The sequence below is a fragment of the Streptomyces sp. CNH189 genome, from assembly GCF_000527195.1.
In genome coordinates this window covers 1-56,043 of the sequence record NZ_AZUS01000032.1, presented here as the reverse complement: position 1 = coordinate 56,043, position 56,043 = coordinate 1, and the positions used below count along the sequence as shown (strand labels likewise).

General features: G+C 70.6%; 40 protein-coding genes and 5 pseudogenes. 26 read left to right on the top strand and 19 right to left on the bottom strand.

Features of this window, described 5'->3' with window-relative positions; all coding sequences use genetic code 11:
* Positions 1–322 (bottom strand): annotated as a pseudogene (locus B100_RS37875) (DUF6009 family protein); the annotation flags it as partial.
* A 446-nt stretch (positions 323–768) separates the two neighbouring features.
* Between B100_RS37875 and B100_RS36110 the strand changes: the two are divergent.
* Positions 769–1,047 carry a hypothetical protein gene (locus B100_RS36110; RefSeq protein WP_024887815.1) on the top strand — a complete coding sequence of 93 codons (279 nt, stop codon included), beginning with the start codon at positions 769–771 and terminating at the stop codon, positions 1,045–1,047.
* Between the two features lie 1,110 nt (positions 1,048–2,157).
* Positions 2,158–3,753 (top strand): MFS transporter, encoded by a 1,596-nt coding sequence (locus B100_RS0131835; protein WP_024887816.1) that lies wholly within the window; start codon positions 2,158–2,160, stop codon positions 3,751–3,753.
* A 209-nt stretch (positions 3,754–3,962) separates the two neighbouring features.
* On the opposite strand, the pseudogene B100_RS37390 reads toward B100_RS0131835, so the two are convergent.
* Positions 3,963–4,487, bottom strand: a pseudogene (locus B100_RS37390) (winged helix-turn-helix domain-containing protein).
* Between the two features lie 64 nt (positions 4,488–4,551).
* Here B100_RS37390 and B100_RS37870 point away from each other — a divergent pair.
* Together B100_RS37870 and B100_RS0131820 are read left to right on the top strand one after the other, a co-directional pair.
* Positions 4,552–4,668: pseudogene (locus tag B100_RS37870) on the top strand (IS630 family transposase); the annotation flags it as partial.
* Between the two features lie 609 nt (positions 4,669–5,277).
* Complete coding sequence (locus B100_RS0131820) at positions 5,278–6,873, top strand: DUF6851 domain-containing protein (RefSeq protein ID WP_024887817.1); 1,596 nt, start codon at positions 5,278–5,280, stop codon at positions 6,871–6,873.
* 836 nt (positions 6,874–7,709) lie between these two features.
* On the opposite strand, the gene B100_RS0131805 is transcribed toward B100_RS0131820, so the two are convergent.
* The 3 genes from B100_RS0131805 to B100_RS0131800 all read right to left on the bottom strand — a co-directional run bounded on the left by B100_RS0131805 (position 7,710) and on the right by B100_RS0131800 (position 12,454).
* Positions 7,710–10,820, bottom strand: a complete 3,111-nt coding sequence (locus tag B100_RS0131805; protein ID WP_199785311.1) for a discoidin domain-containing protein — start codon at positions 10,818–10,820, stop codon at positions 7,710–7,712.
* Between the two features lie 246 nt (positions 10,821–11,066).
* Entirely contained in the window at positions 11,067–11,273 is a 207-nt protein-coding gene (locus B100_RS37865; protein ID WP_106967139.1) for a Mu transposase domain-containing protein, read from the bottom strand.
* Between the two features lie 647 nt (positions 11,274–11,920).
* Positions 11,921–12,454 carry a GNAT family N-acetyltransferase gene (locus tag B100_RS0131800; protein WP_024888407.1) on the bottom strand — a complete coding sequence of 178 codons (534 nt, stop codon included), beginning with the start codon at positions 12,452–12,454 and terminating at the stop codon, positions 11,921–11,923.
* A gap of 587 nt (positions 12,455–13,041) precedes the next feature.
* Here B100_RS0131800 and B100_RS0131795 point away from each other — a divergent pair.
* Positions 13,042–13,803 (top strand): isocitrate lyase/PEP mutase family protein, encoded by a 762-nt coding sequence (locus B100_RS0131795; protein WP_024888406.1) that lies wholly within the window; start codon positions 13,042–13,044, stop codon positions 13,801–13,803.
* A gap of 761 nt (positions 13,804–14,564) precedes the next feature.
* The gene (locus B100_RS37385) at positions 14,565–14,831 is read left to right on the top strand and encodes a hypothetical protein (protein ID WP_199785310.1); all 267 of its coding nucleotides are present in this window, start codon (positions 14,565–14,567) and stop codon (positions 14,829–14,831) included.
* 406 nt (positions 14,832–15,237) lie between these two features.
* Here B100_RS37385 and B100_RS0131780 read toward each other — a convergent pair whose 3' ends face one another.
* On the bottom strand, positions 15,238–16,089 hold the full coding sequence (locus tag B100_RS0131780; RefSeq protein WP_024888404.1) for a hypothetical protein: 852 nt from the start codon (positions 16,087–16,089) through the stop codon (positions 15,238–15,240).
* A 246-nt stretch (positions 16,090–16,335) separates the two neighbouring features.
* On the opposite strand from B100_RS0131780, the gene B100_RS37860 reads away from it, so the two are divergent.
* Positions 16,336–16,602: a transposase gene (locus B100_RS37860; RefSeq protein WP_078541296.1), complete on the top strand. Its 267-nt coding sequence runs from the start codon at positions 16,336–16,338 to the stop codon at positions 16,600–16,602.
* Positions 16,566–16,887, top strand: a pseudogene (locus B100_RS37855) (transposase); the annotation flags it as partial. The gene B100_RS37860 and the pseudogene B100_RS37855, both read left to right, overlap by 37 nt.
* Positions 16,888–18,909: 2,022 nt before the next feature.
* Here B100_RS37855 and B100_RS0131765 read toward each other — a convergent pair.
* Positions 18,910–19,953 carry an NAD(P)-dependent alcohol dehydrogenase gene (locus B100_RS0131765; RefSeq protein ID WP_024888401.1) on the bottom strand — a complete coding sequence of 348 codons (1,044 nt, stop codon included), beginning with the start codon at positions 19,951–19,953 and terminating at the stop codon, positions 18,910–18,912.
* A gap of 94 nt (positions 19,954–20,047) precedes the next feature.
* On the opposite strand from B100_RS0131765, the gene B100_RS0131760 reads away from it, so the two are divergent.
* Together B100_RS0131760 and qcrB are read left to right on the top strand one after the other, a co-directional pair.
* Positions 20,048–20,644 carry a TetR/AcrR family transcriptional regulator gene (locus tag B100_RS0131760; protein WP_024888400.1) on the top strand — a complete coding sequence of 199 codons (597 nt, stop codon included), beginning with the start codon at positions 20,048–20,050 and terminating at the stop codon, positions 20,642–20,644.
* A gap of 686 nt (positions 20,645–21,330) precedes the next feature.
* Positions 21,331–22,953, top strand: a complete 1,623-nt coding sequence (gene qcrB, locus B100_RS0131755; RefSeq protein WP_024888399.1) for a cytochrome bc1 complex cytochrome b subunit — start codon at positions 21,331–21,333, stop codon at positions 22,951–22,953.
* Positions 22,954–23,204: 251 nt separating this feature from the next.
* Here qcrB and B100_RS0131750 read toward each other — a convergent pair whose 3' ends face one another.
* A complete protein-coding gene (locus B100_RS0131750; protein ID WP_024888398.1) occupies positions 23,205–24,593 on the bottom strand; it encodes an FAD-dependent oxidoreductase in 1,389 nt (462 codons plus the stop codon).
* 933 nt (positions 24,594–25,526) lie between these two features.
* Between B100_RS0131750 and B100_RS0131745 the strand changes: the two genes are divergently transcribed.
* The 5 genes from B100_RS0131745 to B100_RS0131730 all read left to right on the top strand — a co-directional run bounded on the left by B100_RS0131745 (position 25,527) and on the right by B100_RS0131730 (position 29,085).
* Complete coding sequence (locus B100_RS0131745) at positions 25,527–26,102, top strand: snapalysin family zinc-dependent metalloprotease (RefSeq protein WP_024888397.1); 576 nt, start codon at positions 25,527–25,529, stop codon at positions 26,100–26,102.
* Positions 26,103–26,228: 126 nt separating this feature from the next.
* Entirely contained in the window at positions 26,229–26,495 is a 267-nt protein-coding gene (locus tag B100_RS37080) for a hypothetical protein (RefSeq protein WP_158686765.1), read from the top strand.
* Positions 26,496–26,741: 246 nt separating this feature from the next.
* Positions 26,742–27,266 carry a DUF488 domain-containing protein gene (locus tag B100_RS0131735; protein ID WP_024888396.1) on the top strand — a complete coding sequence of 175 codons (525 nt, stop codon included), beginning with the start codon at positions 26,742–26,744 and terminating at the stop codon, positions 27,264–27,266.
* A 10-nt stretch (positions 27,267–27,276) separates the two neighbouring features.
* Positions 27,277–27,585, top strand: a complete 309-nt coding sequence (locus B100_RS36080; protein ID WP_078541292.1) for an MGMT family protein — start codon at positions 27,277–27,279, stop codon at positions 27,583–27,585.
* A 93-nt stretch (positions 27,586–27,678) separates the two neighbouring features.
* On the top strand, positions 27,679–29,085 hold the full coding sequence (locus B100_RS0131730) for an acyl-CoA thioester hydrolase/BAAT C-terminal domain-containing protein (RefSeq protein ID WP_024888395.1): 1,407 nt from the start codon (positions 27,679–27,681) through the stop codon (positions 29,083–29,085).
* A gap of 75 nt (positions 29,086–29,160) precedes the next feature.
* Here the strand turns inward: B100_RS0131730 and B100_RS0131725 are convergent, their stop codons facing one another.
* The 7 genes and pseudogenes from B100_RS0131725 to B100_RS0131695 all read right to left on the bottom strand — a co-directional run bounded on the left by B100_RS0131725 (position 29,161) and on the right by B100_RS0131695 (position 38,716).
* Positions 29,161–30,168, bottom strand: coding sequence for a hypothetical protein (locus B100_RS0131725; RefSeq protein ID WP_024888394.1), 1,008 nt, complete (start codon positions 30,166–30,168; stop codon positions 29,161–29,163).
* A 49-nt stretch (positions 30,169–30,217) separates the two neighbouring features.
* Positions 30,218–31,526 (bottom strand): annotated as a pseudogene (locus B100_RS34535) (TRAP transporter large permease subunit).
* An 8-nt stretch (positions 31,527–31,534) separates the two neighbouring features.
* Positions 31,535–32,215 carry a hypothetical protein gene (locus tag B100_RS0131715; RefSeq protein WP_106967138.1) on the bottom strand — a complete coding sequence of 227 codons (681 nt, stop codon included), beginning with the start codon at positions 32,213–32,215 and terminating at the stop codon, positions 31,535–31,537.
* Positions 32,212–34,326, bottom strand: coding sequence for a hydantoinase/oxoprolinase family protein (locus tag B100_RS0131710; RefSeq protein WP_037723906.1), 2,115 nt, complete (start codon positions 34,324–34,326; stop codon positions 32,212–32,214). Before B100_RS0131710 ends, B100_RS0131715 begins: the two co-directional genes overlap by 4 nt.
* Before the next feature lie 277 nt (positions 34,327–34,603).
* Entirely contained in the window at positions 34,604–36,232 is a 1,629-nt protein-coding gene (locus B100_RS0131705; protein ID WP_024888391.1) for an FAD-dependent oxidoreductase, read from the bottom strand.
* Positions 36,233–36,489: 257 nt separating this feature from the next.
* A complete protein-coding gene (locus tag B100_RS0131700; protein WP_106967137.1) occupies positions 36,490–37,578 on the bottom strand; it encodes a LacI family DNA-binding transcriptional regulator in 1,089 nt (362 codons plus the stop codon).
* A 160-nt stretch (positions 37,579–37,738) separates the two neighbouring features.
* Positions 37,739–38,716, bottom strand: a complete 978-nt coding sequence (locus tag B100_RS0131695; protein WP_024888389.1) for a MerR family transcriptional regulator — start codon at positions 38,714–38,716, stop codon at positions 37,739–37,741.
* Positions 38,717–38,818: 102 nt separating this feature from the next.
* Between B100_RS0131695 and B100_RS37850 the strand changes: the two genes are divergently transcribed.
* The gene (locus B100_RS37850) at positions 38,819–39,586 is read left to right on the top strand and encodes an alpha/beta fold hydrolase (protein ID WP_486585749.1); all 768 of its coding nucleotides are present in this window, start codon (positions 38,819–38,821) and stop codon (positions 39,584–39,586) included.
* On the top strand, positions 39,495–40,364 hold the full coding sequence (locus tag B100_RS37845) for an alpha/beta hydrolase (RefSeq protein WP_486585748.1): 870 nt from the start codon (positions 39,495–39,497) through the stop codon (positions 40,362–40,364). Before B100_RS37850 ends, B100_RS37845 begins: the two co-directional genes overlap by 92 nt.
* 171 nt (positions 40,365–40,535) lie before the next feature.
* Here B100_RS37845 and pdxR read toward each other — a convergent pair whose 3' ends face one another.
* Complete coding sequence (gene pdxR, locus B100_RS0131685) at positions 40,536–41,969, bottom strand: MocR-like pyridoxine biosynthesis transcription factor PdxR (RefSeq protein ID WP_024888388.1); 1,434 nt, start codon at positions 41,967–41,969, stop codon at positions 40,536–40,538.
* Between the two features lie 156 nt (positions 41,970–42,125).
* On the opposite strand from pdxR, the gene B100_RS0131680 reads away from it, so the two are divergent.
* The 6 genes from B100_RS0131680 to B100_RS0131655 all read left to right on the top strand — a co-directional run bounded on the left by B100_RS0131680 (position 42,126) and on the right by B100_RS0131655 (position 49,505).
* On the top strand, positions 42,126–42,632 hold the full coding sequence (locus B100_RS0131680; protein WP_024888387.1) for a cupin domain-containing protein: 507 nt from the start codon (positions 42,126–42,128) through the stop codon (positions 42,630–42,632).
* A gap of 211 nt (positions 42,633–42,843) precedes the next feature.
* A complete protein-coding gene (gene lanA / locus B100_RS35090) occupies positions 42,844–43,005 on the top strand; it encodes an SCO0268 family class II lanthipeptide (RefSeq protein WP_064751493.1) in 162 nt (53 codons plus the stop codon).
* An 87-nt stretch (positions 43,006–43,092) separates the two neighbouring features.
* A complete protein-coding gene (locus tag B100_RS0131670) occupies positions 43,093–46,236 on the top strand; it encodes a lantibiotic dehydratase (RefSeq protein ID WP_024888386.1) in 3,144 nt (1,047 codons plus the stop codon).
* Positions 46,233–47,603, top strand: a complete 1,371-nt coding sequence (locus tag B100_RS0131665) for a lanthionine synthetase C family protein (RefSeq protein WP_037723902.1) — start codon at positions 46,233–46,235, stop codon at positions 47,601–47,603. Before B100_RS0131670 ends, B100_RS0131665 begins: the two co-directional genes overlap by 4 nt.
* Positions 47,604–47,687: 84 nt before the next feature.
* Positions 47,688–48,908, top strand: coding sequence for a serine hydrolase domain-containing protein (locus B100_RS0131660; protein WP_486585750.1), 1,221 nt, complete (start codon positions 47,688–47,690; stop codon positions 48,906–48,908).
* A gap of 18 nt (positions 48,909–48,926) precedes the next feature.
* Positions 48,927–49,505: a TetR/AcrR family transcriptional regulator gene (locus B100_RS0131655; RefSeq protein ID WP_024888383.1), complete on the top strand. Its 579-nt coding sequence runs from the start codon at positions 48,927–48,929 to the stop codon at positions 49,503–49,505.
* Between the two features lie 17 nt (positions 49,506–49,522).
* Here the strand turns inward: B100_RS0131655 and B100_RS0131650 are convergent, their stop codons facing one another.
* Positions 49,523–50,542 (bottom strand): SMP-30/gluconolactonase/LRE family protein, encoded by a 1,020-nt coding sequence (locus B100_RS0131650; RefSeq protein ID WP_024888382.1) that lies wholly within the window; start codon positions 50,540–50,542, stop codon positions 49,523–49,525.
* Between the two features lie 171 nt (positions 50,543–50,713).
* Here B100_RS0131650 and B100_RS0131645 point away from each other — a divergent pair, with 171 nt between their 5' ends.
* The gene (locus B100_RS0131645; RefSeq protein ID WP_024888381.1) at positions 50,714–52,516 is read left to right on the top strand and encodes a flavin-containing monooxygenase; all 1,803 of its coding nucleotides are present in this window, start codon (positions 50,714–50,716) and stop codon (positions 52,514–52,516) included.
* A gap of 553 nt (positions 52,517–53,069) precedes the next feature.
* Here B100_RS0131645 and B100_RS0131640 read toward each other — a convergent pair.
* Positions 53,070–53,831 (bottom strand): glucose 1-dehydrogenase, encoded by a 762-nt coding sequence (locus B100_RS0131640; protein WP_024888380.1) that lies wholly within the window; start codon positions 53,829–53,831, stop codon positions 53,070–53,072.
* Between the two features lie 152 nt (positions 53,832–53,983).
* Between B100_RS0131640 and B100_RS0131635 the strand changes: the two genes are divergently transcribed.
* Positions 53,984–54,604: a TetR/AcrR family transcriptional regulator gene (locus B100_RS0131635; protein ID WP_024888379.1), complete on the top strand. Its 621-nt coding sequence runs from the start codon at positions 53,984–53,986 to the stop codon at positions 54,602–54,604.
* A gap of 39 nt (positions 54,605–54,643) precedes the next feature.
* On the opposite strand, the gene B100_RS0131630 is transcribed toward B100_RS0131635, so the two are convergent.
* Positions 54,644–55,102 carry a peptidoglycan-binding domain-containing protein gene (locus B100_RS0131630; RefSeq protein WP_486585747.1) on the bottom strand — a complete coding sequence of 153 codons (459 nt, stop codon included), beginning with the start codon at positions 55,100–55,102 and terminating at the stop codon, positions 54,644–54,646.
* 310 nt (positions 55,103–55,412) lie between these two features.
* Between B100_RS0131630 and B100_RS0131625 the strand changes: the two genes are divergently transcribed.
* Positions 55,413–56,043: AraC-like ligand-binding domain-containing protein (locus B100_RS0131625; RefSeq protein WP_024886607.1), on the top strand; the 631-nt coding region annotated here is incomplete at its 3' end.

The window sequence follows — 56,043 nt, the reverse complement described above, 5'->3', positions numbered from 1 at the left end:
CCGGCGCGTCGGACGCGTCCCGCTGGATCACCGGCCAGTGTCTCGACGCCAGCGGTGGCTCCCACCTCTGAACACCTCCCCCAGCCGCCGGCGCGGGCCCGGCCTCCTGTACCAGCGCGCCCTCGGGGCGTTGGGCTGTGCGTCCTTTGCTGCAAGGGGGGCGGGGTGCGGGGGGCCACCGCCCCGGCCGGCGCGCCGGCCGCGCAGAGACCGTCGGGTCCGGTGTCGCGGTCGTGCGCCAGCAGCCACAACACCCGGCGCCGAAGGTGCCCGAGGAGCGGGACGGTTCGGCCGCGGGCCGCAGCAGGGCGCAGCCGGCCATGCGGCCGCCGCGGTGGTAGGCGGGCCTGCCGCGGCGGGTGGGCAGACGGTCCGGTGGACCTGCTGCCGGATCGCGCGGCGGGCACGCTCGCGGCCTGGCTGACCCCGCACTCGGGGATCGAGGTCGTCTGTCGCGACCGCTCCCCGTTCTTTCCGCAGCCGGCGCCGGCATGGGGGCGCCCTGTGCCGTTCAGGTCGCCGACAGGTTCCACCTGTGGCGCAACCTCAGCGAGGCGGCTGAGCGGTGCGTCTGCCCTCACCGGTCCTGCCTACGTGCGACCACCGCCGAGCCGGCCACGGACAAGGCGCTGGCACCAGAACCGGCCGACGGTGATTCGCCATGGAGACACCGGGCACAGGTTCGCCGACCGTACTCGCACCAGGCGCGCCACCGTTCACACTGTTGGCCGCGGCCATGGCCGACGCTCGATCCAGCGACAGCTCGGCATGACCTACCGCATCGTCCAGCGGTTACGGGACGCCGCGGAGCCGGAAGACCTGTTCCAGGGACAGGGGCAGAACCGCACGACCAAGCTCGACGACTTCACGCCGTACCTGTGCACGAGCGACAGGCCGAGCGCTGCACACGACGCATGGGCTCTGTGGGAAGAGATCACAACTCACGGCTGCACGGGCGGCTCCAGAGCCGTCCGCGCCCTGCCTCCAGCCGTTTCGCACATTCCCGACCGCGCCGACGGCCCGTGCGCCGTCCCCACGCGACGGTGACCGGCTGGGTCCTGACTCATCCCACACCCTGCCGGAGAGCGAACGCCTGACGCTCAGATCCGTCCTCGCCGGCTGCCCCGAACTGGATGCTCTCACCGGGCACGTCCGCACGTTCGGGAAGATGCTCACCCAGCTCCGGGGTGAGCATCTGCCGCAGCGGGTCAGGGCGCGCTCGGACGGCCTTCCCACCCTCCGCACATGCGTCAACGGCCCCTCGAACGGCACCTTGCTGCCGTCACCGCGGGCCTTACATCGCCCTGGAGCTCCGGCGTCGTCGAAGGCCTCGTCAACCGCATCAAAGTGCTCAAGCGTCAGAGGTAGGGCCCGGGCCGGCTTCGGCCGGTTGCGGAAACGAGTCCTTCTCGCCTGACCGCAGCTGTGTCGCTCGACAAGCTGGTTCGTTCAGCTGATCGCGAGCGGCGCAAGATCCGTACCCAGCTTGCTCCGGCATGAGTCGACGGCCCGCGTGCATCCAGGCGGCCACGGCGTCCGACCGCGACCGCGTGCCCCCGCGCGCCTGTCCGGCCGGGCAGGCGCGCGGGCGGGGCATGTCACAGACGGACCGCCGGGACCGTCATAGGGGTGAGGTCTCAGCCGCTCGATGGAACCTGAACAAGGAGATGATCATGGAAACAGCCCCCGCGGCCGGGCCGGGTCCGGGGGCAGGCATCGGTCCAAGGCGGTACTCCGCCCGCAGCACCAGCCGGACATCCCGGCATCCACATCACCGACACCCCGGTCGAGGCAGTCGGGAAGACCGGCGGCGGCATCGTCCGCGTGCGCCCGGCCGACGGCTGGCTCATGGCCCGCTGCGTTCAGGCGGCCGACGCCCGGATGCAGGCGCGCCGCGAGGGCCGCGAAGGTCTGGGCCGGCCGTCGAAGCCACCGGTCCCAACGACCAGGCCGGCGCCTGCTGCGCGGCCGGTGCGCCGGCCGCCACCCCCATCAACGCCTCGCTGACCACGAACGACACCTATGTGGACCTGACCGCCACCCGGCGCGGCGTCACCACCGCTTAACACTCGCACGGCACACGCGGAGCCCTCCTCCCGTCCCGGCAACCGCATGCACGGTGTGAGTTCTTCTTGCTCTTTCACCTGAGAGGAATCCATGAGTACCAATCAGCCCGCACCGGGGGCAGCCGCCGAGGGCGCAGGCGCGCCGGACGCGCGTCAGCTGCGCATGATCCTGATCGCCGTCTCCGTCGCGTTGATGGCGGTCATCGCGTCGGTGTCCGGGTTGAACGTGGCTCAGACCCACCTGGCCGTCGATTTCGGCGCTTCCCAGAGCACCATCCTCTGGATCATCAACATCTACACCCTGACTCTGGCCGCGCTGCTGCTCCCTCTCGGCGCCATCGGCGACCGGATCGGCCGCAAGCCCACGCTGATCACCGGTCTCATCGTCTTCGGCGCCGCCAGCGTACTGGCGGCTCTGGCCCCGTCGGCCGAAATCATGATCGCCGCCCGCACGCTCAGCGGTATCGGCGCGGCGATGACCATGCCCATCACCCTCGCAGTGATCACCTCCACCTTCCCCGAAGAGGAGCGCGGAAAGGCGATCGGCGTGTGGACCGGCGTTGCCGGTGCCGGCGGCATCCTGGGCATGTTCCTCTCCGCCCTGCTCGTGGACGTCGCCAATTGGCGGTGGCTGTTCGTGCTGCCCATCGTGCTCACCGTCGTGGCGCTCGCCCTGACCATGCGCTCGGTGCCCAACTCCCGTGAGCACGCAGGACATCCCTTCGACACCGTCGGCGCGCTGGCCTCGGTCGTCGCCGTGGCCGGCCTCATCTTCACGCTTCAGGAAGGCCCGGAACAGGGCTGGAGCGCCCCTGCCACCCTGATCTCCCTGGCCGTCGGCCTCGCCGCTGCCGTCTTCTTCGTGGCCTGGGAACTTCGCCGCCGGGACGCCACTCTGCTGGACGTGCGGCTCTTTCGCGAGCGCCGCCTGCTCAGCGGCTCCATCACGCTGCTGGTTGTCTTCGGTGTCCAGGCGGGCATCGCCGTGGTCCTCTTCCCCTTCCTCCAGGCCGTGCTCGGCTGGTCCGGCCTGCTGTCCACGCTCGCGCTCATGCCCATGGCAGTCCTGATGATGATGGCATCCGTCCTCGCCCCCAAGCTGGCTGCGCGCACCGGCGCCCGCTCGACCATGGTCACGGGAATCGGACTGGGCGGTGCCGGCCTCGTCCTCATGGCCCTCTTCGTCTCTGTCGACGCCGGCTACCTGTCCATCCTGCCCGGCATGCTCGCCATGGGTTTCGGCATGGGTCTGGCGATGACGCCCTCCACCGAAGGCATTACCGCCTCTCTGCCGAGTGAGCGTCAGGGCGTCGCCTCCGCGCTCAACGACGTCACCCGCGAGTTCGGCACCGCGCTGGGGGTGGCCATGATCGGCGCTCTGCTGTCGGCCGGCTACCAGAACGCGATCGACGACAGACTGGACGGCATCCCCGACAACGCCGCGGACACCGCGCGCGAAGGCATCGCCAACGCTGTCGAGGCCGCAGGCACTACGGGCCCCCACAAGGACACGCTCCTGGACGTCGCCCAGCAGTCCTTCGTCGACGGCTGGCAGCAGGCCATGTGGGTGGCTGCCGCCGTCACGGGCGTCACGTTTGTCTACGTCCTCGCCCGTGGCCCGAAGAACGAGGTCCCCGCGACGGTGAAGGACGACGAAACCACCACCGCCGAGACCGTCGCCTCTTGACGCCCGCCGCGTCGGCCGGACCGCAGCGCGACACACAGCAACGGAAGCCGGTGAGCTGCTGAAGGAGATCCGGACGCGATACCCGCCCCGTGACGTACGGGCGATGCGGGTTGCGAGCGTGTCCGCGCACCCGGACCGCCGGCCGAGGAACGGCGGCACCCGGCCCGAAATCGAGGAAGTGCCCTGTGACCTGTGATGACGGACGTTCTTCAGACTTCCGGCAGGCACGATCGCGAGGGCACTTCCGAGAAGGAACCGTCCCAGGCCGCTGCGACCTGGACCCACCTCGTGACGGCGTCGTCGTCCCGCCCCATCACACCACGGGCCGGGACCTGGCAGGACCAGCCGCTGCGCACCAGCAGCTTCCGCACACCCCGGATCGTGAAGGCCAGGCGGAAACGCCGGCCGATCACCGTCTTGATCCGTGCCAGCGTCCACCGCTGGTCCTCGGCAGCCGCGCGCGGCCGGTCCCCCAACCAGCTCCGCCTCCAGCCGGGCGGACTGCCTCCCGCTCAGCCTCGGCAGCGACGCCAGCCCCGCGACCGCAGAACACGCGGACCGCCCTCCTCCCACGCCTGCCGCCACCGCTGCACCGATCGGACACTCACCCGCAGGTCTTCAGCGATCACCGAGCCCGCCTCGCCCCGGGCGGACCGCTCGGCCGCCTCACGCCGCAACCCCTCGCAAACCCCTGGCCGTTCGACGGCCCGCCCGCCACCCTGTGAACACCGCATGCCCCGCTGACACCGCAGCCGACCACGGCCCGTCAGCCCCAACGACTCCACACGTTCAACCTCAGTGATGCACGTCTGGCGCCGCACCCTCCACGAACTCCAGTACCGCAGCGACACCACCGACGGATGCCTCGCCGCGACCGGACCCACCCTCACGACATCACACCGGCACACGCAGTAGCGCTTTTCGAGTGGCCCTATGGCGGCGACCGGAAGCGTAGCCACCCAGGGACACCGACCGCTTGGAGCCAGTGATGCCCGAAAGCACGGGGACGAAAAGATCAATTCGGCCATCGAGACGTCGCCCCTGCCGATCGATGCGCCCTTCACACATCTGGCCTGACACAGTTTCCCCCAAAGCCCCGTGCCCGGACCGCGAGGCGCCCACGGCTTGGGGTTCCACCCCGCACGCGCCGCCGACCGGATCCGCCTGCGGAAGCGGTGCTGACACCTGACCGGCCCTGCCCACAGGCGAGTTGCCCCGAGCTGATCGAGCCACCCCGACCAACTCCGACAAGGACCGCGCCGAGAGCCGGGCGCGGGCCGCTAGGCACGTCAAGAAAACCGTGAAGGCGTCCCCCGCATCCGATGCCCAGCTCGGCGACCCGGTCCACGAGATCTCCCAGCGCTACGGCAAGGACTGCCCCCTCCGCCGCGACGGAGGACCCCTCTGCCCACCCTCCCCTTCGACTGTCGGCGAGGCCGTAAGGCCACACGCAGCCATCGACATCCCCTCCCCCGCCAAGGGCCCTTCCAGAGGCCCACCCCGTCAAGCAACAGGAAGACGATCATGAAGACGTCCGGACACACCTCTGCCTCAGACCTCTCGCTGGGCCGCCGATCGTTGCTGCTCGGTGGCTCCTCGGCCGCCCTCATGCTGGCCCTGCCCCATCCGGCCAATGCCGGCACGAGCGAGGAGCCACCAACGTTCGACTTCGACCTCGACACCGACAACTACATCAAGTGGGTCAAGCCCGCCACCGACGAGCAGGCCAGTCAGTCGCCGCTCTGGGAGTCCGTCGGCTCGATGGACGTGACCGTCATCCTGTGGATGAGCCGCGTGGGGAACCTTGCGGTGTTCGACGCGGTGGCGCCGTACCACGAGACCGCGGTCGGTGTGTACTCCCGCATTCCCCGCCGCCCTTCCAGCGAGTCCGCCACCAACCGGAACATGAACATCGCCATCCTCTACACGCAGCTCCACACCTTCGAACGCTTGCTGCCACTAGGCCTGCGGGGCCCCGCGGGAAGCCTGCGCGCCATGATGGTCGGGCTCGGCCTGGACCCTGACAACAAGTCGGAGGACCTGACCACCCCGGTCGGCATCGGCAACGTGGCGTTCAAGTCGGTCTGGAACGCTCTGAAGAACGACGGCATGAATGTCCTGGGCTACGAGGGCGGCCGCAAGTACAACCCCCTTCCCTGGGCGGACTACACAGGCTACGAGCCCGTGAACACTCCCTTCAGGCTCAACAACCCCTCCCGCTGGCAGCCGCAACTGCACGCCCACAACGGCCGTCGCCCCGGTGGCGGCCCGGGTGACCTAGGCATCTACGTCTCCCAGCACTTCGTGACCCCCCAGATCGCGCTGACCAAACCGCACATCTTCACCGACCCGGCCCAGTTCCCCCTCGCCGCACCCAAACACAGCGACCACACCCGGCCCCGGGACTACAAACGCTCGGTGGACGAAATCCTGGAGGCATCGGCGTCGCTCAACGACGAGCGCAAGGCGCTCGCCGAGGTCATGGACAACAAACTCTGGGGCATCGGCTACACATCCACCGTCATCGGCCGAAAGTACGACGAAAACAACGAGATGGGCGTGTTCGGCTGGGCCGCGTGGTCGCTCCAGCACTTCCTCGCGACCTTCGACGCGCTGATCGCCGTCTGGCGCAACAAGCGCAAGTACGACACCGTGCGGCCCGTCAGCGCAGTCCGCCACGTGTACGGCCACAGCAAGGTGACCGCCTGGGGCGGCGCCGGCATGGGCACGGTCAACGACATCCGGGCCACCGAATGGATGCCCTACCTGCCCACGGGCGACCACCCCGAATACCCATCGGGCTCCACAAGCCTGTGCGCCGCAGGAGCACAGACAGCACGACGCTACTTCAACTCCGAAGAACTCGACTGGACACTCGAGTTCAACGCCGGCACCTCGGCCGTGGAACCAGAAACAACCCCCGCCAAAAACCTCCAACTGCACTTCCACACGTGGGCCGAGTTCAACAAGGCCTGCGCCGAAAGCCGGGTATGGGGCGGCGTCCACTTCCGCAAAACCGTCCAACAGTCCCTCATCTACGGTGAACAGTTCGGCGACCTGGCACACGAGTTCGTAAACCGACACGTCAAAGGCAACATCAAAACCGACACCAGAAACTGACAACCCAACCCAAACACAACAACAAAGCCACCCCACAGATGACAACCAGCACCCCCACCACACCCAACCAACCCAAACAACAAACCGAGCACAACCCGCCCCCACCCCCCAACACCCCACCCACACACCACACACCCACCGACACCTACGACCTGAACATCGACCCCAAGACATCCATCACCACGACGACCCGAAACGATATCCCCACCACCCAAAACATCCACCGAAAGCTCCCGCCCACACGCACCAGCGAAGGAGACTGCAGAAAAACCACCGGCATACGTCATGAAGTACGCGGATGACGGCATACACAAAACGCCTCATCCGGGCCGACCGGGGTCAGCCCGTGGCCGTGATGAGTACTCTTGCCGACGTCCAGGCCGAGGAAGACGCCCACGTCTTCGGTGGCGACATTGCGCCCTTCCGAGGCAGTTGAACGTGCCGGCCTCGGCATCGGTGTCGTACGCGCGCATCCACGTTATGCAAACCTGCCGCCCGCGAGCTGTCCGGCATTGCGCCGGACCGGGTGGCGGCCGGACCTCTCATCAGCGTCTCCGACGGCACCTCCCGGGCCCGGTGACACCCCCCAGGTCATGCCTTCGACAGGGGGACACAGTCATGCCGGGCCCGGAGGCCGGCGACCCTCTCGCAGGACCGCGAAACACATAGCGGGGACCGCCAATGTCCTGGCCCGATCCCCTCGAGCGTCTGGGGTGATGGTCGGCTGGCGGACCCACCCGCACGAGGGTCCTCCCTTCCCCCGACAGCAGGGTGTCGGGGGAAGGGAGGACTGCACGGCGTCGTGAGTGAAGCATCGGCCGGGAGCGAGCCTGGTGTCACTGCAGGGACAGGTGGATCAGGCGGCCACCGCCCTCGTGTCCCGCGTCGGTCGCCAGCGCCACGTAGCGGGCGGTGATGTCCGTGCTGAGGTGCCGGTCGCGGCCACGGCCCGTGAGCTGACCGGCCGGGGTGTAGGTGAGGCCGTCACTGCTGAACTCGACGCGCAGTCCCGGTACGTGGCCGTTCGTCCATTCCGTGCGGATGTCGCGGACACGGAGCCGGGCGCCGAGGTCGACGACCAGGCGGCCGTTCGGGCCGGGCGTCCACGCCGTCGCCGGATCGCCGTCGACAGCGGCGGACGGGTCCGACATCCCCGGCGGCAACGGCCTGGTCGGGAACACCGTGCAACCCAGTGCCAGATCACGCAGAGGGTAGGCAGTGGCCCGCTTCACGGTGACCGTCGTGGTGCGGCCCGCGCTGACCACCGCCACCGTACTGCGCCCTTGGGCGGTCATCTTCACGCGGCAGGCGGTCCCCGTGAGTTCGACCGTCGTGCCGTCGACCACGCGCGCCCGCAGACCCGCCGGCAGAGGACGGCTGTTGAGCGGGCGGACGGTCAGCCGTGGCGGCAGCAGCCGGGCTTCCGCCGCGTCGAGTTCGGCGTCGTAGGCGGTGCCGCCGTCGGTGAGGGTCTGGAGCCCCTCGAACAGCAGTCTCGCGGGCCCGGTCTGCGGTACGTCGACGCGCGTCGTGACGGGCTCATCCGACAGGTTGAACAGGCTGAGGTGATCGTCGGTGAGGGCGGCGAGGACGGCTTCAGCGTCTGTTCGTGGCATGGGTGTCGCGGCCCGCTCGCGCAGGCTACGGGGCGAGGCGCCGGGAAGTCCCTCGACGAGGAGGGGTGCGGCTGGGCCGTCGGCCAGGATGATCTCGTCCTGCTGGACCGTCAGGTTGGAGGCAGGGCCCCGCACCACCAAGCCTGCCCGGCCGTCGACGTCCAGCCATCCGCCCCGGCTGGTGACGTCGGGCACCGGCCAGGAGGCGAGGTCCTCCCACTGGAGTCCGTCCGCCGACCCCTGCACCGTGTAGGCGCGCCCCGCGGCGGCCTCCCAGCGCAGGGTGAGCCGGTCCACCTGGTGCGGGGCCCCGAGGTCGACAGCCAGCCAGCTGTCCACCCGGGGGCGGTCGCCCCGTGACACCGCCCACCGGGTGGTCGCGCTGCCGTCCACCGCCAGCGCCGGCTCCCTGCCGGTGTCGTAGGAGGAGGCGGTGGCCGCGCCGCTCCGGGCCAGATCGGCGCCGTCCGCGCCGTTGCGCGCCTCGAACGCGAAGAGCGAGTACCCGTAAGTCGGGTCGGGTCGCACACCGAGCATGCGCAGATGCCGCACCTCGGTGCGCGCGAACGTCACCTCGTCGACGCGCGCGGCCGGCATGGCCGGCCGGGAGTCGGCCGAGGCCACGGTGGCGCTTCCCTCGGCGAAGCGGTAGGTCCGCGCCCCGGTCAGGCCGGGCACGCCCGGCATCGTCAGATTGTGGATCTCCAGGTGTCCCTCCCCCGCAGCGACGCCCGACGTCGCATACACGACGGCACCGGTGGGAAGCGTGGTGAAGCCGGCATACCCGGGCCCCACCTGGAGCATCGTGGCGCTGCCGTCGAATCCGTCCCGGCTCCTGCGGTAGGTCCGCACCTGGCGTTGCGTCGCCTTGAGGGATGTCGTCGGCAGGAACATCGGCGTGGACCCGCTGAGCTTGAAGAGCCAGTCGTCGTGGCCGGGTTGCCAGGCGAACTTCACGAAGCCGGGCTTGGTCACGGCACCCGCCCATGCCCCGGGCGTCTGGTGCGACACCAGGCCGGGTCCGGGGCCGAAGTCGGTGACCCCCGCGGCGTGTTCGAACAGTTCGTCCGTGGAGAGAGGGCGGACCGTACGGCCCTGTTCGTTCGCCCACAGGTGCAGGAGGTAGCTGATGGCGACTTCCGCGCGGGCCTCCGGCTCGTACTTCGGTTCGCCCGAGAACTTCGCGATACGGAATTCCGGCGGGTAGCTCTGGTACGCCTCCAGTCGCTCCGCCAAGGCGACTTCCGCCCGGGCGGCAGCCCTGTCCCCCACCACCTGGGCGAGGAACGTGAGCGGGATGACGTCACGGCCGTAGAGGTGCTCTCGGTCGTTGACCATCGGCATCAGCGGCTCACCGGCGTCGCTCATGACGCCGAGGAGGGTGCTCCACAGCTGATCGGCGTTCGGCTGGCTGGTGAGCACCTTTGGCAGCGGCCGGCCCGCGGCGATGAAGTGGGCGGCATTACGGCCTGATGTGCGCCACAGTTCCTCCTGGTAGTGGGGGCCGAACGAGCCGTGATTCTCGACGATGAAGGTGTCGTACAGGTTGCGGGCGGTGTTGTCCGAGACGGGAGCCCCGTCCACGCGCGCCAGGTTCGCCAGGTCCGCCTGGGGCAGTCCGGCCTCGTTGCGCGACCACGCACCGAAGGCTGTGGCCCAGTCACCGTGCCGTGGGTCGTCCACGGCCCAGGCCAGCCCCGGGGCCAGGGACTGCGCGTAGACACCCATCTCCTCGAGCTTGGTGTCTCCTTCGTGGCCGCCGAGCAGGCCCCGAGGGGTCCAGCTGCCCGAGGCCGGGTCGTTCCCCGTGCCCAACGCGGTGGTGTACGCCGCCTGTTCACGGGCGATGGTGTCGACGCGGGAGCGAGTGGTCTCGTCGAGGTCGTCCCACAGCAGCCGCGCGGCGAGAACGAAGTACAGCTGGAACGTGGTGTCGAAGAACAGTGTCCGGCCCCATTGGGTGCCGCCCGTCAGTCTGTTGGACGCGGCGAAGTGCTTGATGGTCGCTATCGTCCGAGCCTTGAGGACCTGCTTCTCCGTCCCCGCTCGGACCTCGTCGTAGCTGCCGCGGGTGAGCAGGACCGCATGGCCGAGCACGACGGCGAAGCTGAAATCCTTGTCCGTGTAGTAGCCGCGGGCCGCGTCCCACTGGGTTTCGGTCCAACGGGTGTGGTTCAGCAGGACGCGGTGATAGATGTCCGCCACCGGGTCTGATGCCGTGTGGCTCCGGTGTTGTCCGTGGGCCTGAGCCGTGCCGCTGCCAATGGCGAGAGGCAGGGTGGCCAGCGCACTCGTGGCGCCGAGGAGTTGGATGAAGCGGCGACGGTCCATGGGGGATCTCGGCAGCACGTGCGGCACCTCGCAGTCAGACAACGTTGTCAGGCAATGGCGTGAATTCTTCGGTCCGCCAGTCGATACGTCAATAGGTTGCCCAGGCACACGGCAAGCAGGTTGCGCATCACGCACCTCCAGCGGACTTCCGGCGCCGGCTTCGGGCCGGCAGGCGGCAGGCGGCAGGCGGCAGGCGGCAGGCGGCAGGCGGCAGGCGGCAGGCGGCAGGCGGCAGCATGGTCCGGGTCAGTGACGGTTGGGGGGCGAGCCCAGCTGCGGGCTTGGCGGGCGACCTCGACGACGCCGCAGGTCACCAGTACAAGGTCCGGTCGGCGCGACCTCGATGGGGCGGCCGATGACCAGCGGATGCACCGGGTAGCCGCAGGTGTCCAGACGGACGTAGTGATCCTGAGGAAGCCGCGGGGATGCCGCGGTGGGACGTGCTTCCTTCAAGCGGCTGAACGAGCTTGACCCGGGGAACGCTCGGGTGCGGCGAAGTACAAATGTCCGTCAACCCGTCGCCGTCGGACGCACCGCCGGCCCCCCGGGCGGTACAGGTCGCCGCCTGCCCGCCGCTCTTGTGGCCGTGATGGCCCACCCGGGCGCTCGTCCGCAGCACCGACCCTGCTGGCACCTACCGCGGACCTGCGACGGCACGTAGGGCGGGAAGGTGCTCGTGGTGTCCGTCTCCCGATGGATCAGCCCCAGGCCGATCCTGCGCCCCAAGGGCGGCGGCCGGCAGCTCAGCATTCCATGATGCCCCGCGCGGACGGAACTGCTGCCAAGCGGACCATGCCGACACGGGCGGCGGGGGCAGGTGCGCGAGGCACGCAGGTGCACTCGGGTGATGCGGGGCTGGGCGCGGTGCAGCCGAGGCCAGCCAGGCGGGCGAACGCGATCGGTCACTCACGTAGCCGGATCACGGCATAAGCCACAGATACCTACGTCGTGACCAGCGGTCCCAAAATCAGTGTGATGTCCCGAGTTGTCAATGAGTGATGAGAGGCACGCGGGTTCGAGGAACCAACTGCCTTCACATGCGGTGGCAGCCCGCAGCAGCGGCGCGGAGCGCGGCCAGGGTGTCATTACGAAATGATCAGTCATGCCTGGAACTCGGTCAGGTCGATAGCGTGAACGCGCAGTGGGTAGCCGTACATCGGGTGTGCCGTCTCCCGCTCGGGCAACATGCCCAGCTTGCGGATGACGTTCTCAGAGGCATTGTCCCCAACCCGGCTGATGCTGATGACGCGGTCCAGGCCGCGGTCCTGGAGCGCGAACTCCAATGTGGCGTGCGCGGCTTCGGAGGCGTATCCCTGACCCCAGAACTGTGAGCCCAGACGCCAACTGATTGCCACGGCGGGCATCACCTCCGGCAGGAACTCGGGCACCGACAACCCCGTGAAGCCGATCAGTTCGCCCGAAGCCAACAGTTCGACGGCGAAGAGCCCGAAGCCCTCCTCGTCCCATCCCTCCTCCCAGCGTTCGATCTCCTCGGCCGTGTCATCCAGGTCGCGCACCGAACCGTCGTCGACCCAGCGCATAACCCGTGGGTCCGCGTTGATTTCCGCCATCGGCGCAAGGTCATCGTCGTGCCAGCTACGGAGGAGAAGACGGGGCGTGCGGATCTCGGTCATGCCCCCATCCTGCCGAAGGAAGGGGCCTCATCCGTAATCCGCCGCCCCGGGCGGCGACGATCACACCGCGGCGACGCCGCTGATCCCGGGGGGCGCATGATGTGACGGCGCCCAGTCGGCCCCACGGACACGGGCCTGCTCCCGCCAAGCCTGGCGCGCGATAGCCATCGGTCCGCGTCCGACGCCCGCAACTCGTCGCGCAAGCAGGCGCGGCTGAAGCTGTCCGCGCGGGCCGAAGAGAAACGCGCCACCGCTCGCGCCTTTTCGGACAGGATGAGCAACCGGCAGACCCTTGAGCGACTGCACCTCAGCGTCACGACCGTCAAGGCCTACATCGGCTGTCGCCAAGCCGGCCGTCGGAACCCGCACCACGGATCGCGTTGCCACGTCCACGACCCGCGGGGCTGTGCGGACGGGGCAGCAGCGGGAGATGGACGAGGGGGCCGATCCACGGGACGCATCACTGCTTCATTCCTACGGCCCGTCGAGCTCCCCGGCCCGATCGGCCACCAGGAGTCCGTCCTCCCGTCACCGGGCAACGCCTGTCGGCACCTTGTCCGCGGCGATCCCGGGGTAGCGTCCCTGGCATGGTCTCTCACACCACCGTTGAGCGCGCTCAACGCCTCAAGCAGTTGCACGCCCAGCACAAGCCGCTCGTACTGCCGACCGTCTGGGATGTCTGGTCCGCGCGCACGGCAGTCGCCTCCGGCTTCCCCGCGCTCACCGTCGGCAGCCATCCCCTCGCCGACTCCCGGGGAGCCGACGACAACGAGGGGCAGACCTTCGAAGAGGTACTCGCCGCCGTCAAGCCGATCATCGCCGCAGTCGACGTCCCCGTCTCCGTGGACCTGGAGGCCGGATACGGGCAGAAGCCCGCAGACCTCGTCGCCGGACTCATCGAGGTCGGCGGCGTCGGTCTCAATGTCGAAGACACCGTCCACTCGGACGGTGGCCGCGTACGCAGCACGCAGGAGCACGCAAGCTACGTCGCCGGCCTGCGTACAGCGGCTGACGACGCAGGTGTTCCGATCTGGGTCAACGGGCGCACCGACCTCTTCATGCACGCGCAGGATGCTTCCGCCGTTCTCGACGAGGCGATCGAGCGACTGCGGGCCCTGGAAGAGGCCGGCGCCGACAGTCTCTATCCAGTGGGTATTCAGGACGACGACGATTTACTCACGGCGGTGATCGGCACCGTCACCGTTCCTGTGAATGCCACGGCCCATCCCGTCAGGCACGATCTTGAACGTTTCCGCCGTCTCGGTGTAGGCCGGATCACCTACGGCCCGCTGCTGCAATTCGCCATGGCGGACGCGATGAAAGACATGCTCAAGCGGTGGGCACCCTGAGGAGTCGGCCGGACTACGGGCCGGCTACCGGTGTCCCTCTCTTGCCGCGGAGGTGACCGACGCGGAGGTGAACCACCTCTGCGGAGTTCGGTCCCGCTGAACGGGGCAGCCCCGAGTGGCCGTTACCGGCCTTCGGGGCTGCGCGGTGCCCTTGTGTCCGGAGCCCAGGTTCACCTTCGATGCGTTCGCCGTCGGTGGTTCCGACTTGCCGGGCGCCGGAACCGAACCACCCGAAAATGTGGTGGGTGCGGGCTCCCGCAGGGCTTTCATGCCGTCGGCCTGGCGGACGTGGCGCCACAGGCGATCCTGGCCCACGAGTACGGCCACCAGGTGCAGTGCCGGAAGGATCTGATCGCAAGTCGGCTCGTCGGCGCGGAGGCCGGCAGGCGGACCGAGTTGATGGGGGATGCCGTCGGCTCGTAACTAACCCCCCAATAGGAACGGATGACCATGTGACTGCTGCTCGAGCGTTCGTTGATGTGGCCATGGAGACAGTCGGTTGCCGCTGTGGATCGTGTCGGACAAACATATTGAGTGATCCGCAAGCCGAGTGTCGCTTCCAGCGGCTCCTTGGCCAAGCTGGGGTTGCCGTGCCGGGACGTCAGGCCGGTACGGAGGAGTTCGATGCTGGGCTCCACGACGGCGTCGGCACGCACACCCTTGGTGCAATTCGTCACTGACAGCCAGTTGGGAGAAGTAGGGGAAGGCGAAGCGCGCAACGGGTTGTCGTTGCGGCCGCAGCGGCGACGGGCACACTGACAGTGCTTCTCGCCACCGGATGCTCCTTCAGTGTGGGTAACGCGGAGAAGGAGAGTGAGACGACGGCCAGCGAGGACGCAACCGCCGCTGAGGAAACTCCGGTCGAGGACAAGCCGACGGCCGAGGAAACGCCGGCCGGCGACGACCCCGCAGTATCCGGAAACACGGGCACCGACGAGGGCGGGGCCGTCCACAAAGCCCGAGTCGCGCAGACGGTCTCCGACAAGCTTGCCGCAAACACCGGCAAGCGTCCCGACAAGGTCACCTGACCTGAGCGCCTCCCGGCCCGGGTCGGCGCCACGATCCGCTGCAAGCTCACAGCCGGCAGCGACACCCTAGGTGTCACCGTCACCACCACGGTCAACGGCGAAGAGGTCAAATACAACTTCAAGGTCGACGACAGCATCCAGTGATTGCTCCCGCTGGACGCACGGGGCCCGGAGCGGTTGATACAGATCAGAGGCTGGACGTTGCCTGTGGGCCGGTGCCACGGTTCTGTCCGGGGCCACGGCTTGCTCTTGCGCCCCCATCAGGCAGCCCTTCCTGGTTAAGCCCACGACCGGCGAGAAGGGGCAGGGGCAAGCACTGAGCGACTGAGTCCGCAGGTGACGGGTCCGCTGCGAGGGGCGACCAGGACACGCATGCCGGTCGCCGGCGAGTGTCCGTACCGGACCCTCACTTGTGCCGTCGCAGCTGCCCGATGGTGAAGGCGAGTGCGAGCCGGGAAAGGAAAGGCGGGCCGGCGGGTTCCAGGCGCAGCACCCATTCAGGCATGCGGCTGGCGCTCCGGGCCGCTATCACGCCCCGGTCGTCCCGGAACTCGTAGGCACCCCACTTCGTACCCGGGAAAGGTTCGACGGAGCCCACCCATGTACCGTCAAGGGCGAGCAGCGTGTAGCCGCCGGGTCCGTTTTCGCCGGCCCTGCGGATGATGTGCCCGGACACACCGGAAGGCTCCCATACCACCAGTTCCGGCGCGGACCTCCCGGCGCGGCGCATCTCGACCCGGAACAAGAGCTGTCCTGCGGGGTCGCGTACCTCCCAGTGCCTCGTCTTCACCCCGGGGGCAGCAGGCACGGGCCGGGGGAGCGTGACCACCGACGCCGAGCACCGGCCGTCGGGTGTGTGCACGCCCTTGCCCGTGACGATCAGCACATTCCCGGGGGCACCGGGTTCCGCGAGGAGCTGGCGGGTGCGCTTCCCTGCCCGGACCTGCATCACCGTCAGGGTGCTGAACGAAGCGAGCCAGACCACCGACAGGGAGACAGGCGCAGCGGCAGCCTTGAGGCCGGGAAGGTACGGCCCCAACGGGCCGACGCGCACCTCGACGGTGCGTCCCTCGTCGCTGTGGCTGAGACCGTAGATCCCGCCGGAACCGGTGTCACCGCCGGCGGTGCGCCATGTCCCCGTGCACTTGAGCGGGGATCGGCCGGCTCCCCGGTGGCACTCGGCGACCTGCGCGGTGGCCGGCTCTCCGGCCACGAAGGTGTACGCCAGCACCGTGGGCCAGAAGAGTCCGCCGATCATCGCCAGGGGTATAGCGGCACGGGAAAATCGCATGGTGCAGCAAACCACAGTGGCGGATCGGCAGGCACACACCTGAGGCGGCCTGCCCAGTTCCCCGACAAGTGCCGTCAGCTCGATCCGCCGCCGCAGACTCGCACTATCGAGGTGGGATAGCGCAGGCGCGGTGTCACGTACACGACGTTCCGAGGAATCACCGAGGCGCTTGAACTCAAGGGCGCTCGACGCCCAAAGCTTCACCGCCCCGCTGTGGCTGGGGGAACGCTCCAGGACGGTGCTGACCGACGTCGGTCGCTGGAAATCACTGTGCCTCGCGACAAGGGCGGCTCGTTCGAACCGAAGATCGTCAAGAAGCGGCAGAAGCGCCTGACCGGGGTCGACGAGATGGCGATCTCGCTGGCGGCGAAGGGCCTGACCACCGGCGAGGCCCAGGCCCCGCGGCGACCGAGGAGGTCGCCGTGGAGCGGTTCGCCGAATTCGCCGACGCCTGGGGCCGGAAGAGTCCGGCGATCGTGAAGCTGTGGGAGAACGCCTGGGAGGAGTTCTCCCCCGTTCCTTCGCTTCGACACCGAGATCCGCCGCATCGTCTGCACCACCAACGCGATCGAGTCGGTGAATGCCCTTATCCGCCGGGCGGTCAAGGCCCGCGGGCACTTCCTCAACGAGCAGGCCGCCCTGCAGTGTGTCTACATGGCCATCATGTCGCTCGACCCCACCGGCAGGGGCCAGGCTCGCTGGACCATGCGCTGGAAGACCGCGCTGAACGCCTTCGACGGCCGGCTCTCAGCCGCCCTCCAGTAACTCAACCGCCCTGGTTACACCGTTCGTTTGACGGACCCCTTCGAGACGCATTCGAGACGGCGAGACCGTGGCACCATGTACCGCATGACGACGAACCGAAAGGTCCATGCCGCCTAGACGGCCAGGACAGATCCGAGCAAGCGCCCCCGCCGGCCACCGGACAACCGGTGCAAGGCCAGTCATCGACGGCCTGTCTTCGCGTGCACTGTCCGAGATCATCCGTCTCGAGCACACCCGCAACTATCTGCAGCCAGGCGACGTCAGCGCGGCAGTGGGCCTGTGGAAGGACTACGTCCACCAGCCCGAGCGGGATCTATGGCACGACTACGAGTGGGGCAACGTGCACTGGCACTGCTGCGGCAACCCTCTCGAAGCTCGAGCCCTCCTCGACACCGTGACGCAGGCCATATCGCCACGAAGCGCCCGCGAACTTCGAAAAATCGTGAGCCGGTCAGACGCCGTCTGGAATTTTCCCTCCCCGCCCTACGACGCGGTGCCGTAAACCAACTACGGGCAGCAGCGCCGCAGGTGCCCAGCCGTGGCAAGATGATCGCATGCTGATTCGAAAGGGCGATGCCGCGTAGGCGTCCGAAGGCCCTCCGTGCACAACGGTGGCGGCCACAGCGGCAGTATCCGGTCCTGAAGGTGCGCGGTGTCTCCGCGCGAACTCGTGCAGCGATCCGCCGGGTCGAAGACCAGCACATGTGGCCCAACGCGGTTGCGCATGCGCTCTTACACGTCGAGCGGGCTTTCCGGCAGCCTGGACGCTACTTGGACGCCTCCGCGTTCGACTCGCCGGGACTGGGAGATGCTCGTGATGATCTCGAGTGGGCGATGCGGCACCTCCCGTTGGGCGCACGAACGGACTTGGCGCGGCTGCTCACACGCATTGATGCGGAGCTCGAGCGCCGGACGTTGCCGGATCCCGCCCTGATCGAGTTGGCCATGGGCAGCTGGTGGTGGACCAGGATGCGGGACCTGTGACGGGCGTGCGCCCCCCACCTACTGCGGTAGCTCACCCCTGCTTACAAAGTCGTCATCGATCGGGTGGACCAGCACCAGCTGACGCGCGCCGATGAGGACGGGGAGTGGTGACCGTGCTCGGCATCGGGTCCGACGGCTACCGCGGCCGTGGAGCACGGTGCGAGACGGCTGCCTTGGCGCCGGACTCCCGGCATGCCTTGCAGTCGTTGCGGTTCCTGGGGAGTGGCGGACGACCACGATGACCCGGCACGTGTCGGCATCGATGACGGCTTGGCGGTTGGTGGAGAACCAGCAACACCCCAGCGGCGGACTCAGTGGTCGGCCCCGGTGAACCACGTTCGTTCCGTCGCCGTCCCGTATAACGCTGTGACGTGGGAGTTCAGCCTGCGTTACTGTCTGCCGATGGAGCTCGAGAAGCCGAATGAGTGCCCGCTTCATGGTGCTGGGGTGAGCGCGCAGAGCTTGGTGGGTCGTCGGCTCATGGAGGTCGTCGGCTCGTGGCATTTGTACGGCAGTGATGGTCCTGCAGGCCCGATGGATGTGTGGCTGATCGATGACCGCGGTGCCGTCACCCACCTCACGAGCGGATCGGATGGGTGTCTGATCGTTGAGGCGTCGAAGCCGCACATCGGCTACGACATGGGCGTCTCGGGGCGCGTCACAGTGGGAGCGATCGGTGAGGGGACGCCGTTCGCGGATCACATCGGGGAGGATGTTTTGGCGGTGCGGGAGGAACATGCGCACGCACCGCAACCCGCCGGAGGGAGGCCTGGACGGCCCGGATGCCGCACCTCATCCAGGCCGGGTGACCTGCGGAGGGCCGGGGCGGCCAGGCGGAGCCGGGGAGAGGCCGTTGTGCCGGGCAAGGCCACACCACTTGCGCCACTGGTGCGATGACGGCACTCCTTGCAAACGACCACTCCCCGCACGGGCGTGCCTCCGAACCTGCTCGACGGATCTCCCCGCCCGGCACCTGACCCGCGCCCGGACGCTCTCGTGGTTGTCGCCGTACTTGGTGTCGGACAAGCCGCGCCTCGGTCAGTCCAGGTCAGACAGGTCGAGCACGAAGCGGTAGCGGACGTCGTTGCGCTCCAGTCGTTCGAGAGCAGTGTTCACCTGGGACGACGGCAGCAGCTCGATGTCGGCGGTGATGCCGTGCTCAGCGCAGAAACGCAGCATGGCAGCGGTGGACGGACGGCCGCCGCTGCCGGCGGAGCTGAGCTTCTTGCGGCCGATGAGCAGGTCCATGGTTTCCACAGTGACCGGTCCGAGGTGGCCGAGGAGGCTGAGCGTGCCGTCCATGGCGACCACAGGCAGGTACGGAGCCAGGTCGTGGGGGGCGGAGATGGTGTCGATGACCACATCGAACCGGTCACGGACCGCCTTCATCTGCTTCGGGTCGGTGGACACCACGAATCCACGCGCCCCCAGGCTGCGTGCTTCGTCGGCCTTGTCCGGGGTCCGGCTGATGACAGAGGTCGCGGCGCCGAGCGCGGTCGCCATCTTGACCGCGAGGTGCCCCAGGCCGCCCAGCCCGGCCACGGCCACGGTGCTGCCCGGGCCCACTCCGAGCGCCTGCAGTGGTTCCCAGACGGTGACGCCGGCGCAGAGCAAGGGAGCTGTGGCGGCTGCGTCGAGGTTCGCGGGGAGGTGGTAGGCGAATCGATTGTTCACGACGTACTCGCGGGAGTACCCGCCCAGTGTGGTCGACCCGTCCTGCCGGTCGGTTCCGCCGTAGGTCAGTGTCGGGAACTCACGACAGAAGTTCTCCTGGCCGGCCTGGCACATGCGGCAGATGCCGCACGAGTCGACGATGTTGCCGACTGCCACGGGGTCGCTCGTGGAGAAGTCGACAACCGCGCTGCCGACCTCGGTCACCACACCTGTGAACTCATGCCCGGGTACGAGCACGCCGTTCGCGTCGCTCTCGTGTGCCCGCAAGGCGTGGAGATCTGTGTGGCAGACACCGCAGTAGTCGACACGTACCGCGATGTCGTCCGGGCGCAGGTCCCGGCGCTCCATCGCGGCGCGGCGCAGAGTCCGCGTCGCGCTGTCCGCCTGCCATCCAGTCGTGGAACGCATCTCTAACTCCTAGGACAGACTGTTCGGTCTATTTGACCGTAGAGACATACGAGCCAAGAAGCAAACAGACGAGTCTGTCTGTTAAGGTCGGGGTATGCCTGTCCAGCCATCGAGCAGCCGCGGAGTCGCGACATACCAGCGCATCGTCGACGCCGCCACCCAGGAGTTCGCCGAGTACGGCATCGCTGGTGCACGCATCGAGAGGATCATCGCCGCCGCACGCACCAACAAGGCACAGCTCTATGGCTACTTCGGCAACAAGGAACAGCTTTTCGACGCGATCTTCTTCGCTTCACTGGAGCGGATCACCAATGTCGTCCCCATCGACGCCACGGACCTCGCCGACTGGGCGGTGCGCCTGTACGACGAATACCTCAGCCGCCCCGATCTGATCCGGCTCGCTACCTGGGCGCGCCTGGAGCGGCGCCCGACGGGGCATCTCGTGGCGGACCACGATCGCTACGACGACCACAAACTGCGCGCCATCGCAGAGGCCCAGGCCGCCGGGCGCATCAGACAGGGAGACCCCTTCGACGTGATGGCCATGGTCATCGCCATGTCCATGGCCTGGTCGCCCGTGAGCAACGTCTACGCTGCCTCAGCCCAGGAGCCCACGAGCGTGCACGACCAGAGGCGCACCCTGCTCCGAGACTGCGTAAGCAGCGCCGTCGCGCCGGACCGGGGAGCCTGAGCACACCAGACTCGAACCTCAGATCCTTCAGTTGGTCGTTGTCGACACCGTCATCCCCAGCCACCCCGCCCTCGAACAGGCGCTGGCCGGCTGACCGCACCGGGGCAGACGGACCGATGCCTGCGCAGCGGACACCCGGTACAGGAGTGAGCAGCCAGCCGAGCCGGGACGGCAGGCAAGTCCCCACGTCGATCACCGGCCAGGGTTCGCTGGTCAGCACCGGGTGCCGGAGGTCAGCCTGGGCCACCGGTTCTTACGCGCCGCTCGGGATACCTCACCGCAGTATCGCCGCCGGGCTCTTGCGGCGAGGCCGCCACCACCCGCCGTCCGGACACGCGCAGGTTCGCCCTCCCCCGGCACGGTGGCAAGGAACGAAGACCGGTCGGTCTCAGACCTACGCTCGCTGCCCCTGTGGACACGCGCCGAAGCGAACTACTGAAGTGTCCACGCTCGCGACTCGTGCGGCGCACCGAAACGCGCGCCATGATCCTCAGCAGCACAGAATGGGCGCGGACCCAGGGTCCTGTGGCGGGGAGCGCCTGAGCTCTCCCCGCCACGGCGTCACCTACGACCTGACTGACTTCCTCGCCTCACGTCGATGCCGCGGCCCCGCAGCCCACCGGCCGGCCGATGGCGTCAGGATGACGCGCCATGCTTCGGGTGGTGCATGGATGAATGGTGAAGAGATGGGCGATCACTACCGGTCCGCAGCCGGGCCGATGCACGGGGGCGCCGGCGAGAGGCTCGCCCACTGGGTTGACGGCCGACTGGGTCACCGCCGCATCATCAGCTCCGCTCGACGTCTCGCCTTCCCCGACCACTGGTCGTTCATGCTCGGGGAAATCGCTCTCTACAGCTTCGTCGTCCTTCTGCTCACTGGCGTCTATCTGAGCTTGTACTTTCACCCCTCCTCCGACCTGGTGGTCTATCAGGGCAGCTACGTCCCCCTACGGGGCCGGCTCGTGTCGGAGGCGTTCGACTCGACCCTGCACCTTTCCTTCGACGTGCGCGGCGGCCTGCTCCTACGCCAGGCACACCACTGGGCCGCGTTGATCCTCGTCGCCGCGGTGTTCGTGCACATGCTGCGGGTCTTCTTCACCGGCGCGTTCCGCAAGCCGCGTGAGCTGAACTGGGTCGTGGGGTTCGCGCTGCTCGTGCTGGCCATGTTCGCCGGTCTGACCGGCTACGACCTGCCCGACGACCTGTTGTCGGGGACCGGGCTACAGGTCGTGAATGGCACGCTCCTCTCGATTCCCGTGGTCGGCACGTACCTGTCGTTCTTCCTCTTCGGCGGTGAGTTCCCCGGCGACGACCTGATCGCCCGCTTCAACACCATTCACATCTTGGTCATCCCCGGGCTGATGGTCGCCCTCATCGTCACGCACCTCATCCTGGCCGTACGCCACCGGCACACTCAGTATCCCGGGCCGGGCCGTACCAACTCGAACCTCGTCGGGATGCCGCTGCGGGTGTACGCGGTCAAGGCGAGCGCATACTTCTTCCTCGTCTCCGGTGTGATCTTCTTCCTCGCCGCAGTCGCGCAGATCAACCCGATCTGGAGCTACGGCCCCTTCCGCCCTGACCACGTGTCCGCCGGGTCGCAGCCCGACTGGTACATGGGCGTCGCCGACGGCTTCCTGCGCGTGATGCCCGGCTGGGAGATCGACATCTGGGGTCACACCTTGGCCTTGGACAACTTCCTCCCCCTGCTGGTCGGAGTGCTGCTCTTCCTCGCCATGGGCGCCTATCCCTTCCTGGAGGCCTGGGTCACGGACGACGACCGCGACCAGCATCTCCTCGACCGCCCTCGTAACCGCCCGGTGCGCACCGCCTTGGGAGTGGCATGGCTCAGCGTCTACACGGTGGCCCTGATCGGGGCGGCCAACGACGTGATCGCCACCCACTTCCACGTCTCCGTGAACGCCGTCACCTGGACCGTGCGCGTCGGGCTGTTCGTCGCACCGCTGTCGGCCTTCGTGATCACCAAACGGTGGGCGCTGGGACTGCAGCGCCGCGACCGTGACGAGGTGCTGCACGGTCGGGAGAGCGGCGTCATCAAGCGCCTCGGGAACGGCGAGTACGTCGAGGTTCACGAGCCGCTCAGCCAGGCGCGTCTGCATGCCCTGACGGCGCACGAGCAGTACCACCCCTTGCCTGCGGCACCCGTACAGCACGCCGGCGGTCGCGCAACCGCCCTTGCCCAGCGCCTGCGCGTCAGACTCAGCCGTGGCTTCTACGGGCCGGGCACACAGGTTCCCAAGCCCACAGTGGACGAGTACGAGGAGATCACCGGTCGGCACGGAGTCTGAGCCGCGACACGGGAAAGGACGATCGCGGCGGAGTCGGGGTCCGGCACGCACAGTGCGGCACCCGAGGGACGCTGATGGCCGCGCCTGTATGTCCCGGGAATCCCGAAACCGGCGACCTGGTCGTGGACCAGTCGACGCTCGATACGCGCCTCGCGCCGTCCGGTGCGCCCTCAGGCGACTGTGCCCACGGCCACCGGCACCCGGCACCGGGCACCGGGCACCGGGCACCGGGCACCGGGCACCCAGCAGGGTCAGTCGGTCAGGGCGCTGAACAGCATGTTCAGGCCCTCTGCCATGGTGGGATGGGTGATGATCGAGTCCCTGAGCAGCGTGTACGGTGCGCCCGTGAGCATGGCGGTCTGCACCACGGTCAGCACCTCCGAGGCGTCCGGGCCGAGCAGGGCGACGCCCAGGATGCGGTCGCTGTCCCGGTCGACGACGGCCTTCCAGACACCCCGGGTGTCCCGCAGCGTGCGAGCGCGTGGAACGGCGGCGACCGGCATGCGCGCGACGCGCACGTCGTGGCCCGCTGCCCGGGCCTCGGTCTCGGTCATGCCGACCCGGGCCAGTTCAGGGGTGGTGAAGACGTTCCAGGGCACCAGCCGCCCCGTGGTCCGCCGGTCGGCGCCGGTGATGTTCGCCTTCACGATGCGGTAGTCGTCGAGGGAGACGTGCGTGAACTGAGGGCTGCCTGCGACGTCGCCCACCGCCCACGTGCGCGGCGCCGATGTCGCCAGCCGGTCGTCGACCTTCACGAACCCGCGAGCGTCCGTGCGCACGCCTGCCGCGTCGAGGTCGAGTTCGCTGGTCACCGGCTCCCGGCCGACGGCCACCAGCACGTCCGTGCCGGTCACCTCCGTCCCATCGCTCATCCGTACGGTCACGCCGGACGGGCCGCTCGAGACCTCGGTGATGATGACGCGCGTGTGAAGTCGAACGCCGGCATCCGCGAGAAACCCTGCCACCGTCTCGGAGACGTCCGGGTCCTCCCGGGGCAGCACCCGCTCACCGCGGTGCAGCATCGTGACCCGGCTGCCGAAAGCGGCGAACATGTGGGCGAACTCCAGCCCGACGGAACCACCGCCGATCACGACGAGGTGTTCGGGGATGCGGTCCAGGTGCAGGAGCGTCTCACTGGTGAGGGGAGCTGCCTCGGCGAGCCCGGGGATGTCGGGCATCGCGGGTGTCGTGCCGGTGTTGATCACCACGTCCTTGCCTCGCAGGACTCGGGTGCCTCCGTCGTTCAGTTCGACCCGCACGGTGCGTTCACCGGTGAAGCGGGCGGTTCCCAGGACGAAGTCCATACCGCTGTCGAGGAACTGTCGGTGGTTGAGGTCCACCATGCCGGCCACCACGCCGTCCTTGTGCTCACGCAGGAGTGTCAGGTCGGCCACGGGCTTGCCGGCGCGGACACCGACCTGCTCCGCCCGGCTCAGACTGTCGAGGAGCCTGGCGCTGGTCACCAGGGTTTTGGTGGGGATGCATGCCACGTTGATGCACGTACCGCCGATCATGCCGCGCTCCACCATGGCCACCCGCTCGCCGCTGCGGGCCATGTCCATGGCGAGCGTCTTGCCGCCCTTGCCACCTCCGACGACGAGCAGGTCCACGTCTTCCACGCCGGTGTCTGCCTGTGCCATGTCTCGCTCCTCCACCACGAACGCCGTACCTCCCCAGCCTCGGCCGTCCACCTCTCGACCGCATCCGCTGGACGACCGTGCCGAACCACCGCGCGCGGAAAGCGAACGCACCATCCCGTGCCTGGAAACGAGTCCCTCGGACACAGGACGTTCCTTCCCGCGGGGTGGGTCCAGCGGTCGGTCCGGTTGTCGGCGCACTGGGATCTGGACCACACGCACGGCCCGCTGCCGCGCGGCCTTCGCAGGAGGTGACAACTCGCCACTTCGAGGCATCGCTGCGGGGAGCGTCATTCGGACCCCTGCGGACGCGGCGTGCGGGGATGCCGAGCTGGAGTGCCGGGCAGGCGTACCGTGCCCGGGGACGACTGCCCCTGCGGCAGCGACTGCCGCTGACCAGCACACCTCGGCACACCTCGGAGGCGGCATCGGCGGTGAGGGCCTGATCGGTGGTCAGGCGGGGGGCAGACCGTGCTCGTCTCCTTCGTGCCGCCCGGGCAGCTGCCGCCGGTCCGGAGGTGGACGTCGGCCTGGGACAGCCTTCGCCCAGGCCGTACCGCGCGTGGAACCCGCGCAGGAAGCCCGGGCGTACCAGGCCGCGTTCCCCAGCAGACGCAGCGCGGCGGGGACGAGCACGCCGCGGACGGCGGGGGCATCGATGAGACGAATCTTCCCCGGGCGACAGTCGGCTATCGGGTGGTCGCGCCGTAGAGATGTGAGCAAGTGCAACGACGGGATCGAGTTGCCGCGCGCGTCACCGAACATGGCGCGAAATTGACATGACAGGTACATGACTGATCAAGGTTGCTCGGCGTACGATCGCATGGCCCTGGAGGGGCGGTCGACGGTGCGTCCGGCCCCACCGGACAGCTCAGCCGCTCCTTTGCGCACCCGGCGCCGCCGGGGCCGGACTCTCCCCACGGAACAGGAGCAGCAATGCCCCTCGTCACATGGATCAAGGCAGGCACGTCCGCGACCGCGCTCGTCCTCGCGATGGCAGGTGCCGCGTCCGCCGCCCCCGCCGTCGAACAGCCCGACGCCCAGGCAGCGGTGGTGACCCTTCGCTACGACGACAGTCGTGCCGCGGGCTGGGAAGCCGCCATCGCGGCCGGGGTCGCCTCGTGGAACGCCAACGTAAGCAACGTGAGGCTGGTGGAAGCGGCACCTGGCGGCGCCGCCGAGATCGTGATCGTCGCGACGACGGGCTGGCCGCAGGCCACGCTCGGCCCTGTCCGGCCCGGCCGCCAGGTCCGCGTCGAACTCGGCAGTCAGGCCGTGAGCGACGGTTACAACAAGACCCGGATCGCCGCCCACGAACTGGGGCACAGCCTCGGTCTGCGGGACACCAAGCCCGGCCCGTGCTCTCAGCTGATGTCGGGCTCCAGTGCCGGCACGTCCTGCACCAGCGCCGTCCCCAACGCGACCGAACGGTCCCGCGTGCAGTCCTACTACGCGAGCGTCTTCGCCGCCCCTGTCGTCACCGACGGCCGGACCCTGGTCGACGCGCCCTGACTGATTCGGCCGCGACTCGACATTCGGACGGGCCGGCCCGGTGGCCGCGCCGCTGGTTCCGTCGGCGGTAGCGGCCGTTCTCCTCCTCACGGCCGGAGCCCTGTTCCGGCGGTGGATTCGTGCCAGGTGCTGCCGAAACTGCTCAGGTTCGGCAGCACCCCGCTGTCGTCGGCGCTGTGGTTGAACGCTCCGTCGGAAAACTACGGGCCCCACCTCACCGCTTCAACGGGGCGCGGACGGTACGGACGCTCAGGCGTCGAGGTTCTGACGGTTGGCGAGCAACGCGACGAAGACTTCCATGAGGTCCATGTCTTGATCACTTCGCGCGGAATTCGCCGCACCCTGGTCCACCAGAAGGAATGCCACCTGGTCCGCAAGACGTGGAACCGGTGAGCGCAGAGCGCAGGTGTTTCAGGGGCGTCCTGTCCGACGGCCTTCCGAGCGGGGACTCTCCGACGCCACGCCACAGAAACGGACCGCAGCACGTGATCAAGTACGAAGAGACACATCTCGTTGCCCCGGGAAGGGGAAGCACAATGGAATACAGCTGATGCCGCCGGCTCTCGCGCCCGCCCATGTGGGCGGCTTCCCATAGGCCGGGAAGCCGTGTGACCTCTGGCGGCGTGACACGGAGATGTGATGGCGAACCGCGTATACACCATCGGGCACTCGACCCGTGCCTTCGACGAGGTCCTGTCGATGCTGCGGGAACATGAGATCTCCCACCTGGTGGATGTCCGTTCCTTTCCGGCATCGCGCACGTTCCCGCAGTGGAATCAGGACGCGATCGTCGACGCTCTCCCCCCTGCCATCCAGTACCGGTGGATCCGGGAGCTGGGCGGCAGACGGCACACCCCCAAAGGCGTCGAGAGCGTCAACACGGCGTGGCGGGTAAAGGCGTTCCGGGACTATGCCGATCACATGATGAGCAGCGAGTTCGAGAAGGGGCTGGGTGAGCTGCTCGACCTCGCCGCGCACGGGCGGCCGGTGATCATGTGCAGTGAGGCGGTGCCGTGGCGCTGCCACCGCAGACTGATCACTGACGCGCTGATCGTCGCCGGTACGGACGTCGTCCACATCATGTCGGCCACAGTGGCGAAACCGGCGTCCTTGAACGAGAACGCGGTCGTCCACGACGGCCGCATCACCTACCCTGCGCCCTGAGGTGCGTGAGATGAGTACGGATATCGTCGCGGAGGTCCGCGAGGCAGTGGCGGCCATCCCGTCAGGAAGCGTCGCTTCCTACGGCGACATCGCGGAATGGATCGGAACGGGCCCTCGGCAGGTGGGGCGGGCGATGGGTCTGCTCGACGAAGGCGTGCCCTGGTGGCGCGTGGTCCATGCCGACGGTACGCCCGCGACGTGCCACCAGGGTCAGGCACCCCGGCTGCTGGCCGAGGAGGGGACGCCGATGCGCGGCGCACGAGTGGACATGCGACGCGCACGGCATCGCGGGAGGGGACCTCTCCCGCCATCGTCGTAGCGCCCATGGTCGTGGTTCGTCCGAACCGCCGATCGGAGCAACGGTCGATCCGGCCGGTGGAGGGCCCTCCACACCCCGCTTACGTTCGCAGACATGACGAACGCATCGACCGACCGCGCGTCCGCGCCCAGCCGCCGCGCCGCCCTGACCGGCCTGATAGGCGGGGCCGGGGCGGCCGTCCTTGCCGGTTGCGCCGCCCCGGAGGGGGTGAGGCCCGCGGCCGCGCCCGGCCGTGGCGGCAACCCCCGGCCCACTGCTCCCGACGGCACCCCGACCCCCGGGGTAATGACCCTGTTCGACGACCCCGCCTTCAACTTCAACGGCCTCCTGGCGCTCGGCGGAGCCGGCTCCGGCAGCGCCGAGGTGGGCGAGGTCCTCACCGCCGTGAACGCCATCAACCGGGCCGGCCTCTCCTCGCAGGCGTACGTCCGGACGTTCCGTGAGCTCGGCGACCGTCTCATGGTCCCGCCCCCGGGCAGCAGGCCCGACGACGCCACCAGGCGCTCCCGCGCGCTGCGCGCCGCCCAGTACTACGGCCAGGCCCTGTTCTTCGTCCTCGGTTCGGACGCCCCGGGCAGCGAGGAGGACCTGTACCGGGCGGGCCGGCGGGCTTGGGAGCGGTTCTGCGACCTGTGCGACCCGGAACCGGTGCGCGCGCAGGTCCCGTACGGCGACACCACCCTGCCGGTGTGGTTCTTCCGGCCGGAGCCCTCCGACCACTGCCGCCCGACCGTCATCCTCACCAACGGCAGCGACGGCCAGAACGTCGACATGTGGACCTATGGCGTCGCCGCCGCCCTGGAGCGCGGCTGGAACGCCTTGGTCTACGACGGCCCCGGACAGGGGCAGCTGCTCTTCGTGGACCAGATGGTCTTCACACCCACCTGGGAGAAGGTCGTCTCCCCGCTGATCGACTGGCTGGAGACGCGGCCCGACGTGGAGACCCGGCGGATCGCGCTCACCGGCCTGAGCATGGGCGGCGACCTGGCGCCCCGGGCCGCCGCCTTCGAGGACCGCATCGCCGCGCTGGTCGCCATGCCGGGCTGTGTCGATCCGTGGCTGGGCTTCCCCGCGGAACTGCGGGAGATCCTCACCCCGGACAAGGAGGAGACCAACCGGATCTGGAACGAGGAGGTCGTCCCCGAGCTGACCCCGGACGAGGCGGCCACGCTGCGGAAACGCTTCGAACCGTTCTCCGTGGAGGCGATGCTCGCTGCCCGCCGGGACCGGACCTTCACCGACTTCTGGACACCTGCCCGCCGGATCACCTCACTGGACATCACCGACGTCGTCCCGCGCATCACCATGCCGACGCTCGTCCTCGACTACGACGACGAGCAGTTCTACCCCGGCCAGCCCCGGCAGATGTACGACGCCCTGGGCGGACCCAAGGACTACCTGAAGCTCACCGCTGCCGAGGGCGCCCAGCTCCACTGCTCCCCCATGGCACCCCAACTGCACTGCGAAGTCGTCTTCGACTGGCTTCAGCAGGTGCTCTGACCCCTCACCCGACGCACCCGGCCCCGCCCACGGCGGTGCGGGCGCGGGCCGGACGGGACGTGCGCATCCGGTCCGTCAGCGGGGTGAGGGCGCCGTGCCGCGGGCCAGCGCGATCGCCCCCGACAACCGCTCCCCCGCCTCGTACACCATGTAGGGCACGCCGCCGTCCGTACCGAACGAGGGTGAGGCCGCGCGTCCGTTCTCCGGCGCCGCGCCGCCCGAGGCGTAGAACACGCCGAGGTGGTCGCGGCGGGAGAAGTCGTTGCCCACCTCGGTGATCAGGATGTCGCCGCCGCTGCCCTTGTCGGTGTTGTAGACGACGTACGCGCTGCCGCCGCGGGTGAGCAGGTGCGGACCGCCGACGTTCACCGCGCCGACCGCGGCGTGGTCGATCAGGGGCCGGTCGGAGAACTCCCAGGTGCGGCCGTCCGGTGACCAGCCCCAGCCGATGTCCCGGTGGTCGGAGGTGGTGTTCCACATGAACAGCATCACGTAGCGGGCACCGCGCGCGGGCAGGTCGTGCCGGAAGACCCGGGCGTAGGAGGTCTCGGTGGTGCCCGCCGGCATCATCGACGTGCTGAGGACGGTCTTGTCGTAGGTGAAGTGCACGCCGTCCTTGGAGCGGGCGAGGCGGGTGGTGGTGTTCTCGCCGTGGAAGTACAGCCACAGCTCACGGACGTCGGTGTTCCACAGCACGTGCGGTGAGGAGACGTGGCTGACCTTGTAGTGCGGGGACCAGTCGTTGCTCACGATCGGGTTGCCCGGGTACTCCGTGAACGGGCCCTCCAGCGAGTCGCCGTGGGCGAGGCAGATGCCGCCCGGCGCGTCGTGCGGGGCGTAGTACAGGTAGTAGCGGCCGAGCGGGGCGCTCAGCTTGTCGTAGACCCCCCTCACGCACGGGAAGATGATCTCCCCGGTGGGGTTGTAGGAGAGCCGTCCAGGGGTGAGCAAGGTTCGGACGTGGCGGTAGTCGGGGAAGCCGCCTGGGGCGGCGGTGGCCGGGCGGGCGCCCTGCGCGCCGAAGGCGAACACGGCGCCGCCGGCGGTGGCGGTGCGCAGGAAGGTGCGGCGGTCGAACGTCATGAGGTCACGGCTCCTTCGGACGGGGGGCGGGGTGCGGATCGTGCGCGGCTCACAGCTGGGTGGTGGCGGTGACGATCAGACCGCCGAGGGCGACGCACCACACGTAGGGCAGGGTGCGGAGCATCACCTGTTGGGGGCCGACGCCCGCGTACTGCGCCGCCCACACGGTCTGGGTGCTCGTCGGGTCGCTGACGCCGAACACCTGGTTGTAGGAGGCGGTCAGGCCGAGCACGGCCACGGCCGGGTAGATGCCGGCGGCGATGAGGACCCCGGCGATCCCCGCGCCGAGGCCGTACACGTTGAGCGGCCCGCGGTACAGGCACAGCGGCACCAGCAGCGTGAACACGAGGACGAAGACGACGGGGTTGCCCGGTGCGACGGCTTCGACGAGCGGGTTCAGCGCCTCGACGGCGCCGGGGAGCTTCACCGCCGCGAGCAGGACACCGATCGCGACGAAGAGCGCGATGGGCGGGGCGGCGACCTCGAATCCCCCGTAAAGGGTGCGCAGGAGCCGCTTGTTGAGGTGTCCGGGACGGGTCGTGGTCAGCAGGGCCCACAGCACACCGGCGAGCATCGACGGGATGACGGCCACGTCGAAGCCGAGCGCGAGGACCAGCGGCACGAGGGGGGGCGAGCAGCGCGTACCAGGGGGCGTCGCCCATCCGGCGGGCGCGGGCGCGCCGCCGCTCGCGGGGGCTTCCGCCGCCGGTGCGCTCGGCGGCCGACGTGAGCGACCAGGCGTGTTCGACGCCCTTGCGGCGGGACTCCACGAGCACGAACAGCACCGCGAAGAAGGCCGCGAACGGGAACAGCTTGAGCATGTAACTCTTCACCGTGTCGATGGGCAGTTCCAGCGCGGTGGAGAAAAACTGCCAGACGGGCAGTTCGAAGGGCATACCGGCGGCGATGCCCATGAGGATCGTGCCGGCGGCGGTGGTCTTCGGGATGCCCACCGCGATCATCGCGGGGATGCCGATGATGCCCGCCATCATCGCCGCGGGCGCGGAGCCGGTGACGGTGCCGACGAGGGCGGAGACCGTGAGGACACCCAGGGCGACGACCGTGGGGCGGTCGCCGCCGAACTCGACGATCTTGCGGACCAGGGTGCCCGCGATGCCGGTCTCCTCCATCAGCTTCCCCAGCCAGGAGCCGATCAGCACGGCCAGCATGGTCGCGGCGAGGGCCGGGGCACCTTCCTGGAGGACCGTGTCGAGGATGCTGTTCTCCCCGGTGAGCGGCGCCCCGGCGGCGACCGCGATGGCGACGCCGAGGAGGACCAGCGCGAAGGCGGTGGGGAGCACGCGGGCCAGCATGAGCCCGACCCCGGCGAGCATGAGCAGCAGGATGACTATTCCCATGGCGGGCCTCAGTCCTCTCGGAGGGCCTGGACCGCGCCCATCAGCGCGGCGGTGAGCAGGAGCGGGGTGCGGCGCAGGCCGCAGACGGCGCCCGCGTAGGCGTGCGCGACGAGTTCGCCGGCCCCGGCGACGTGCCCGGGAACGCGCAGCGGGCCGATCCGCAGGGCGGTGTGCCCGAGCCGGTCGCGCAGCGCACGGCGCGCGACGGTGTCCTCGTGCAGCAGGCAGTGGGCCCGCTCGTGGGCGAGGGCCGCGGCCCGCAGGGAGCCGGCGGGGTACAGGTCCCGCCAGCCGAGGAGGTCCACCAGGTGCTCGCCGAGGGCGAGGGTGTCGGTGAACAGTTCGACGGTGGGCACGGGCCGGGAGCGGTACCGGGCCAGGAGCAGCCGGTCCGCGCCGCCGGTGGTCTCGACGACGCGCGTCCCCGGGGCGCCCGGACCGGTGTCGTCCGGTGCGCCGGCGGCCAGCTCGGTGCCGAACTCCGCCGCCGTCCGGGCCCATGCGCGCAGCAGTGTCTCGCCGCGCGTCTCGTGCCCCGGAGTGTTGGCGAGCAGCCGTACGCCGAACTCCGTGTCGTCCGAAGCCGCGAGGTGCGCGCAGGCGGTGCGCAGCTCCTCCCGGCGGGCCGGGGGCAGGGTGTCGAGCGGGGAGCCGGCCGGGGCCGGTACCTGGGGTGCGCGGGTGCTCATGTGCGTACCTCCAGGACCGCGACGACCGGCTCGTCGGCGGCGCGGGACCGCAGTTCGCTACGGGCGAGGGCCAGCAGCGGTCCCGCCTCCAGGACGCCGGAGAGGTCGGCGATGCGGGAACCGAACAACAGCCGCAGCGCCGGGGCCCGCACTCCCCCGTCGCCGTAGGAGGTGGTGTCGCGCACCAGACCGGCCAGGAGTTCCGGTGCTTCGCCGACGGTGGTCGGGGCGACCGTGGCGTCGGCCGCGTGCAGCCGCACCACGCCGTCGGCGTCCAGCACCCGCACCGGGTGCCGGGCCTTGCGGAAGCGGCGGCGTCGGACGGTGCCGTACACGGTGTGTGCGGGCGTGGCGGCGAGCACCTCGACGGCGGCGGGATCGGCGCGCAGGCTCGCGGCGGCCAGCTCGAGCCGCTCGGCGTCGTCGGCGCGGTGTGCCAGGCCCTGGGTGCGCAGTTCGGTGGCTCCGGTGGCGACGGCCCGCACGGTGTTGGTCTGCGGGTCGACGGTGACCTCCACCTCCACGGCGGCGGGATCGGCGCCCTGGGCGACGACGGCGGCCTCGGCCTCGGCACGCACGCCGAGGATCTGCTCCTGGGTCGCGCCGGGGACGATCCGCTCGATCTGCTCGCGGACGAGAGCGAGGGCCACCCCGATGGGGCTGATGACCTCGTTGTGCCGGGCGATGCGGCCGGGCAGACCGGTGTCCGCGGCCAGGTGCGGGGTGACCGAGGCGGCGCCGCCTCCCCCGCCGACCAGTACGGCGGTGTCCCGGTCGAGTCCGTAGTCGCCCATCATCGCCTCGGTGACCTCCCGGACCTGCCGTACGCCCGCGTCGAGGAACCGGGCGGCGGCCCCCTCGACGTCGGTGCCGAGGGCGTCCGCGAGCGACTGGAGGGCGGCGCGGGCGACTTCGGGGTCGCAGGCGGCGAAGTCGCCGGCGGGGACCCGGCCCAGGGCGTTGGCCGCGCAGGTCAGGGTGAGGGCGAAGCGTCCGCCGGCCGCCTCGACGACCACGTAGTCGTCCGGGTCGCCGTCGAGGGGGGACACGGTGGCCAGGGTGGCGCCGGCCAGGTCGTCCAGGGTGGCGAAGCAGGCGTACGGCAGGCCGGCGATGTGGGCGCTGCGCGGCCCGACGGCATGCAGGCGGCCGTCCGCGACCCGGGCCATGGAGCCGCCTCCGACGCCGACGGTGCGCACGTCGAGTGCGGACAGGTACGACGGTCTGCCGAGGATCGTGGCGTGCCGTACGGCGACCTTGCCGCGGCGGACGACGCTGATGTCCGTCGAGGTGCCTCCGGTCTCCAGGAAGACGCCGTCACTGACCCGTTCCCGCATCAGCGCGCCGGCCACCCCGGCCGCGGGGCCCGACAGCACGGTGAGCAGGGGGCGCCGGCGCATCTCGTCCAGCGACATCACGCCCCCGTCGCAGCGCATCACCATCAGCGGCGCCGTCACCCCTGCGGCCGTGATGCCGCGGTCCACCAGGTCGGCGGTGGCGAGCATCCTCGGCAGGATGGCCGCGTTGACCACGGCGGTCCTGGTCCGCTTGCGCAGCCCGTACAGGGAGGTGATCTCGTGCGCGGCGGTCACCGGCAGCCCTCGCTCGCGTGCCACGTCCCGCACGGCGCGCTCGCCGTCCGGGTCGTCGACGCCGAACGGCTCGGTGGCGACCAGCACTTCGGCCCCCGCGGAGACCACCGTGTCGACGGCCGTGCGGACCGCCGCGGTGTCGTCGGGGTCGGCGACGTGGGCGTAGTGCAGCGGGAGGGATTTGCCCGGGGTGAGTTCGAGGGAGGCGAGCCCGGCGAGCCGCCGGGTGGGCAGGGCGCCAGGACCGGAGCCGATCCCGATGAGGCCCACGGGTGCGACGTCGCCCTCCAGAAGCGCGTTGGTCGCCTGGGTCGTGCCATGGGCGAGGAACGCGACGTCCTCGGGGGTGCGGCCGACGTCCTTCAGCAGCCGGTCGAGTGCCTCGACGATGCCGTGGGCGACACCGTCCTCGTGGTGGTGGGTGGTGGGAACCTTCACCTGGGCCACCAGAGCCAGGGTTACGGAGTCGACGGCCACGGCGTCGGTGAAGGTTCCTCCGACGTCGATGCCGACGCGGATGCGGTGCGGGTGCGGGGTCGGGTCCGGGGTCGGGGTCGAGCTCGGGGCTGGGGTCGGGCTCGGGGTTGGGGTCGAGCTCGGGGCTGGGGTCGAGCTCGGGGCTGGGGTCGGGCTCGGGGTTGGGGTCGGGCTCGGGATTGGGGTCGGGCTCGGGGTTGGGGTCGGGGCCATGGGAAAACACCTCCTTGTGTTCGTGCGCACGGCAACGGACGGTGCGGCGGGCGGGCGCGGCTCCGGAGCCGTACCGCCCCGGAGCCCGGCGGGCGGGTGCGAGGGCTCAGTAGCCGCGTACGTCGGGCCAGTGGCGCTGCACGCCGGCCCGGTCCAGCACGCGGGTGAACTCCTCCAGCCGCTTGTCCTCCTCCTGGACCTGGTGTGGGCGGACGCCCTCCTCCAGGCAGTGCGCGGCGAGCGCGCCGGCGACCTCGCCGATGTTCCATTCGACCGGGTGGAGGCGGTAGCAGCCGTTGGTGATGTGGGTGGTGCCGATGTTCTTGCCGGCGGGCAGCAGGTTGCGCATGCGGCGGGGCAGCAGTGCGCCGAGGGGGATCTCGAACGGCACCGAACCGATGTCGATGTAGTTGTCGCCGCCGGTGGAGGGGTGCAGGTCGATGCGGTAGCCGCCGACACCCACGGAGTCACGATGACGGGTGCCCCCGTACGGGCCGACGAGGTCGATGGCGACGTCGTGCTCGGTGACGGTGGTGACGGCCTTGATACGGCGGGACTCACGGACGTAGGGCGCCTTGGCGAGACCGTCGGCGGTGCCGGTGACGTCGGGACGCAGCCGCAGGCCGGGGAAGCCGGTGCCTCCGTCGGTCCTGGGTGCCTCGGTCTGGAGCCAGTACAGGACGGACAGGGAGAGCCGCCGGGCTTCCGCCACGGCAGCGCGTGACGTCTCCTCGCCGGCGCCGATCAGCGGCTTGAGCCAGTAGTCGTTCAGTGGCCAGTTGACGAGCGTGATGTCGGAGTCGAAGGCGCCGGGGCGGTGCAGGGCGCGGGCCAGGATGCGGCGGAAGCCCCACAGTTCCTTGTCGCCGGCGTCGGCGCTCTGGTCGGCGTCCACGCGCAGGGGGTCCACGTCCGGGTTGGGTACGAAGGTGCGCGGCACCGGGTCGAGGGAGCGGGGGTCCGGGGCGAGGAAGCCGAGGAGCGGGCCCGGCCAGAAGTCGGGCCGGTAGGAACGCCAGAAGCCGTAGTCGGCGGGGCGGTCGATGGTGTGGTCCTCGCCCTCGTGGTGGGAGAGCGCGAAACAGACGGTGATGCCCTGCTGGTTGAGCGGGTCGGCGGTGTCGGGGGCGTGCGGCTCGTCGTACTCGGAACGGGCCTCGGCGCCCACGGCGTGCTCTGCGTCTGCGAGTTCGAGCAGTTCGCCGGTCTCCGTGGCATCCAGGACGTAGGGGGCGGCGACGGTGTGCCTGGATCCGTCGCGGACGTCCTCCACGGTGACGGCGCGCAGGACGTCGCCGTCGGTGTCGGCGGCGACCGGCCGGGTGTGGGTCAGCACGGTGAGCCGGCCGGCCGCGATGTGCGGGGCGAGCATCGACTCCAGGACGGTCAGGGCCACTCGCGGTTCGTGGCAGAGCTTGCTGACCCGGCCGGCGCCGGGGTTGAGGTGGGGCAGGTCCCGGGCCTCGGCGCGCAGCGGGTACCACTGCCGGTAGTACGCGCGGATCCCCTCGCGTAGCTCCCGGTAGGCGGCCGTGACACCGAACTGCTCGACCCACGGGTGCTCGTCCGGGGGGACGGCCTGCGCGGTGAGCTGTCCGCCGATCCAGTCGCTCTCCTCGGTGAGGAGGACGGTGCGTCCGGCGCGGCAGGCGGCCAGCGCGGCGGCGACGCCGCCCGTACCGCCGCCGGTGACGAGGACGTCGGTGTCGGTGGGGGTTCCGGTGGGGATGGGCATACGGTGCTGGCTCCTCGCGGGGTGAACGGCGTGGGGTGGGACGCCGTGGGGCGGGTGTGGTTGGGGGGCGGTGGGACGGGCCGGGGGTGAAATGGGCAGCGGTGGTCCGTCGGTGGCGTGGCGACGGTTTCGTCGGGGCGGGGAAGGTTCGCCGTCGGCCTAGCGGGGTGGCGTCAAGGGGTGAGGTGGGCGGGCGCGTCGGGCGGAGGGGCCGGTCCGATGGTCGGCGCGGGCCGTCGTCCGCCGGCCTCCGGGTTCTAGCGGGGTGCTCGGCCGGGTGGCGGGGCGGTGGTGGGTCCGGGCCGGAACGCACAGGCCACCAAGGGCTCTTCGTGCTCCAGTCCGGACATCTGGGCGATGAGCAGGCGGACCGCGGCCGCACCCAGATCGGCACGGGGTACATCGAAGCCTGTCGGTGACTGGGCGGTGGCCAGATCGGCGGGCGGGGACCCGAGCAGGGCCAGGGACAGGTCTCCGGGAACGTCGAGACCGGCCTCGGTGACGGCGGCCTGCAGCGCTCGCCAGACCGCTCCGCTGTCCGTCTCCTCCGTGATGAAGGCGGTGACGCCTTCGTCCAACCGCGTGCGCACCCACTCGGGCGTGATGTCGACCTCGGGGTGCGAGGTGCGCACCACGACGGCCGGGTCGTCGGCACGATCCTGGTGGCCGTACCGCGCGAGCCCGACGCGGAAACCTCGCTCACGGTCGGTGGACGCCAGGGCGTCGTCGTCCTCGCGAACGAACAGGACGCGGGTGTGGCCCAGTTCGGTGAGATGCCGGACGACTTGGGCGGACGCGGCGACATAGTCGGCACCGACCCAGGCGAGTCCCTGCGGCTCGTCACGGCGGCCGATGTGCACGGCCGGGTAGCCGTCGGCGACGAGCTTGCCCAGCTGGTCGTCGGGGACGTGCCGGCCGAGGAAGAGGCATCCGTCCGCGAGCCGCACCCGGTCCAGCGCTCCCGGCTCGTGCGCCTGGGCGCCCCCGGAGCTGGAGCCGGTGAACAGCACCAGGTCGTACCCCTGGGCGGCCGCCTCCTGCTCCACACCGACCAGGAACGGGTAGTAGGAGTGTTCCACCGCGGTCGGGAAGGTCGCGGTGAAGCTGAACACGCCCAGCAGGTTGTTGCGGGCCGCCGCGAGCCGCCGGGCCGCGGGGTCGGGCACGTAGCCCAGTTCCCGCGCTGCGGCCAACACCCGGGCGCGGGTGTCCTCGTGCAGGGCGATGCCCTGCTTGTTCCCGCCGAGCACCAGCGACACCGTCGTCTGGGACACGCCGGCGAGCCGGGCCACCTCCGCCTGACGGGGCCGGCCACGACGCTGCCGTGACGGCACCTTTTCAGCCATGCTCAAACCTCCGGACGGCCCGCGACTAATGCGCATTAGCGGGGTGTCGGGCGGAAGCCCGGGTGCGCTAATGCGGATGAGTGAGCAACAGTGCTCCCGCCCGGCAGGACGGTCAAGGCACCCGGGACGACTAATAACCGACTAATATTTCGCGCCCTCGTCACACCGCCGCGGGCAGCGGAGTTCCCGTCTGTGCGGCCAGGGCAGCGAGCAGCCAGTCGTGGGCGGTGCCGGGTGTCGGTTCGGGGCGTCGGCCCGGCTCGGTGACGACCTCGGCCACCAGGCTCCAGTACCGGTCGATCCGTGGGTCGCCCGCGAGCTGCCCGGCCAGTCGGCGCCGGAACTCCGCGCTGTCCCGGACGCCGTACGCGCGTGTGTACGCGTCGACGAAGCTGTCCAGGGCCTCGCCGGGTCGCGGGCCCCGCTCCCGCCGTAGCTGTACACCCGCCAGCTCGTACGACTTCGCCAGCCCCGCGTACAGCAGAGTGGACTCCCGGGCGCCGGCGGCCCGGTGCGCCGCCGGCTGGGGCTGGACAGCGCCCGGACACGGCGCGAGCGTCAGGGCGTTGAGGCGGGCGAAGGCCAGGACCTGCGCCGGAGCGGGGTCCTGCGGCGGCTGTGGCACCGCGATGTCCAGGAACGCGTCGACCGACCGGCGGGGCATCCGCGGCGGAAGCCAGCCGCGCCAGAACCGGACGAGCGGGGCCGTGCCGGGCGGGACGGACAGGCGCCCGATCAGCCGCAACCGGTCGGCCCTGTCCCTGGGGGCCGACTCCTGCACCAGACGCAGCGCCGCCTCCCTCCAGCGCAACGCCTCCATCTCGCTGCCGAGTTCACGCAGCCGTCCGGCGACCGCATCCTCCAACGCGCCGCCTTGCGGCCCGCTCTCGCCGCCGGCCGCGTCCTCCTCGTCGAGGACCCGGCGCGCTTCGGGGACCGAGAGGCCGAGCGCGCGGAGCGAGCGGATCAGGCGCAGCCTGTCGAGTGCGTCCGAGCCGTAGCGCCGGTGCCCGCCGGCCGTGCGAGCTGCTTCGGGCAGCAGACCGCGGTCGGAGTAGAAGCGGACGGTCTTGACGGTGACACCCGCCCGCGCGGCCAACTCCCCGATACCCCACAAACCGTCGTAGGACGTGAGCACTTGAACCTCCCTCAAGGGGAGTTCCTACGGTACCTGCGGCCGCGGGCCGGTCATCGGGCCGGCGATCCGGGGCCGGTTCCGTCGAGTCTCGAAGGAGAGGTCATGACCGCTTTCATCCTGGTGTCGGGCATGTTCACCGGCACCCATGTCTGGCACGACACAGTCACCCGGCTGGCCGCGGCGGGCGCTGAGGCGCACGCAGTACCCCTGACCGGGCTCGAGCCCCCGCACCGCCCGCCGTGCGACGGCATCGACTTGGAGACCCACATCGCGGATGTCGTCGCGGTGATCGACTCCGTCGGCGCCACCGGCCGGCGGATCGTGTTGGTCGGTCACGACTACGGCATCCATCCCGCGCTCGGCGCGGCCGACCGCAGGGCCGGACGCGTCGACCGGATCGTCTACTTGGACTCAGGGATGCCCAGGGACGGCGTTCCCGCCCCTGGCCTCGGTGCCCGACCAGCAGCTGCGTGGACGGCTGGCCGGAAGCAGCGGCGACCGGAACTCCGAAGACGCGCTGCCGCCCCCGGCCACACACGAGGGCTGGCGCCGGTGGGGCAGTACCGAGGGCGTGCCCGGCCCGGCGCTGGACCGGCTCACGGCCATGGCCGCGCCGCAGCCGACGGGCACGCTGCTGCAGCCTCTCCGGCTGACCGGCGCGGTGGACTCGGTGCCCATCTCGGGCGTGTTGTGCATCGGCAACGGGGCGAGCATCGAGATGGTCCAGATGAGGGTGAATCACGGGGATCCCGCTCTGGGGGCCTTGGTCGATCCCCAGGTGACCTTCTTCGAACTGGCCACCGGTCACTGGCCGATGCTCTCCCTGCCCGCCGAGTTGACGGACGTGCTGCTGCGGGCCGCGGCCGGTGAGGGACACCTTCTGGTGCCCGCCGACGCCACTGATACGCCCGCACACCTACGCCCCTTCGTGCTGGACGTCCCCGACGCCCGGCGGGAGCGGCACGGCGACGTCGACCTGTACCTGCCCGACGCCGACGCGCCGCGTCCCGCGGTGCTGTTCGTGCACGGCGGCCCGGTCCCCGCCGACGCGCGCCCCACGCCGAGGGACTGGCCGACCCTGCGGGGGTACGCCCGCTGCGCCGCGGCGGGCGGCGCGGTGGCCGCCGTCGTCGACCACCGTCTGCACGACGTGGACGACTACGAGCGCGCGGCCGGCGACGTCGCCGCCGCCATGGAACTGGTCCGGGCCGACCCCCGTGTCGACGCGGACCGTGGTGCGCTGTGGTTCTTCTCCGGCGGAGGTCCGATCGCGGCCGACTGGCTGGACGCGCCTCCGCCCTGGCTGCGCTGCCTGGCAGCCACCTACCCGATCCTCGGGCCCTTGCCCAACTGGGGCCTGACCAGTGGCCGTTTCCACCCGGCACGCGCGGTGGCGAACGCCGGTACCCTGCCCGTCGTCCTCACCCGCGTGGGGCTGGAGATGCCCGCGATCGCCGCCACCGTCGAGGAGTTCCTCGCTGCGGCCGAGGACTGCGGGGCGGACGTGGAGGTGGTCGACGTGCCCCACGGCCACCACGCCTTCGAGACCGTCGACCCCACCGACGAGTCCCGCGACGCGATACACCGCGCGATGCGGGCCGTCCTGGGCCACCTGAACCGACCGGACACGCGCCGGCCGCACGACTGACCTCCCCACGGCCAGGGCTGGCCTTCCGCGTACCAGGGGCCCACCGAGTACACCGGTGACGGTGCGGGCCGCCCGACGACCACGGCCCACAGCGGACCGCCCGGTCGGCCCCAGGTGCGGGGGCGACCGTAGCCGTCGCCCCAGTCAGGGCGACCGTAGCCATCGACCCCGTCACGGCGGAGGAGGGAGGATGCCGCACAGGGCGTCGAGTGCTGCTCCGAGACGGTGGTCGGGGGGTGCGGCGTAGCCGACGACCAGGCCGTCGTGGGCGGGCATGGTGGCGGCCGGGTGCCGGAATGCGGCGAGCGGGTCCACCGCGATGCGTTGCCGGGCGGCGGCACGCGTCACGGACCGTTCGGTGCCGGGTGGCAGGTTGAGGACCGCGTGCAGTCCGGCGGCGATGCCGGTCGGGGTGATGTGCGGTGCTCGGCGGGCGAGGAGCGCGACCAGGCGGTCCCTTCGGTGGCGGTAGCGCTGCCGGGTCCGGCGGATGTGACGGTCGTAGTGTCCCGATCCGATGAAGTCGGCGAGGGTCAGCTGGTCCGTGACCCCTGCCCAGGCCTCACGCTCGCCCTTGGCGCGCAGCACGGGCTCGACCAGGTGGTCCGGGAGGACCATCCAGCCCAGTCGCAGGGCCGGGGAGAGGCTCTTGCTGAGCGAACCCAGATAGATGACGTGCTGCGGGTCGAGTCCCTGGACGGCGCCCACCGGCTCCCGGTCGTAGCGGAACTCCCCGTCGTAGTCGTCCTCCACCACCACTCCCCCGGTGGCGCGTGCCCAGTCCACCGCGGCGGCCCGTCGCCGGGGGTGGAGGGCCCCTCCGGTGGGGAACTGGTGGGCGGGCGTGAGCAGGGCCGCCCGTACTCCGGAGTGGGCGGTCAGATCGTAGGTGTCGGCGCCGTGTTCGTCGAGCGTCAGGGGCACGGTCCGTACTCGTGCCGCTTCCGGGACTGAACGGTGGAAGGGCAGTCCGTAGGATTCCACGGCCAGAGGGCCGTGCAGGACGTCGCCGTCGAAGAGCAGGCGCAGGGCGTGCGCGACGCCGGAGCACACGATGATCGTGTCGGGGCTGGTACGTACGCCTCGGACGCGGGACAGGTATCCGGCGAGGGCCCGTCGCAGTTCGGGCCGTCCTCGGGGGTCACCGGGTCCGAATGCTTCGTGGGGTGCCGCGTTCAGGGCACGCCGGGCGGCGGCCAGCCAGGCCGTGCGGGGGAAGGAGGAGGCGTCGGGCAGGCCTTGCCGCAGGTCGTGGGCGGGTGGTCGCGGCGGGGGCGGCACGGCGTCGGGCACGCGCGGGGGTGTGGCCGGCGCAGCTCTGGGCGCGACCTGGGTTCCCGACCCCTGGCGGGCGGTCAGCCATCCTTCGGCGACGAGTTCGGCGTAGGTCTCGGCGACGGTGTTGCGGGCCAGTCCGAGGTCGGCGGCGAGGGACCGGTAAGGGGGCAGCCGGGTGCCGGGCGGCAGCCGTCCTTCTCTGATCGCCTCACGCAGCGCATGGCCGAGTACGGCGCGGCGGCTGCCGCCTTCGGCCGGGTTCCAGTTGAGGTTCAGGTGGAGGTCGCTGCCGGTGCGCCCGGCGTGATTGACCCATGAATCCGTCATGTGAATGCACCCTATGCGAGGTCAATGTGGCGCATAGCGTAGCGGTCAGAAGGACGGAGCCCGGCGCGGCGCCCGAGGGCCGGTGAGGGCCTGAGCGGGCCGCGCGGTGCCGTTCCCGGTTGTCGCACCTCCCCCACCACGCCAGAGGAGAACCTCATGTCCGAACACGCTGTGGACGCGTCCGCCCGCCCCCTTCTCGTCCGCGCCGACTCCGCCGAAACGCTGCGGGACGGGGCCACCAGCCTCATCACTCTGCTCGCCGACTCCGAGGGGACCCAAGGAGCGCTGACGGCGAACCGGGCAACTCTGCGCAGAGGGTCGCCGGGTGCCCCCGCCCACTTCCACACCAGGGCGACGGAGATGTTCTTCGTGCTCGGCGGCACCCTGCGCGTGCTGCTGGGCGACCGGATCGTCACTCTCGGGGCGGGCGACTTCGTGACGGTGCCACCGCGGCTGCCGCACGCCTTCGCTCCCGCCCGGGACGAGGAGGCGGACATCCTTGTCGCCTTCACCCCTGGTATGGGTCGCTTCGACTACTACCGCCTGCTGGAACGCGTATACCGGGGTGAGGCCACGGTCGAGGACATCAAGAAGAGTTCCGAGCGGTTCGACAACCACTACTACGCCAGCCCTCTCTGGCAGGCGGAAACAGCCGCGCCCTGACCGCTACCCGGCGGTCCGCGCCCCTGTTCAGCAGCGGCGCGTGCACGGCACACCCTCTTGAGCCGGCGGCGCGGATCCACCGGCGCCGCGATCAATGGCTTGATTTCATCTACCACCTATCAGCGGCGCCCACGAAGGATACGCATGTCCGGGCCTCGACCGCGGCCCGGGACGTTCGAGTCCGTGCAGTCCCACCACCCAAGGGAGAAGCATGCGTACCGAGATCGTTCTGTCCCAGGATGCCCCTGAGCTCGACCTCGACCTGGATCTGCGTGTCTCCGATCTGCCGGAGCAGACCGAGTCGTTCGGGCAGGGCACCTACACCTCGCCGAGCAGCTACGCGATCGGCACGCGCTGCCCCGTTTGTTGCTGACCTACTGAGGCCCTTGAGGGCTCTTCCGAGCGGGGCGGTACCGGTACCGCCCCGCTCTTCCGTACGACGGCGGCGAGGAGCACACACGTGGCGGCGGAGTCCGAAGCCCACCGGGCGTTGGCAGCATTCGAGGTACGGGAGCCCGTGCTCGTCCGTATGGCGAGCCGGCCGCGCGGCACCGTCCTGGCGGGCGTCGACGCCGCCGATCCGGTGCCCGGGGCACGGCGGCTCGCCTCTGATCCCCTGCTCGGCCAGGCGGTCCAGGTGGCGAGCGGCTCGCCGGCCCACAGTCTGGACCGTCTGACGAGCGACGAGGGCGTGGCCGCCCTGGGCCGCAAGCGGACGTTGAGCGCCGCGCGGACCCTGACGCGGTACGCCCGCCGCGCCGCGGCACGTCCGACGCCGTTCGGTCTGTTCGCTGGTGTCGGCAGGGCCCGGTTCGGGTCGGCGGCCAAGGCCGAGCCGGGTACCGGTGAGGTCGCGGTCCGGCTCGACGGGGCGTGGCTGCGGCGCCGGGTGCTGGCCTGGCTCGCCGAGCCCTCGGTACGGCGACGCGTGGACGTCGTCCTCAACGACCTGTGCTTCCTGCGGGACGGGCGGCTGCATCTGCGGACGGGCGGGCAGGAGCAGTCGGTGCGGGACAACGCGCTGGTCGGCGCCGTGCGCGAGCAGGCCCGGACCTTGGTGCCGTACGCCCGTCTGCTCACCTCGCTGGCCGAGCGCTTCCCCTCGCTGGACGTCGGGCAGCTCGACCGTCAGCTGGCGGAGCTCATGCGGCACGGCTTTCTGCTCACCTCGATCACTCCGCACCGGATCGACACCGCGCTGCTCGACGGCATCGGAGCCGTCCTCGACGGAGCGTTGCCCGATGACGCCCGTGCGCTGCGGGAGATCCGGGCCGCTTGTGCGCGGCATCAGGAGGACTCCCCCGGGCTGGGCGGCGACTCCTGGCACCGGTTGCTGGACAAGGTGCGGCGCCTCGACGTTCCCGGCGCGGACGGCGACATGCACGGCCGGCCGCCCGTGCACGTGGACCTGCGCATCCCCGGCGAGTTCGTCGTTCCGGAGACGGTCGGCCAGGAGGTGTGCCGGTACGCGGGCGCGATCTGGGCGGTCACTCCGGAGTGGACCACGCTGTCGTACATGAGGGACTACCGTGACCGTTTCATCGAGCGGTACGGCACCGCCTGCGCCGTTCCGTTGGGTGAGCTGGCGGACCCGCACCGGGGGCTGGGTCTGCCACCGGAGTACGGCTCGGAGCCCACGTACGCGCGCACCGGCCCCGGTGACGAGGCGGACGGTCCCCGGCGGGCGCTCGTCGGGGAGCTGATCCAGGAGGCCGTCCTGTCGGGCGGTGACCTGGTGCTGACCGACGAGGTCGTACGGCGTCTCGCCGAGGTCGCCCGGCACGATCCCGAGGCCGCGCCGCCACGCGGCCTCGAACTCTGCTTCCAGGTGCTCGCCGACAGCACCGCCGCCCTGGACCGCGGCGACTTCCGGCTGCTGGGCAGCCCTCACATCGGTGCCTGGGCGGCCGGCGCCACCGCAGGGCGGTTCGCGGAGACCACGGGCCTCACCGGTGAACTGTCCCGGCTGGCCACCGAGACGTCCGGCGCCTCGGACGGTGGGGTGATAGCGGCGCAGGTCGAGTTGCTGCCCCGGGAGCCACGGGGCCTCAACATCGTCCAGGTGCCCCGGCTGCTGCCGTACCGCATCCCCGTCGGTGTGCCCGACGACCGCGACGATCCCCGCTGTCTGGACTGGCGCTCGCTGCTCGTCGCCGCCGGATCCGACGGCCTGCGGCTGCTGCACCCTGAAAACGGCCGCCCGGTCCGTCCGGTGCTGCCGCACATGCTGGCCCTGGACACGCAAGCCCCGCCCGTGGCGCGGTTCCTGATGGATCTCGCGACGGCGCGACCGCGGGTGTGGTCGGGCTGGGACTGGGCGGGGCACGATGCCCTGCCGTATCTGCCGCGCGTCCGGTACGGCCGGGTGGTGGCCATGCCCAAGCGGTGGCTGCCGGGGCGCCGGCTGCGCGACGCGGCGCGGGCCAAGGGCGCCGAGGCGTGGGGAGAGGGCCTCGAGGCATGGCGCCGGCGACTCGCCGTACCGGACCGGCTGCAGATCGCGCGCAACGACCAGATGTACCCCGTCGACCTGCGCGACCGGTGGGACCAGGACCTACTGCGCGCGGAACTGACGGCACCGCACCCGCAGTTCGTACTCTACGAGGACTTGACGGCTGACGGCGTGGGGCTCGGCTGGAACAGCGGGCACAGCACGGAGATCGTGGTGCCCCTCGCGGGGGCGCGGCCGTCCGGCCGGCGTTCGGCGGCGGCCGGTGACGAGCGAGCGCGCACCGAACCGCCGGTCCGGCCCGCTCCCTCCCGGTTCCATATGCCGGGTGAGGACTGGCTGTTCGTCAAGTGGTACGCGGAGCCGTCGGCCCACGCCGCCTTGCTCGCCGATCACCTTCCCGCGGTGCTCACCGAGGTCGAGGACGACGTCGACCGCTGGTTCTTCGTCCGGTACCAGGATCCAGAACCGCATCTGCGCCTGCGCTTCCACGGCGAACCCGAAACCCTGAACGGCCGGGTGCTGCCCGCACTCAGCCGTGCGTCGCGTGTGCTCGTGGAGAGCGGGGCGCTGCGATCGATGTCCCTCGACACCTACCGGCCCGAGAGCGACCGGTACGGAGGCGAGGCCCTTCAGGAGGCCGTCGAGCGTCTCTTCCGCACGGACAGCCTGTCCGCGATCGTGCAGGTCCGTGCCGCGCGGGGCGCCGCGCGGGCGCTCCCCGCCGACGTGCTCGCCGGGCTCGGGCACGCGGTGCTTCTGGAGTCCCTCGGAGACTGGGACTGGTGCGGCTGGGTCGACCGGATGTTCACCAAGACAGCGGAACACGAGGTCTACCAGCGGCACCGGGCCCTCGCCGACCGGCTGATCCGGCCCGGGAGCGTGGTGGCGTCCGCCGCGGAAGCGCTGAGGGCGCCGGCGCTGGGCGCGCTGTGGTCCGAGGCGCCCGAGCCGCGTGCATACGGGCAGTTGATCCTGTCGGCCCCGGAGGTCGACCGCGACGAGGCCCTGCTGTCGCTGCTGCACATGCGGCACAACCGTCAGTTCGGTATCGACCGGTCGGCGGAGGCGCGCGGGTACGCGGTGCTGCGGGGCGCGGTGCGGACCCATCTCGGGCGACGGCGACACGGCGGCGGAAGCGGGAGCGCACGATGAGTGAAGCAGACGTGACCTCCGGCGGCGGAACCCGGGTCCGCCCGGACGGTGTGACAACGGTGAGAGTCCGGGAGCGTGCCGGCGCCGTGTCCGGCGAGATCCTGGACCGGCTCGCCGACCCCGCCGCCACGATCGCGGCCACGCGCATCCCCGCCGAGGCCGCTGACGACGGGCGCGCCGAACCGGTCTGGGCGGAGCTGACCCTGGGCAGCGGCACTCCCGGGCTGGCGCTCGCCTTCGCGGGAGCCGCCCGCGACGCGGCGCGGCAGGTGCCGCGCGCCCACGCGTATCTCACGGCGGGCACCCGCGTGGTGTCCGGTGGGTCCGTCGCCGCGAGCGGAATCTTCAAAGGGCCCGGTGCGCTGGGGTTCGCCGCGCTGGTCGCCCACCGCACCACCGGCGGGTACGTCTCCGCGGTGGAGCGGTTCGACGCCTACCAGCGTGATCTCGTACGGACCGTCCTGCCGCCCGTCGAGGACCGGCCGCTGCCGACCATCGGACGGTACGAGGTGGTCCGTGGTCTGACCGGCGTGGGCCGTTATCTGCTGGCGCGGGCGGAGACCTGTGAGGAGCCGCTGCGGGCGGTGCTCGGCTACCTTGTGCGCCTGTCGCTCGGCACCGTGGAGCTTCAGGGCGCGCGGGTGCCGCGCTGGTGGGCTCTGGACGCGCCCCGGATCGGCTCGGAGGCGGCGTTCCCCGGCGGTCACCTCAACCTGGGTCTGTCGCACGGCGTGGCGGGGCCGCTGGCGTTGATGGCCCTGGCTTGGGAGCAGGGTGTGCGGGTGGCGGGGCAGCGGGAGGCGATGGAGGCGACGGCCGACTTGCTGCGGACGTGGGCGGTGCCGGACCGGCACGGTCTCTTCTGGCCCGGTTACCTCTCCGTCGCCGAGTGGCGGCGTGGGCCTGCCGCCTTCGACGGAACGGCCAAGTGGCCGGGCTGGTGCTACGGGGCGCCCGGTGTGTCCCGTGCCCTGCAACTGGCCGGGCGTGCTCTCGGCCGGACGGACCTCTCGGACCTCGCCCGAGCCTCGGTGGAACGGCTGCTCGTCCTCCCCAGGTCGGACTGGGGTGTCAACGACCATGCCCTGTGCCACGGTTGGGCCGGGGCCCTGCACCAGCTCGGCCGGCTCAACGAGGAGTGGCAGGACCCGCGGATCGGCGCCCTGCGGGACGACATCGCCGCCGAACTCGTCTCCGCCTTCGATCCGGCGCTGCCGTTCGGACTGAGGTTCACGATGACGAAGGTGCCGTTCGGTTCCGACGTCTCCGGGTACTTGGACGGCGCCGCGGGCGCGGCGCTCGCCCTGGACTCGTACGCGGTGGACGGCACACCGGCCGACTGGGACATGCCGCTGCTGCTGGCCTGATGCGGGCGGTGCGGCGGGAGTGGCCGGTGCGCCGGCCGGGCTGTCCATCCGGCTGGCACCAGTACGAGGGGTGACGTGCGCCGGATGGGCGGTGACGGCCGGCTTTCCTACCCTCGGGGCATGATCACTCGTCGTTCGATGCTGTCAACTGCCGTTCTCACACTGGCTGGAACCTCCTTGGCTCGTGACGCTTCGGCTGCGCCAGGGCCGTCCAGGACGGCGCGGTCGTTGCAGCGTGACGCCGATGCGCTGCGGGATGCCGGGGTGACCGGGGTGGCGGTCCGTCTGGACACACTGCGCGAGACGGTAACGGCGCGATCCGGCGTGGCCGATCTGGTGACTCGCCGCCCGGTTCCGGACGACGGTTTCCTGCGTCTGGGCAGTACCACCAAGACGTTCGTCGCCACGGTTCTGCTCCAACTGGTCGGAGAGCGGCGGGTTTCCCTCGACCAGACGGTGGAGGAACTGCTGCCCGGGCTGGTGTCCGGCGCCGGTAACGACGGTCGGACCGTCACCGTCCGCGATCTGCTGCAGCACACCAGCGGACTGGCCGACTACGTCTACGACGTCTTCCCCGAGCAGAGCGCGCGGACCTACTACGCCAACCGGTGGCGAGCCTACGAGCCCGCGGAGTTGGTGCGCCTCGCCATGCGTCACGAACCCGATTTTCCGGCCGGCACCGGCTGGGCGTACTCCAACACCAACTACGTGCTCGCCGGGCTGATCATCGAGAGGATCACCGGCCGTACCTGGGAACGGCAGGTCACCGACCGCATCCTGCGCCCGCTCGGCCTGCGGCACACCGACACCCCCGGCACCCGGCCCTTCCTGCCGTATCCCCACGCGGCCAATTACCAGCAGTTCGCTCCGGACGGCCCGCTCGTCGACACCACACTCCCCTACCGTCCCTTCGACAGCGGGGCGGACGGTTCGATGACCGGCACGGCACGCGACCTGAACCGCTTCTTCGCCGCCCTGGCGAGCGGGCAGCTGCTGCGACCCGCCGAGCTCGCCGCCATGCGGGACACCGTACCGATGCCGCACGACGGCGGTCACCCCGTCGGCACCCGCGCCGGTCTGGGCCTGTTCCACACGCCGCTGTCCCGCGGCGGCGGATACCTGGGGCATGGGGGCAGCGGCTTCGGATATGTCGTCCAGACGGCGACCACCGTGGACGGCTGCAGTGCCGTCACCGTCTCGGCTCACAGCCGCTCCGCCGATCCGGACACCGCCGCCCGTCAGGAGCGGGCGATCCGCGACCTCGTCGACCACGCCCTGATCCGCGGAGACCGGGACCGGGAGTAGGCCCGTTACCCTCGCTGGGTGACGCAGCAACCCCTGTCCGACGCACGGAGACCGCCGAGCGGTGGGCCCAAGGCCGCCGCCCGCAACCGGGCAGCTCTCATCGCCGCCGCCCGGGAGATGTACGCGAAGCACGGGCTGGACGCCCCCCTGTCGGCCATCGCTCGTCGGGCCGGGGTCGGGCAGGGTGTCCTGTACCGGCACTTCCCCGATCGGGCCGCGCTGGCGGCCGCGGTACTGGAGGAGAACGTCCGGCAGATCGAGAGAGCGGCGCAGGAAACGGACCTGGCCGGGCTTCTCGGTGTGATCACCTGGCATCTGACCGAGTCGGCGGCCTTCATCGGCCTCCTGCACGCCCACCGGGCGGACGCCGTTCCCGCGTACGCCGTGGCGCTGTCGCAGCGGGTCGAGCGGGCCCTGCGCGCGCGGCTGCCTGAGGATCATCCGCTCGCTTCGGAGCCCGACGACCTGATGATCGCCGTCGCGATGGTGTCCGGGGCCGTCACCGGGCCCACCAGGGAGCAGCGGGAGCGCCGGGCGCGGGCGGCCTGGCGGCTGCTCGGTGTCGCGGTGGGTCCGGTACGGCCCGTCGAGGTGTGAGAAGGGAACGGCCGTCGTCAGCCGCCGTTGGACTGCCGAACCCCCTTGTCCAGTGCGTCGAAGGCGAACAGGTAGCCGCCGGCGGGGCCGCTGACGGTCATGTAGGCGCGGGTTCCGCCAGGAGTGATGGCCACGTTGGTCGCCGACTCGAGCCCCTCGGCGGCGCGGGCCGGGACTTCGACGGTCGCCAGCCGTTCGCCGTGCTTGCTGTAGACCGCCATCGCGGGCCGGCCGTGCAGACCTTGGTAGAGGTTGCCGGCCGCGTCCACCGCGATGGAGTCGGTCTGGGCGATCCCGGCGTCGACCCGGATGGCGGTGTGCCGTGAGGACACGGAGCCCTGGGTGTCGAGAAGGAGGTAGGAGACGCGGTTCCGCGTCAGCTCGCTGAACCACAGGCCGCGGTGGTCCGCGTCGAAGGAGATGCCGTTCGGCGCGGCGAGGCCGTCGGCCAGGACGGTGACGTCCTTGCCGGTGCGGTCGATCCGCACGACGCGCCCCTTCGCCTCCCCTTCGCGCATGCCGCGCGAGTCACTCACGTACAGGTGGCCCTGACGGTCGAAGGCCAGGTCGTCGGGGTTCATGGGCGCGCCGTCGACGTCGCCGGAGAAGAAGGTGCGCGGGTCACCGCCGTCCGGGTCGAGACTGACGATGTCGCCGTGCGCGAAGTCGGTCAGGTAGATGCGCCCGTCGTACGGGCTGAACTGGGCGGAGGTGTAGGCGCCGCGGTCGTCGGTGTGGACCTGTTCCGACGTCTTCTTCCGGACATCGACGCGCAGCACCTTCGGCTCGCCGGGCGGGGCGGTGACGTCGACGACGAGCAGTGTGCCGTCCTCGTCGAAGACCGGCCCCTCCAGGAGGGTCATCCCGGTCTGCTCGTGCACCTGCGTCAGTCGCATGACCTGCTGTGCGCGGATGATGCGGCCCTCTCCGGCGCTCCCTGGCTCCTTCGGGGCCCCGGCCGACTGCGTACCGCACCCTGTCAGGGCCAGTCCGATCGCGGCGAGTCCGGCGAGCGGCCGGAGCGGGATGCGTCGCATAGGTATCACTCTTTCTGTCCGAAAGTACGCGGAAGCAACCTTCCGCCAACCGGACATCACTGTCCGGTTGTTGTTACCGTAAGGCATGGCTGCTCAAGTCCCCCGGTGATGCGTCGAGTTGCGGACACAGCGGCTTCCTGGCAGACAGACCGGAAGGAACAAGGCCCCCACATGCATCATTCACAGACGCTGACGCCCGAGGCACTCGCGGAGCTGAGGGAGCGCTATCGGGCCGAACGGGAACGCCGCGTACGCCCCGACGGGCCCCGGCAGTACGTCGGCGCCGACGCCGAGTTCGGCTACTACGCCACCGACCCCTACACGGAGCCGGACGCCCGTGAGCCGATGCGGGACCGGGTGGACGTCGCGATCGTCGGCGGCGGGTTCGGCGGCATCCTCGCGGGCGCACGCCTGCGCCGGCAGGGCATCGGACGCATCCGCGTGATCGACAAGGGAGGCGACTTCGGGGGCACTTGGTACTGGAACCGCTACCCGGGCATCCACTGTGACGTCGAGTCGCACGTCTATCTGCCGATGCTCGACGAGACCGGCTACGTGCCCGAGTGGAAGTACGCGCCCGGTGAGGAGATCCGCCGGCACGCCATACGGATCGCCGAGAAGCACGACCTCTACGCCGACGCCCTGTTCTCGACGTCGGTCACCTCGCTGGCCTGGGACGACGCGTCGCAGGCGTGGACCGTCTCGACCGACCGGGGCGACCAGTTCAAGGCCACGTACGTCGTCACCGCCACCGGGACCCTGACCGAGCTCAAGCTTCCCGGCATCCCCGGCATCGAGACGTTCAAGGGCCACACCTTCCACACCTCACGGTGGGACTACGGCTACACCGGCGGCACCCCGGACGGCGGCCTCACCGGTCTCGCGGACAAACGCGTGGGCGTCGTCGGCACCGGGGCCACCGGCATCCAGGTCGTGCCGAAGCTGGCCGAGGACGCGGGACACCTCTACGTCTTCCAGCGCACCCCCTCCACCGTGGACGTGCGCGCCAACCGCCGCACCACCGCCCGCGACGTCGGCGCCGACCGTCACGGCTGGGCCCGCGAGCGGCGCGGCAACTTCCTGCGGATCGTCTCCGGCGAGAGCGTCGAGGACGACCTCGTCGCGGACCGGTGGACGTCGTCGGCCGGGCTCCTGGAGAAGCTGCTGCCGAGCTTCCGCCGCCCCGGCGACCGTGCCGCGTTCGAGGCCGCCTACGAGAGCGCGGACGCCGTCAAGATGAACGAGATCCGCGCCCGCGTCGACGCGATCGTCGCCGACCCGGAGACGGCGGAGCGGCTCAAGCCCTGGTACCGCTACGCCTGCAAGCGTCCCACCTTCTCCGACCTGTACCTCCAGGCGTTCAACCGCGACAACGTCACCCTCGTCGACACCGCGGACACCCACGGCATCGAGCGCATGACGGAACACGGCGTCGTGGTCGGTGACACCGAGTACGAGCTCGACTGCCTGATCTTCGCCACCGGGTTCTCCGCCGGTGTCTCCGGCATCACCTCCGGCCGGCTGCCCGTGCACGGCCGGGACGGCACGCGGCTGCTGGACGTGTGGGCCGCGCAAGGGCCACGCACCCTGCACGGCTTCACCTGCAACGGGTTCCCCAACCTCCTGCAACTGGGCGGCACACAGAGCGCCCCCAGCGTCAACTTCACCCACGTCCTGGACGAACACGCCGTCCACGCCGCGGCACTCGTCGCGGCCGCGGAGTCGAAGGGCGCCCTGATCGAACCGTCCGCCGAGGCCGAGGACGCCTGGATCGCCGTCCTGGCCGAGGACGCCCCCGACCACGCGTGGTTCCACGCCGAGTGCACCCCGGGCTACTACAACGCCGAAGGACGCGGCCGTCCGAACAGGCCCACGGCCTACCCTCACGGCGCGTTCGCCTTCCATCAACTCCTCGCGCGGTGGCGCGAGACGTCCATGGACGAGGTCCTCCGACCGGTGCGCTCGGTCCCGTAGCGCTTCTCCGGGTTCCGGGCTGCTCGTGACGAGGCTCCGGCCTGCCGGGGGGGAGGGGGCGGGCCGCACGCGGCGCGGGTGCCGGCCCGGCGCCTCAGCAGGTCCCGGCTACCAAGGGCCGGATGGCGGAACGCACCGGTCACCGGCACCTGGACTACTTCCGGCTTCTCGGGGCGAGCCGCTGGAAGACGAGGAAGGGCTGGACGGCGGTGACGAGACGGGCTGGCGGCTCGGCGCCGGAGAAGGGTGCCGCGGCCGTAGTCCGTATCCGCCACGATCACCGCCGCCGGCCCCCGTGAGACCGGCCGAACGGGCCGGTCCCCGGTCCGGGGCGTTCAGGCGGGCCGGCCAGGCGTCCGGCAGGTCCGGACCGCCCGAGGACCGGACGTCGGCCCCGGCCGCTCCCCCGCCACGGGCGAGATCACCCCGCGTGCCGCGGGCCAGCCCGGAGCCTGTCGTCCGGACCGGACCGGCCCTGCTGTCGGGAGCCTTCTGCCCGTGCGGGTCGGAAGGTCCCGTGAACCGGGCTGGTCCGGACTACGGTGAGGTGATGTCAGACGGCGGACCAGCCGTCGTCCACGGGCAGGATCGCGCCGTTGACGTTGCTCGCCGCGTCGGAGGCGAGGAACAGGATGGCCGCCGCCTGCTCCTCCGGCCGCGACACCCGGCCGAGGTTGACGAAGTGAGGTCCGAGCGCCGCCGGACCGTGCGCGGCCGGGTCGGCGTCCACGGTGATGCCGGTCGCGGTACCGCCGGGACACACGGCGTTCGCCCGGATGCCGTCCTTCCGGTACATCACCGCGAGAGACTTCGTCAGACCGACCACACCGTGCTTGGACGCCGTGTACGCCGCCCCCGCCGCGCTGCCGCGCAGGCCGGCCTCGGACGCGGTGTTGACGACGACACCACGCCCCGCGGCCAGCATGTGCGGCAGGACCGCGCGGGTGAGGAGGAAGGGCGCCGTCAGATTGACGCGGACGACCCTCTCCCACTCGGCGTCACTCACATCGGCGACGGCCGACATACTGTCCATTATCCCGGCGTTGTTCACCAGAACGTCCACGCCACCGAACCGCTCCACGGCCACCGCCGTCACCCGGTCGACAACCGCCTGCTCACTCAGGTCACCCGTGACCGCCACGGCGGTGCCGCCCGCCGCCTCGATCTCCGCGACGACCGCACCGGCCCCCTCCGCGTTGAGGTCGGCGACCACCACACGGTCGCCCTCCGCGGCGAAGGCGAGCGCCGCCGCACGGCCTATGCCCGATCCCGCTCCGGTGACGACCACGCCGCGACCGTTCACACCGTCCGTCATCAAGTACTCCGTCCAGACAGGGCAGGGCCGGCGCGGCAGACTCCTCGCGCGCCACGTCGGCACTCCACGCACCACTTTATGTCTCTGAGTGACATAAACAGGTGGGTGAGAATACCCGGACACCGCTGACCGGCACCGGAGGGGAGGTACGGATGACCAGAACCCGTGGACGGACGGGACGGCCACCGCTGACCGAGGAACGCAGGGCCGCCATCCGGCTGGACATCGCCCACGCGGCGGTCAGCCTGTTCATCGCGCAGGGCGTCGCCGCCACCACCGGAGACCAGATCGGGCAGGCCGTCGGCGTCTCGGCACGGACGGTGTGGCGCTACTTCCCTTCCAAGGAGAGCTGCGTACAACCACTGCTCACGACCGGAATCGACGCGATCGCCGACACCTTGCGGCGCTGGCCCCCCGGCCGGCCCCTCACAGAGGCGCTCGACCAGCTACGTACCACCCACGCCGACCAGCCGGAGCAGGCCCCGGACATCGGCGCCCTGATCCGGCTGACCCGCACCGAACCCGGCCTGCGAGCGGTCTGGCTCCAGACCCACGACGAGGCCGAACCCGCCTTCGCCCGCGCCCTCGCCGAACGAGCCGGCCTCCCCGCCGACGACCTCCGGCCCACCGTCCAGGCTGCCCTCCTCAACGCCGCCCTGCGCGCAGCCGTGGAACACCACGCCTGGCACACGGCCGACCCGGCGACCGCCCGGACGGACCTGGAGACCGCCCTGCGCACGGCCCTGACCATCGCGGCGACAGGGCTCGTCTGAACAGCCCGGGTCGTTCATGTCCGCCCGGCCTGGGGGAGGTCAGAGTGTCGAGGGGTTGCTGCACTGGTACAGGAGGGCGCCCCGGTCGGAGTAGTGGGGCCACCTCATCTTCTTGCGGGTCTGGGGACCGTAGACACCGTCGGCGTCGGCGGCGAGCCCGAGCTTGTTCTTCTGGAGCCATCTGACGGCCTCGACGGTGCCGGTGCCGTAGTGGCCGTCGAAGCCACCGGTGTCGTGGATCCGCTGGGAGGCCCAGGTGCCTGGATAGCAGATGGTGATGGCCAGTTGCAGTGCCTCCACCGCCGCCTCGGCGCCGACGCGGTAACCCAGGTAGCAGTTGAGGCCGTTGCCCGAGCGGGCGGGGATCTTGTAGTCGTTGCCGGCTCCGAGCGTCGGCACATCGCGCCACGAGGTCGTGTTGCAGGGGCCGTAGGCGGCATGGGCGGGCGCGGTCATCATCGGGCTGGCCGTCAGGCCGACGGCGGAAAGGAGTGCCACCGCCCCCAACACGCCGAACCGGGCATGACGTGTCGTCGTTTCTCGTTGCACGATGCAACCCTTCTGTTCGGTGACGTCGTCTCAGCGACTGGTCCGGCCACGGAGCTTAGGTTCGCCGCGGGCGGCGGGCTGTGTCGTTCGTGCAGGGAAGCTTGTCGGTCGTGCACGGCCGGGCACGTCGGTACCGCTGCGGGCAGGGTGATCCGTGCGTGCGGGTTCGCGAGCCGTAGGTGCCAGGAGGACGGATGGGAGCAGGGACCCTGGTGGTGGAGGGTCGGTCGCGTCATCGGAGCGGGTGGGGGCCGGCGGCATGAGCCCTGTTCTGGACACGGCCTTCGTGCCGCCGCGTGACCGGGAGGAAGTGGTCCGGCACGCGGTGTGGGAAGGCGTGGTGGCGGTCGACATCGACCACGGGCCGCCGGCCGAGGACATGTCCGTGCGCATCGGGCTGAGCACTGTCGGCCCGCTGCGGACCTGTTCGGCGCGGGCGACCGCGGTCACCATCCGCCGCACGGCTCCACAGGCCCGGCGGGACGACGAGGAGCCTGCCGTCTTCCTCGGTCTCCAGGTCTCGGGCACCAGCCTGGTGGCGCAAAGAGGCCGTGAATGCCTGCTGAGGCCGGGCGAGTTCGCCGTCTACGAGTCGATCGCACCGTACACACTCCTCTTCGAGGAGGGGGTGGACCACCACTTCCTGCGCTTCCCGCGTTCGGCGCTCGCGCTGCCCGACCGGCTGCTGCGGGACACCGGCGCNCTCGCCCTGGGACCCGGCAACCCCGTCGCCCGTATCGCCTTCGACTACTTCTCCCGGCTCGCGACGGACGACGCGCTGCACCAGGGCACGCCCGCCGAGGCCGTCGTCGAACCGAGCGTCGAACTCCTTCGTGCCGTCCTGACCTCCCAGCGCGGTGAGACGGACCGGGCCCGCGAGCCGATGGAGG

Excerpts from the sequence above, each read along its gene's own strand:
- B100_RS36110 (WP_024887815.1), top strand. The coding sequence starts at position 769 with ATGACCTACCGCATCGTCCAGCGGTTACGGGACGCCGCGGAGCCGGAA.
- B100_RS0131835 (WP_024887816.1), top strand. The coding sequence starts at position 2,158 with ATGAGTACCAATCAGCCCGCACCGGGGGCAGCCGCCGAGGGCGCAGGC.
- B100_RS0131820 (WP_024887817.1), top strand. The coding sequence starts at position 5,278 with ATGAAGACGTCCGGACACACCTCTGCCTCAGACCTCTCGCTGGGCCGC.
- B100_RS0131805 (WP_199785311.1), bottom strand. The coding sequence starts at position 10,820 with ATGGACCGTCGCCGCTTCATCCAACTCCTCGGCGCCACGAGTGCGCTG.
- B100_RS0131800 (WP_024888407.1), bottom strand. The coding sequence starts at position 12,454 with ATGACCGAGATCCGCACGCCCCGTCTTCTCCTCCGTAGCTGGCACGAC.
- B100_RS0131795 (WP_024888406.1), top strand. The coding sequence starts at position 13,042 with ATGGTCTCTCACACCACCGTTGAGCGCGCTCAACGCCTCAAGCAGTTG.
- B100_RS0131780 (WP_024888404.1), bottom strand. The coding sequence starts at position 16,089 with ATGATCGGCGGACTCTTCTGGCCCACGGTGCTGGCGTACACCTTCGTG.
- B100_RS0131765 (WP_024888401.1), bottom strand. The coding sequence starts at position 19,953 with ATGCGTTCCACGACTGGATGGCAGGCGGACAGCGCGACGCGGACTCTG.
- B100_RS0131760 (WP_024888400.1), top strand. The coding sequence starts at position 20,048 with ATGCCTGTCCAGCCATCGAGCAGCCGCGGAGTCGCGACATACCAGCGC.
- qcrB (WP_024888399.1), top strand. The coding sequence starts at position 21,331 with ATGGGCGATCACTACCGGTCCGCAGCCGGGCCGATGCACGGGGGCGCC.
- B100_RS0131750 (WP_024888398.1), bottom strand. The coding sequence starts at position 24,593 with ATGGCACAGGCAGACACCGGCGTGGAAGACGTGGACCTGCTCGTCGTC.
- B100_RS0131745 (WP_024888397.1), top strand. The coding sequence starts at position 25,527 with ATGCCCCTCGTCACATGGATCAAGGCAGGCACGTCCGCGACCGCGCTC.
- B100_RS0131735 (WP_024888396.1), top strand. The coding sequence starts at position 26,742 with ATGGCGAACCGCGTATACACCATCGGGCACTCGACCCGTGCCTTCGAC.
- B100_RS36080 (WP_078541292.1), top strand. The coding sequence starts at position 27,277 with ATGAGTACGGATATCGTCGCGGAGGTCCGCGAGGCAGTGGCGGCCATC.
- B100_RS0131730 (WP_024888395.1), top strand. The coding sequence starts at position 27,679 with ATGACGAACGCATCGACCGACCGCGCGTCCGCGCCCAGCCGCCGCGCC.
- B100_RS0131725 (WP_024888394.1), bottom strand. The coding sequence starts at position 30,168 with ATGACGTTCGACCGCCGCACCTTCCTGCGCACCGCCACCGCCGGCGGC.
- B100_RS0131715 (WP_106967138.1), bottom strand. The coding sequence starts at position 32,215 with ATGAGCACCCGCGCACCCCAGGTACCGGCCCCGGCCGGCTCCCCGCTC.
- B100_RS0131705 (WP_024888391.1), bottom strand. The coding sequence starts at position 36,232 with ATGCCCATCCCCACCGGAACCCCCACCGACACCGACGTCCTCGTCACC.
- B100_RS0131700 (WP_106967137.1), bottom strand. The coding sequence starts at position 37,578 with ATGGCTGAAAAGGTGCCGTCACGGCAGCGTCGTGGCCGGCCCCGTCAG.
- B100_RS37850 (WP_486585749.1), top strand. The coding sequence starts at position 38,819 with ATGACCGCTTTCATCCTGGTGTCGGGCATGTTCACCGGCACCCATGTC.
- pdxR (WP_024888388.1), bottom strand. The coding sequence starts at position 41,969 with ATGACGGATTCATGGGTCAATCACGCCGGGCGCACCGGCAGCGACCTC.
- B100_RS0131680 (WP_024888387.1), top strand. The coding sequence starts at position 42,126 with ATGTCCGAACACGCTGTGGACGCGTCCGCCCGCCCCCTTCTCGTCCGC.
- lanA (WP_064751493.1), top strand. The coding sequence starts at position 42,844 with ATGCGTACCGAGATCGTTCTGTCCCAGGATGCCCCTGAGCTCGACCTC.
- B100_RS0131665 (WP_037723902.1), top strand. The coding sequence starts at position 46,233 with ATGAGTGAAGCAGACGTGACCTCCGGCGGCGGAACCCGGGTCCGCCCG.
- B100_RS0131660 (WP_486585750.1), top strand. The coding sequence starts at position 47,688 with ATGGGCGGTGACGGCCGGCTTTCCTACCCTCGGGGCATGATCACTCGT.
- B100_RS0131650 (WP_024888382.1), bottom strand. The coding sequence starts at position 50,542 with ATGCGACGCATCCCGCTCCGGCCGCTCGCCGGACTCGCCGCGATCGGA.
- B100_RS0131645 (WP_024888381.1), top strand. The coding sequence starts at position 50,714 with ATGCATCATTCACAGACGCTGACGCCCGAGGCACTCGCGGAGCTGAGG.
- B100_RS0131640 (WP_024888380.1), bottom strand. The coding sequence starts at position 53,831 with ATGACGGACGGTGTGAACGGTCGCGGCGTGGTCGTCACCGGAGCGGGA.
- B100_RS0131635 (WP_024888379.1), top strand. The coding sequence starts at position 53,984 with ATGACCAGAACCCGTGGACGGACGGGACGGCCACCGCTGACCGAGGAA.